Raw genomic sequence first — 56,614 nt, 5'->3', positions numbered from 1 at the left:
GCGGTCGGCGAGGTAGGCGTCGACGAACGCGTTGGTGACCCGGGCCGCCCGCTGTGCGGTGCCGGCCGTGTACTCGAACCGGAGGATCTGGGTGTGCGGCGGATTGCTGACCCGCAGCTCCTCCAGCAGCGCGTCGGCACGGGACGGTTCGCCCAGCACACCTGCCGCGCGGGCCGCGACGGTTGCGCTGAGCGCGATCTGCTGCTCGGTGCCCATGCTCACCTGGTTGTCGACGGACACGCCGTAGGTGCTGAACGGGTCCACCGTCGAGCGGACCAGAACGTCACCGGTGGAGGTGTAGCTGCCCGCGCGGAGCAGCACCAGCAGCAGGCCCCCGAGCAGCCCGAGGACGATGCCCAGCGCGATGGTCACGCGGTACCTCAGCAGCTGGCGCAGCTGGTCGCGGAGCTGGTCCGGTTCGCCGTACCGGTCATCGAAGCTGGTGGAGCTGGTCACGGATGCCTCCTGTTCCGGGGATGGATGCGTGGCCGGCGGTATCGGGCGGCAGCGCCGGTGAAGGGAGCCGGGATGGCCGGGCGGCGGTGGGGCGGGTGATGAACAGCGGGACGACCAGGAGCAGCAGCATCGGTCCCACGATGGCCAGGAGGCTGCCGCGCAGAAAGATCATCTGGTAGAAGGCGAAGGCCGGGACCAGCAGGATCGCCAGCGTGGTCCGGCTGTCCCGCCGTCGTTCCCGGATGTCGTCCATACGGCGTCCGGCCGCGCCCAGCAGACAGAAGACGGCGATCACCGAGGGGAATCCGGCCCACATGTAGCTCTCGATCCACAGCGGTGCCGAGAGGTTCCAGAAGTCGTAGCCCGCATGCTGAGCGAGCGTGATGCCGACGGCCTGCGGCTTCTCCGGCCATACCGAGCGCGGCACCATGAACACGGCGGGGCCGAGCGCGTCCGACGGCGAGAAGCCGTTCTCCTTCACGTAGTCGACGCCCGTCTGCATCTGCTGGAAGGAGTCGTAGTCCATGTTCGAGGTGAGCTGCTCCGTCAGGCTCACCACGCGGACGGCTTCCCGTTGGCTGTACCGGAAGTAGTCGCTGTACGGGAAGACGAGCAGCACCACCGCCGTGAGCGCCGCGGCGGTCATGCGAAAGGCCCGGGGGCGGTTGAACCGGCTCCAGGAGAACAGCAGGGCCAGAAGGACGGTGCCGGCCCAGAAGCGCGGCCTGCTGATGGGGTTGTTGACGACCACGTTGAGCCCGATCAGCAGCGGGAGCAGCATCCAGCGTGCACGGCGCAGCCACCGGTCCCCCGTCGTCCGGCAGGGCAGGTGGATCAGGCCCAGCAACGCCCAGAAGGCGGGGACGGACAGGAGCCAGATGCGTAGCGTGCGCTCCGAACCCGTCGCGGCATCCAGCCGCCACAGGGCCTCTCTGCTGGTGAAGAAGGCGCCCCACCCGCCCAGCAGAGGGACGAGTACGACCGCGAGCACGAGCGCCAGGCCGCTCAGGACGAGCACACGCAACGGCGCGAGCCTGCGGGAGAGCAGCGGCTCGAGAACGACCGAGCGTTTCTGGGCCCGCCTGGCGGCCAGTACCGCTCCAGCGCTGTGGGCGAGGAGCCCGACCTCGATCAGGACCGTGGCGGTGAAGGCGCCGGCTTGGTCGGTCCGGTATTCGAGGGGGTAGGTGTCGGTGGCGAGCATGGCGAGCGGCGCCAGTCCGAGCCACACATAGGCGAAGAGCCAGAATCCGAACGCGACGAGCCGGACCGACGTATCGGTGAGCACCCACGTGAGCGCACCACCGGTATGCGCCACGACGACGCAGTGGACGACGAGTGCGGCACTGAGGTGCGCGTCGGAGGTCTGCAGGACCAGCCAGGGCAGCAGGCCGACGAGGGCCGCGGCCCAGGCGCACACCGCGGCCATGCAACGCTCTTGACTGCCCCGCACCTGCACCCCTCCCGTGAAAGCGAGAAAATAGGCTGAATACGCGTCAACCTATTTTTACCGCACAAGCGATGCATGTCGGGTGAATACAGGAGCGTTTCGCCGGAAGGCCTGCGGAATGTAGATCACATTATGCGCACACAGCTGAATTACTTGCGGAGTTTCGCTTCGGACGACAGATCATGAAGTACTGCGAGCTCAGCCACCAGGGCATGTTCGGCATCGGGCTCATATGCGTGGCGTCAATGGAGAATCGCCCTTCCACGACCTCCCGCAACTGACGAAAATCAAACCCCTTGTGCGTGGTCCGCGGGTTCTCCGGCCGACTCACCCGCATGCCCACCATCGCTTTCAGTACTTCCGTCGGCGTGTATTCCGACTTGAGCGAGCGGCTGCGAATCATCCAGTTCGACACCTTCGGCACGATCGCCAGGCCACACATGATCGGCACGGAGATCACGAGCGCGCCGTTCGGCCTGAGGATGCGCAGGGCGTCGTCGAGCAGGGCATCGAGTTCGTCGGCGTAAAGGTGCTCGCAGACCTCGAAAGCCGTCAGCACATCCACGCTTCCCGCCGCGATGCCTTCCATCGATGCCACGTACTTCACTTCCGGATACGTCGGCTCCATGTACGCGTCGTATCCGAGGAGAGTGACGTCGGGGCGCGCCTCACCGAGCGCGTGCAGAAAAAGCCCCGGGCCGGCACCGAAATCGACGACGGTGCCGTGCTTCGCGGTTACGCCGGTGACAAGATTCACCGCCATCGTCATGCGAGTGCGATGAGCGAAACGGGCCAGTGGGTTGCTGGACCTGACCGTCTGCTCCTCGTACGAGATTTCACGCATCGAGAGCTCCCAACGTCGGTTCTGTGAAGCGGCCTGCCATGACGAAAAGGCTCAGTCGGCGCCGGAGCGGCTCACGGTCCGCAGGATGTCCTCGAACCGCGAGGCACAGCCCTCCAGGGCGAACTCCCGCTCGGCCAGCGCCCGGCTCTCCTTGCCCAGCGTCTCCGCGCGCGCCGGGTCGTTCAGGACCTCGCGGACCCAGGAGGCCGCGTCCGGCAGTGAGGACTCCTCCGGGGCGAACACCGCCGAGCCGGCCCGGCGGAGCAGCTCGGCCGCCAGGTTGTCCGACGGCATCAGGCCCAGCACGGGGCGCCCGGCGCACAGATAGGACAGCGTCTTGGAGGGCACCGAGAACTCGCCCGCGTCCGCCGCCAGCAGCACGACCAGCACATCGCCGGTGCCCAGCACCTCGGGCAGCCGGTCGTAGGGCTGGAAGGGCAGCAGGGTCAGGTCGACGCCTCGGGCCGCGGCGGCCGCCCTGATGACCGGCACGGCCGGGCCGTCGTTGACGACGACGAGGCGGACCCGTTCGCCCTGCCCGCGCAGCGTCTCGGCCAGCCGCACCAGGAGGGCGGGGTTGTGCTTGAGGCCGATGGTGCCGGAGTAGAGCACGGTCCTGACGCCGGTGAGGCCGTGCTCCCGAGACCACGCGTTGGCGCGGGCAACGGGGAGGATCTCGTCCAGCGGCGCCCAGTTGGGGATGACGGTGACCTTGCCGGCGGTGCCCCACTCCCGGTGGATCCGCACGAAGGAGTCGGCGATCACCACGATCGCCGAGGCACGTCGGGCCGCCCACTTCTCACCCCGCTCGAAGACCTTCGCGGCGATGCCCATCAGCCGTGACACCCCGGCGGCGGCGAAGCTCTTGAGGGCGACGGCGGTGATGTCCTGGTGCCACAGCACCCAGGGGATGCGCAGCGCCCTCAGTGCCGCCGCGGCCACGACCAGGGTCGGGACCGGCAGGTTCCCCAGCATCGCCACGTCCGGCTTCTCGCGCCGTACCTGGCGGGCCAGTTCCAGGCCCAGCAGGGTCTCCTGGAAGAGGCGCCGGACGTAGGCGCCCTTGTCGAGCACGACGCGGTCGCCGATGGTGACGAACCGGAGGCCGACGACCGGGTCCTCGGCGAGGTTGCCCTTCCCGGAGACGTAGGCCGGGCAGGTCGAGTGGACGACGTCATGACCGCGCCGGGCCAGCTCACGGGAGAGCTGTACCTGGAACGGGTGTCCGCTGTAGTCGTGGACGAGGATCCTCATCGACTGCTCTCCCGGCCGGTTCGAAGGGTCAGGAGCGGGCGCGCTTGACCTGGTCGTAGACCCAGGCGTACGTCTTCTCCATCCCCTCGGCCAGGGGGATCGACGGCTCCCAGCCGTGGAGTTCGCGGATCAGGCTGTTGTCGGAGTTGCGGCCGCGTACGCCCTGCGGAGCGTCCAGCTGGTACTTGCGCTCGCAGCGGATGCCCGCGATCTCCTCGACGATGTCGACCAGTTGGTTGATGGTGACGAGCTCGGAGGAGCCGATGTTGACGGGGACACTGCTGGTCCCGCGCATCAGCATCTGCGTGCCGTGCAGACAGTCGTCGATGTACATGAAGGAGCGGGTCTGCCGGCCGTCGCCCCAGATGTCGATCCGGTGCGCCCCGGAGAGGACCGCCTCGGCGACCTTGCGGCACACGGCCGCCGGTGCCTTCTCGCGGCCTCCGGTCCAGGTGCCCGCGGGGCCGTACACGTTGTGGTAGCGGGCGATACGGCAGGTGAAGCCGTAGTCCTCCTCGAAGTGACGGCACATGCGCTCGGAGAACAGCTTCTCCCAGCCATAGCCGTCCTCGGGCTGCGCCGGGTAGGCGTCCTCCTCCTTCAGCGCGGTGACGTTCGAGGCGGTCTGCTTGCCGGCGGCGTACACACAGGCGGACGAGGAGTAGAAGTAGCGCTCCACACCGGCCTCGTGCGCGGCCTTGAGCATGTGGGTGCTGGTCAGCACCGACATCATGCAGGCGGCCTTGTGGTTCTCGATGAATCCCATGCCGCCCATGTCGGCGGCCAGCATGTACACCTGGCCGGCGTCGCGGACCGCGGCGCGGGCGTTCTCGAGGAGCGACAGATCCGCGACGACGTTCTCGGCCTCGGGGTGCAGTTGGTGCCACTCGTGCTGCGGCTTGACGTCGACGCAGCGGACGGACATCCCCTGCGCCAGGAGGTCGGCAGCCAGGTGCCCACCGATGAATCCCCCGCCTCCGGCAACGACGACGTCCACCTGGTTGGTCATGGCAGCTCCTCCAGAAACCCGGAATCGGTGGTCACTGAGATCTGCCTGGTAGGTTATGCACTATTTATCCGAATTAGACTGATATGCCACGCCCTTCCGTGCCCCGAGTCACCTGATGCCTCCGTCTGGGCCTGTCAGAGATTTCGGTAGAGCTCTTCCAGCCGGTCCGTCACCGCGTGGATGGAGAAGGCCTCTTCCACTGCGCGCTTGCCCGCTTTCACCACCCCGTCTCGCTTGTTCTCGTCGGTGAGCAGCTCGCAGACCGCGTCGGCCATGGTCGGCGGACTGCCGTCCGTGACGATCGCCGCTCCACGGCGCGCGAGCTCGTCCGCCATGCCACAGGTGTCCGTACACACCACGGGTGCTCCCGCGGCCAGGGCTTCGATCACGGTCATGGGGAAGGGCTCGTCCACGCTCGGCAGTACGTACACCGCCGCGTTCGCGTAGGCGCGCAGGGCCTCGGCGTACGACAGCGCCCCGCCGTAGGAGACGACATCCGTGAGCCGGTGTTCGGCGATGAGCTGACGCACCGCCGGCAGTGAGCCCTCGTCGGGCCCGTGCAGGGTGAAGCGCACACCGGGCAGCTTCCGGTGAACCAGCGCGGCCATCTCGACGAACGCCTCCGGGCGCTTACGCGGGTGCAGCCTCGCCATGAAGAGCACCTCCGGGGCGTGCCGTCGGCGCTCCACCGCCGCGTTACGCTCCGGCCGCACCCCGTTGGGCAGCGTCAGCAGCGGCGGGCACTGCGGTCCGACGACCTCGGACACGGCCCGCCGCTCCCGCTCGGTGAGGACCAGACAACCGCGCGCCCGGCGCAGCAAAGGCACGTACAGACGGTCGAAGATCCTGGCGACCAGCCTGTGCCGTGGCTCCACCATTCCATGCGTCTGCGTGAAGAACCTCTTTCCCCGCAGCGCCGCCACGGCCAGCGCGGTGAGGGAGACGAGGTCGCGCCCCGCGTGGATGTGCACCACATCGGCCCTGCCCATGCAGCGCCACATGTCCCTCACCAGCATCGGGTGCATGATTCCGGTGAAGCGGCCCGGAAGCAGCGCGCGCGCCGGACGCGTTCGCAGCGGCACCGAGCCGATGCGCGCCGGCGCCCGGGATCTGCCGCGCCACAGGGAAAGCAGCGTGACCTCGTGGCCGCGCGCGGCGCACTCCTCCAACTGTCCCGTCGCCACGCTCGTGGGGCCGCCGTACGCCCCGTCCTCGCTGACGAGCGTCACCACGTGCACGAGTCTCATCTCACGTCCCTCGTCGTGACCACCTCGGCCGGCGCGACGTCACGGCGGGCGATCGTCGAGGCGCCCACGACAGCGCCACGCCCGACGGTGACCCCTCGCAACACCACGGCCCGCGCCGCGACCCAGGCGCCGGGCTCCAGGCGGATCGGCCCGTTGTCGAACTCGAAGGTGGGGCTGTGGCGCTGATGGCTTCCGGTGCACAGCAACGCCCCCTGGGAGACACAGGCGTTGCTGCCGATGCTGATGCGCTCGAGGTTGAGCAACCAGGCGTCCTCGCCGATCCACACGTCGTCGCCCACGTCCAGCCGCCACGGCCAGTGCACCCGCACACGGTGACGGATCAACACCCGCCGCCCGACCCGCGCACCGAAGGCCCGCAGCAGAGCGGGACGCCAGCGGGCCGGAAACCACCACTTGACGAAGACAAGGTTGAGAACGGCGAACCAGGCCGCCTGAACGAGCAGGGGCCGCCCCTTGTCGTAGCCGGCTCCGGTGAAGCCTCGCAGGGAGCGTTCCCCGGCCGTCGGCACAGTGGTGTCCGCCATGGGGCGGCTCTCCTTCCTGTCTTCTTGAGGGGCATGAACCGAGTCAGGAGAGTTCCCTGAACCACTTGACGAAGAATGCGGGCACGAGCACCAGGTGGGCCGCGAGCAGGGCCGCGTACACCGCGAGGAAGAGATCCTCATGCCCGAGGAACAGGAAGAGCAGGCACAGCAGCCCGTAATCCACGGGCAGCAACGCGATGCCGCGCACGGTGGAGGCCTGGCGCACCGGGGCGACCTGTGCGTCGGTCGCTCGCCGCCTCAGCTGTTCCGTCAGCATCCCTCCGAAGAAGAGCAGAACAGCGGCGAACTGGAACGTGATCGGGACGAGCAGTACGACGGGATGCGGCAGGTCGAAGAACCGGTAGAACGAGATCAGAACCGCCGCGTGGACGCTCAGCAGCTTCGCGCAGTCCACGACATGGTCCATCCACGCACCGGCAGGGCCGGCCGACCCGTGCAGCCGGGCCAGTTGACCGTCAGCGGAATCGAGGGCGAACCCGACCAGCAGGGCGAGCGTGACCCATGCTCCGAGTGCTGGTGTAGGCGGGTGAAGGGCGATGGCGGCGATGGCCGGAAAGGTGACCAGGCCGCTTGCGGCGGTCACATGGTTGGGCGAGAGGCCGATGCGGTGGGCCGCGGCCGCCAGCAGCCTTCCGGCCGGCCGATTGACGAACCGCGAGTAGCCGGGAACCCCGCGGGCAGGCTTCTGCGCCTTCGAGAGCTGCCTGACTGTGCTGGGGAAGTCCACACTCCGAACGTAGACGCCGGGCGCCCCCACACCCGATGGGACAAGCGGACTTATCGTGAGATCCACCTGATTGGCCTCGCGCCCGCTCAGTAGGCCCCGCGCCCGTCCAGCACAGCCCGGACCGTCCGGGCCATGACCGCCATGTCCCAGCCCCACGACCAGTTGTCCACATACCGCAGATCCAGCGACACGGTCTCGTGCCACGACAGGTCCGACCGCCCGCTCACCTGCCACAGCCCCGTGAGACCGGGTTTGACGCTCAGCCGGCGCATCTCCACCCGGTCGTAGCGGGCGACCTCCTCGGGCAGCGGCGGGCGGGGGCCCACCAGCGACATGTGGCCGAGCAGGACATTGGCCAACTGGGGCAGTTCGTCCAGCGAATAGCGGCGCAGGAAGCGCCCGGCGGACGTGACGCGCGGGTCCCGGCGCAGCTTGAACATATGGCCGTCGTGTTCGTTCGCCGCCGCGAGGTCACCCTTCATCCGGTCCGCGTCCACGACCATGGTCCGGAACTTCCACATGGGGAACGGCGCCCCGTTGCGGCCCACTCGGGTCTGGCGGTAGATGACCGGCCCGGGCGAAGTCAGCCGGACGGCGAGCGCCAGCACGGCGAACAGCGGGGCCAGCACCACGAGCAGGACGAGCGAGCCCGACCGGTCCGTGGCGGCCTTCAGCAGCGTGGGCAGGCCGCGGCGCGTCGGCGGCGAGACGTCGAGCAGGGTGAGCCCGGCCGCGGAGGCGATACGGACCCGTCGCCGGGCCACTTCGACGATGCCGGGCAGCACCATGAGCCGACGGCCCCGGTCGTGCAGGGCCCAGGACAACCGCCGTAGCCGGTCCCCGCACATGTGCCGGCCGGCGGTGACGAAGACCAGGTCGGCACCGAGCAGTTCGGCCGCGTCCGCCACCGGCGCGGCATCCTCGTCCGGAGCGGTCGGCGAGTCGCCGGGCAGCCGGGCGGGCACGGGCACCCCGGACAGCACGTCGCCGTCGCCCAGCACACAGGCCCCGACCACCACATACCCGTGGTCCGTACGCTCGGCGAGCTGCCCGACCACGGCGTCCACGGCCCCGGCCTCGCCGAGGACGAGGACACGTCGCAGCCCCTCGGCCCGTCGGCGTACGGTCAGGATGCGGCGGTGGATCGCCTTGCGGCACAGCACGGTCACCGCCAACGACGGACACAGCGCGGCAAGCTCCGTCGCGGCTGGGTCACCGAGCCCGGAGACGGTGCGCAGTACGGCCAGCACGCCGAGCAGGACCAGCCAGTCCCGCACGACCGGTCCGGCGGGGGCGCCTTCGTCCCAGGCGGAGGGTGCGTAGCGCCGGGCGGCGAGGCCCACGAGCAGCCAGATGAGCGTGACGGCCATGGCCTGGTGCACGGGGTGGGCCGTACCGATCACCGAGAGGGCCACCGCGGCCGGCAGCGCCATGCCGGCCGCGTCGGCGCCGACCGCGACCGGTACGTACCACCCGTCCGCCGGGCTCCGGCGCATGGCTGGCCGGTGCGGTGTGAGGGGAACTGCCCGCCCTGACACCGTGCTGGTGGACTGCCGCATGGTTCTCCCTGTGACCCCGGCCCTAGGCGAAGACATGGGGCGCCGCCGCATCGGAGGATCAGCGCACGCCCCATGAGGGTTATATCAACCTTTTTTAAATGTATGTCCTATTTGCAGGGCGTACTGCCAGGTGTGGCGGCCGGTCGGCACTCGGCCTTTCCGGTGCTCCGCGACCCGGACGGGCTAGGCGGAGGAAGTCCCGGGAGTGGCGTTCATCGGATTGTGCAAATGATCAGATGCCCGGCGGTGGATGCGTGTCAGTCCGGGCGAACTCCGGTACCTCCAGAGCAAGAAGGAGCACTCGTTGTGCGAGTAACCACCCGAACAACCACACGGTCGACCCGAGCGAGATGGACAGCCCGCGGCATCGGCCTCGGCCTGACCACGGCCCTGGCGGTCACCGTCGGCGCCGGCCCGGCGTCGGCGGTTCCGGGGCCTCCCAGCACCTCCGGCGAGCAGCCGGTAGAGGTACTGGGTAACCAGAACTTCGACTCGCTGCCCGCCAGCATCACCCCCTTCGACTGCGACCGGATCGTCCAGGTCGAGCCGGTGTCGGCAGGGTCGTTCGGGGAGGACGATGAGGTCACCATCCTCGACCTCGGCACCGACAACACCTTCGACTTCGACATCTCCGACGACTTCGCCGCCATCGGCGTCCTCGTCAAGGGCGGCCCGAACACCAACGTCTACGACTACCGGCCCACGGGCATTCAGGCGGACGGGGAACTCCACGCGCCGGTCAACCCGATGAACATGACCTTCTACGGCCTCAGCCACCTCGACTTCTGCCTCGTCGAGGACGGCTCCAACACCTGACGCGTGCCACCTGCGGGAAAGCAAAGGGGCCCGTACGACCGAAGTCGTACGGGCCCCTCCAGGAGCTCAGCTCAGGCTGGAGCTACCAGGTCAAACCAACAAAACTACTTGTTGATCTTGGTGACCTGGCCGGCGCCGACCGTCCGGCCACCCTCACGGATGGCGAACTTCAGGCCCTCTTCCATGGCGACGGGCTGGATGAGCTCCACCTTCATCTCGGTGTTGTCACCCGGCATGACCATCTCGGTGCCCTCGGGGAGGGTCACCACGCCGGTCACGTCCGTCGTACGGAAGTAGAACTGCGGACGGTAGTTGTTGAAGAACGGCGTGTGGCGGCCACCCTCGTCCTTGGACAGGATGTAGGCCTGGGCCTCGAACTCGGTGTGCGGCGTGACCGAACCGGGCTTGATGATGACCTGGCCGCGCTCGACGTCCTCGCGCTTGATGCCACGGAGCAGCAGACCGACGTTCTCACCGGCCTGGCCCTCGTCGAGCAGCTTGCGGAACATCTCGATGCCGGTGACCGTGGTGGTGGTCTTCTCCTGCTTGATGCCCACGATGTCAACGGTCTCGTTGACCTTCAGGACACCACGCTCGATACGGCCGGTGACGACCGTACCGCGACCGGTGATCGTGAAGACGTCCTCGATCGGCATCAGGAACGGCTTGTCGACGTCACGCTCGGGCTGCGGGATGTTCTCGTCCACGGCCTTCATGAGCTCGAGGACGGTGTTGCCCCACTCCTTGTCGCCCTCAAGGGCCTTGAGCGCCGAGACCTTGACGACCGGCAGGTCGTCGCCCGGGAACTCGTACTCGGAGAGCAGCTCACGAACCTCGAGCTCGACGAGCTCCAGGATCTCCTCGTCGTCCACCATGTCGGCCTTGTTCAGGGCGACGACGATGTACGGAACGCCGACCTGGCGGGCCAGGAGCACGTGCTCCTTGGTCTGCGGCATCGGGCCGTCGGTGGCGGCGACCACGAGGATGGCGCCGTCCATCTGAGCGGCACCGGTGATCATGTTCTTGATGTAGTCCGCGTGACCGGGGCAGTCGACGTGGGCGTAGTGACGCGTCTCGGTCTGGTACTCGACGTGCGCGATGGAGATGGTGATACCGCGCTGGCGCTCCTCGGGAGCCTTGTCGATCTGGTCGAAGGCCGAGGCCTCGTTCAGGTCCGGGTACGCGTCGTGCAGCACCTTGGTAATGGCGGCCGTGAGGGTCGTCTTACCGTGGTCGATGTGACCGATGGTGCCGATGTTGACGTGGGGCTTAGTCCGCTCGAACTTCGCCTTCGCCACGGGGTCCTCCTGTGGAGTGGTTCTGAACGCCTTGCTTCATCGGCGCCAGGTGATCTTTGCTGGAAAGCCCGGGGCCGGGGGCATCCCCCCACAAATGTGGGTGAATACCCCTGGCGGCTCCGGAGTCAAGCCTAAAGCGTGTGAACGCGGAGCGTTACTCGCCCTTGGCCTTCGCGATGATCTCCTCGGCGACGTTCCGCGGAACCTCGGCGTAGGAGTCGAACTGCATGGAGTAGCTGGCACGGCCGGACGTCTTGCTGCGCAGGTCGCCGACGTAGCCGAACATCTCCGAGAGGGGAACGAGGCCCTTGACGATCCGGGCACCCATCCGCTCCTCCATGGCCTGGATCTGGCCACGGCGGGAGTTGATGTCGCCGATGACCTCACCCATGTAGTCCTCGGGCGTGGTGACCTCGACGGCCATCATCGGCTCGAGCAGCACGGGGCTGGCCTTGCGCGCGGCCTCCTTGAAGGCCTGCGAACCGGCGATCTTGAACGCGAGCTCGGAGGAGTCGACCTCGTGGTAGCCACCGTCGATGAGCGTGACGCGGACGCCCGTCATCTCGTAGCCCGCGAGGATGCCGAACTGCATGGCCTCCTGCGCACCGGCGTCGACCGAAGGGATGTACTCCTTCGGGATACGACCACCGGTGACCTTGTTCACGAACTCGTACGAGGCGTCGCCGCCCTCGATCGGCTCGATCGCGATCTGCACCTTGGCGAACTGGCCGGTACCACCAGTCTGCTTCTTGTGCGTGTAGTCGACGCGCTCGACGGCCTTGCGGATCGTCTCGCGGTAGGCGACCTGCGGCTTGCCGACGTTGGCCTCGACCTTGAACTCACGGCGCATACGGTCGACCAGCACCTCGAGGTGCAGCTCGCCCATACCACCGATGATGGTCTGGCCGGTCTCCTCGTCCGAGTGAACCTGGAAGGAGGGGTCCTCCTCCGCGAGACGCTGGATGGCGACACCCAGCTTCTCCTGGTCACCCTTGGACTTGGGCTCGATGGCGACCTGAATGACCGGCGCCGGGAAGTCCATGGACTCCAGGATCACCGGGTTCTTGTCGTCGGACAGCGTCTCACCGGTGGTGGTCTGCTTCAGGCCCATGACGGCGATGATGTCGCCGGCGCCCACCGACTCGATCTCCTCACGCTTGTTCGCGTGCATGCGGTAGATCTTGCCGATGCGCTCCTTCTTGCCCTTGACGGAGTTCAGCACGGCGGTGCCGGACTCCAGGCGGCCCGAGTAGACCCGGACGAAGGTGAGCTTGCCGAGGTGCGGGTCGCTCATGATCTTGAACGCCAGCGCGGACAGCGGCTCGTCGTCGGACGGCTTGCGCTTGACGACCAGCTCGGGGTCCTTCACGTCGTGGCCCTCGATGGCCTCGACGTCGAGCGGGGTCGGCAGGTAGCGCACGACCGCGTCGAGCAGGGGCTGGACGCCCTTGTTCTTGAACGCGGTGCCACAGAACACCGGGGTGACCGTGGTGTCGCTGGACTTGCCGGACGCGATGGTGATGCGACGGATCGCGGCGTACAGCTGCTCCTCGGTGGGCTCCTGGCCCTCCAGGTACAGCTCCATGATCTCTTCGTCGTTCTCGGCGACGCCCTCGATCAGCTTGCCGCGGTACTCCTCGGCAGCCTCGGTGTGCGTGGCCGGGATGTCGACGACGTCGTACATCTCGCCCTTGGCGGCCTCGGCGGACCACACGAGCGCCTTCATGCGGACCAGGTCCACGACGCCCTTGAAGTCGGCCTCGGCACCGATCGGAAGCTGCATGACCAGCGGCTGCGCACCAAGGCGGTCCGAGATCATGTCGACGCAGCGGTGGAACTCGGCACCGGTGCGGTCCAGCTTGTTCACGAAGCAGATGCGCGGCACGCCGTAACGGTCGGCCTGACGCCACACCGTCTCGGACTGCGGCTCGACACCGGCGACACCGTCGAACACCGTGACGGCACCGTCGAGCACGCGGAGCGAACGCTCCACCTCGACCGTGAAGTCGACGTGACCCGGGGTGTCGATGATGTTGATCGTGTAGTCGTTGTCCTCGAGCGGCCAGTGACAGGTGGTGGCAGCAGAGGTGATCGTGATGCCACGCTCCTGCTCCTGCTCCATCCAGTCCATGGTGGCAGCGCCGTCGTGGACCTCACCGATCTTGTAGCTGACGCCGGTGTAGAAGAGGATCCGCTCGGTGGTGGTCGTCTTGCCCGCGTCGATGTGGGCCATGATCCCGATGTTGCGGACCTTGGCCAGGTCAAGTGAAGTGGTAGCCATAAGGCTTCAGTCTTCTCTCGGTCTCGATGGGGTCTGCGACTACCAGCGGTAGTGCGCGAAGGCCTTGTTGGACTCGGCCATCTTGTGGGTGTCCTCGCGCTTCTTCACGGCCGCACCGAGGCCGTTCGAGGCGTCGAGAAGCTCGTTGAGGAGACGCTCGGTCATGGTCTTCTCGCGACGGGCGCGGGAGTAACCGACCAGCCAGCGCAGCGCGAGCGTGTTGGCACGACCGGGCTTGACCTCGATCGGAACCTGGTACGTCGCACCACCGACACGGCGGGACTTGACCTCGAGGGTCGGCTTGATGTTCTCAAGCGCGCGCTTCAGCGTGATGATCGGGTCGTTGCCCGTCTTCTCACGCAGACCCTCCATGGCGCCGTAGACGATGCGCTCGGCGGTGGAGCGCTTGCCGTTCAGCAGCACCTTGTTGATGAGCGACGTGACAAGAGGAGAACCGTAGACCGGGTCGATGATGACCGGGCGCTTCGGGGCGGGGCCCTTACGAGGCATTCTTACTTCTCCTTCTTGGCGCCGTAGCGGCTGCGGGCCTGCTTGCGGTTCTTGACACCCTGAGTGTCAAGCGAACCACGGATGATCTTGTAGCGAACACCCGGCAGGTCCTTCACACGGCCGCCGCGCACGAGCACGATGGAGTGCTCCTGCAGGTTGTGTCCCTCACCCGGAATGTAAGCGGTGACCTCGATCCCGCTGGTCAGACGCACACGCGCGACCTTACGCAGGGCCGAGTTCGGCTTCTTCGGGGTGGTCGTGAACACACGCGTGCAGACGCCACGACGCTGAGGGGAACCCTCGAGTGCGGGCGTCTTGTTCTTCTCGACCTTGTCCTGCCGGCCCTTACGGACCAGCTGCTGGATCGTAGGCACTACTTCTCCGGTTTCTGTGTGCCGAATGGTGAAGCTAACCTGGAACGTCGCCGACCCACGCGGTCGGGTGTGTCGAATCCGGCGGATTCCCGCCGCGAGGCGAAAAGAGCACAGATTACGGTGGCCGCTCACAGCTCGCTATGCGGTTGAAGGCACGCACGAGAGCCAGGGCACACCCCAGGCACAAGGTCTGAGCGTACCTACCTCAAACGCTACGGTCAAAACAAATGGACCTCGCCCGCATCGCCATACGGCCGATGTCAAGACCACACGACGTGTTCGATCTTCGAAACGGCGATTCGAGCACATCGGAGCACCTCCCGGACCACCTTCGCGCCGGCCTAGGTCGACACCGCGGCGGCCACGAGCATCAGCGTCAGCAGCACCGCCCAGCCCGCGGTCGACAGCCACCCGAGCACCAGCCCGGTCAGGGCGAGCGCGTCACCGCCCTCCCCGCTGCGCCGTATCTCGGAACGGGCCGAGTGCCCCAGCACGACCGCCGGAATCCCGGTCAGCCCGAAACTCACCAGGCACAGCACCCCGCAGACGGCGGACCCCACCGCCTTGCCGTTCACCTGCGGCCGGGCCACCGGCAGAAAGGCCCGCGGCACGGGCGTCACGGGCACCGGCTGCGGCAGCGGCCCCTGGGGAAGGTCCGCGACCAGCAGAGCCAGCTCACCCACCGTACGAGCCGTATAGGCGCGCTCGATCCGCTGATCGAACTCGCTCTTCTCCAGCCGCCCCTCCCCGAACCCCGCCCTGAGCACATCCACGGCCCGCTCACGATCCGCATGCGAGGCAAGCATCGCCGAGCCACCCAGGCCAGGCCACACCTGCGGCCCCTGAGCGCCCTGCCATCTCGACGGGGCACGATTCCCCTGCCACGGCTGCGGAGCACCGCTCCCCTGCCACGACGGATGTGTCATGGAGCACCTCCCCCGTACTGGTCGGAGTCCTTCCATGATGCGCCGGTGGGACGCTCCCGGCATCGGGGTCCTACCCGGAGATGTCCCGGAGGCCGTGCCCAGCAGTGCCGAGGCGGGCACATCGGCCACAGCGGCCGGTTGTCGCCGGTTTCCCGCGCACCCCGTCCAGGTACGTTGACTGGTTGCGGGACATGAGCATCGGCGCAGGTGAACACGGGGGGCCGACGGGTATGGCCGGGAGACAGACACGCGCCTGGGACGACGACGGCTTCGACGACAGGGTGCCGTTCCTCGCCCGTCTGGAGAAGGAGGACCGGGCCGACCTGCTGGCCGCCGGCCGCCCGCTGCGGTACCGGGCGCGGGAGGTCATCATGCGCCAGGACGAGCCGTCCGCCCATGTGCTGCTTCTCCTGCACGGCTGGACCAAGGTCACGGCCCTCGCGGCCAACGGGTACGAGGCGCTTCTCGCCCTGCGCGGCCCCGGTGACATCCTCGGCGAGGGCGCCGCCCTGAGCAGACGTCAGCGCGCCGCGACCGTCACAGCGCTGGAGCCGGTCGAGGCGGTCGTCATCGAGCAGAGTCGTTTCACCGCCTTCCTCTCCCGCAATCCCCAGGTGGCCTTACAGCTGCTGAGCCTGACGACCGACCGACAGCGATCCACCGACCGCCGCCGGCTGGAATGGGCAGCGCTCACCGTGCGCGAGCGATTGGCCGTCCTGCTGCTCGAACTCGTCCGTACCCATGGCAACAGAACCGCCGAGGGCATCGAGCTCACCATCGGACTCAGCCAGCAGGAGTTCGCCGGCTCGGTCGGCTCCTCGCGCGAGGCGGTGGCCCGGCTGCTCAGGGACCTGCGCGCACGTGAGGTCGTCGTGACCAGACGCCGCCGCATCGTCGTCCTCCGTCCCGAGGTGCTGCGCCGCATCGTCGGCGAAAGCTCAGCGTGACCTGCATGCCCGCGTGACCGCACTGCGGCCGCCCTTCTGTGCACACGGTCACAGTTCGTCCATGTCATCGGTCCTCTGACGCGGGCCTGCGGCCAGCCATCGTGCTGGGCAACGGACGCCGACGTACGAGAGGCAGACATGACCGACCCCGTGTACCGCACGATCCTTCTCTTCGACATCGAGCAGTACGGCTCCCGCGACGACGTGGAACAGGCGTTCCTGCGCCGGGTCCTGTACGACGTCGTGGACGCGACGCTGGTCGCCGCCTCGGTCGACGAGACCACCCGCCTGCGCGCGGACCGCGGCGACTCCGTCATGGAGTTGATCGACACCCAGGTCTCCGTACCGACGCTGGTGAAGGCTCTCCTGACCGAGACCCCCGCCCTCCTGCACAACAAGAACCGGCTGATCGCCAGCAGCGCCCGGATGCGTCTGCGCATCGTGCTCTCGTCCGGCTACGTCGCCATCGACGAGCTGAACGGCTGGGTCGGCTCGGACCTCAACCACGCCGTACGTCTCCTCGACGCCGACCCCCTGCGTGACGCGCTCAAGCAGAGCGAGGGCGACAGCGTCCTGTGCGTGTCCGACGGGGTCTACCAGGGCGTGGTCCGGCACGGTCCGCTCGGTGTGCGCCCCGAGGACTTCCACCGCATCACAGTGGACACGAAGGAAGGGCCGACCGTCGCCTGGCTGCACGGCAGGCCGGGAACCGCGGACTCTCCCGCAGCCGCAGCCGCCGACTCCCCCTCCGTCCCCGACTCGCCCGCCCCCCAGAGCCACGTCACCCACATCAACGGCGACCAGTACGGCCAGGCCGGCGGCACCCACCACGGCGACCAGACCTTCCACTTCGACCGGCCCGCGCGGGACGAGCGCCGATGAGCCAGGAAGAGGCAGCGGGCAGCTCGGCGCAGACGGCCGAGGAGTCGTCGCAGGACGGCGAGCAGAAGAAGCAGGACGAGGCGGACAAGGAACAGCGACAGCCGAGGCAGCCGGCCTGGGCCGCCCGCCGGGACCTGATCGCGCACGGCCCGGACTTCGTCTCCACACTGGTCAGGGGCGACCAGTTCGGCCAGACAGGCGGCACGCACAACGGAGATCAGCACATCTACTTGGGCGGCCCGGCCCCGATCCCGCGCACGATGTCCGGCCCGATCTCGCCGAAGGAAATCAAGGAGGTCGGGGATTTCTTCCGAGGCTGCCCCAGTTTCGACAAGGCCCTCAAGCAGCTTCGGGACGACCGGCTCGTCATCCTGTCCGGCGGACGCGAGACAGGCCGCCGCTCCGCCGCACTGATGCTGTTGCGGCGACTGGGCATCGACCGGATGCGCTCACTCGATCCTCCCGCGTCGTTCCCCGAACTGGCGGACCAGGTGGACAGCCAGGCGGGATACGTCCTGTGCGATCTACCGGTCGGCCGGAACCATCCGGTGCGCGAGGCCCAACTGCTGTCGCTGCGGGAGCGGTTGGAGCACACGGATGCGCACCTGGTGATCACCGTCGAGCCCTCGGCGGCACTCAGCGGCCTCCCCTTTGTACGGTGGGAGCCCCCGTCGGCCAAGGACATGCTGCACGCGCACGTCACCCCGGCAACCGGGGAGTCCGCCTGGCCGGAGCTGTGCGGGCTGACGGCGGTGAAGGAGTTCCTCACCCGGTATCACCGGCCGGCCGAGATCAAGCAGTTCGCGCTGCAGCTCCTCGCGCACCGACGCGGCGAGATCGACGAGGAGCAGCTCGCCGCATACGGGGAGACCGCCGTGGCGAGCCAGGTCACCCGCTGGCTCACCGAGGAGAAGCCCGAACTGCACGACAAGGCCTTCCTCGTCTCCCTCGCCGTCTTCGACAAGGCGCCGTACGCGGTGGCGGCAGAGCTCGCCGACGGCCTCTTCGTACGCCTGCACAGAATCCAGGCCCCCAACGTCCAGCCCAGCATCCCGGTCTTCGGCAGCTCCCGCGAAGAACGGCTCCGGCTCGCTCACGCCGACGGCTACATGACCGCGGAGATCACCGAGTGGGGCCCTCTCGACGGCAAGTTCTGCGCCCGCTTCCGGGACGAGCGCACCGCCCCGATGCTGCTGGAGGAGGTGTGGAACCTCCACCCGTCGGCGCGCCCCGCCCTCGCCGAGTGGATCCGCAAGCTCGCCGACGACCGCCGCCCCCTGGTGCGTACCCGTGCGGCCTCGGCCGCCGCGCTGCTGGCCACCGCCGATCTGTCGTCCGCTCTGGCCCTGGTCATCGAGCCGTGGGCCGACGGCCGTAACCCCCATTCATGGCTGACCGCGGCCAACGCCCTCACCATGACCCAGCTGCTGAAGGTGCCGACCACCTCCCGGATCCTGCACGACTGGTGCACCGGCGACATCGAGAGCCGCCGCTGGACGGCCATCCGCGCCTACGGCCTCCTCGGCCCGGTGCACCACCAGGAGACGCTGGCCGCCCTCGTGGACGCCATGCACCGGCCGGCGCCCACCGAAGCCGAGAGCGGTGACGAGGAGGACGCGGACGCCGAGCTGTCGGAGGAGGCCCGGCAGCTCGCGGACGCACTCGAGCTCCTGCTCCTCGCCGTCCGGGAACCCGTACTGGCCGCACTCGTCGAACTGCTTCCTACGGATCGCGTAGTGCGCCCACACGCCCTGCTCGCCTTCCGCCAGGCCTGCCAGCAGACGAAGGACGACGACACCGACCGACCGCCCGTCCTCCACTGGTACGCGCAGGCCGCGGCAGCCGAGGACCAGACGGCCGCACAGCACCTGGCCTTCTTCTGGAACGCGCTGCTCGCCGACCAGACGCACAACGCGTACGCCCTGGCCATCCTGCGGGGCTGGGTACGCAGGGCCGACGGTGACCCGGAAGCCGAGTCCGCACTCGCCTCGCTGCTCGCCGCCCTCGTCACCACGTCCACCAATCGCCGACGCGTCAAGCATCTGCTGGACACGGTCCGCGACTCCAAGAGTGCTCCCTTGCCGGTTGCCGTTCGGCTGAGCAAGCACCTCGCCCTGGACTGACCCGCTTTCGGAGGCCAACCATGGAAGACCCCGAGCAAGAGCAACTGGACTGGTTCCGGCAGCAGCCCCAGCGCCCTGCCGCCCCGCGCACCGATCCCGTCCGCACCGTCTGGCAGCTCCCGCGATTCAGTCTCGGCGGCCGACGATTCACGGGGCGCATCGACCACGCCCTGGTCTGTGTGACCCGGCGGGGCGAGTACGAGACCTTCCTGCCGCCCGACCGTCCCACGAGTGTGCGGCGCTACGTCGCCCTGTACGAGGTGAACACGGATCCGCACGCCTTCCAGCTGAACGTGCCCCTGCCCAGCCTGGTCGACAGCTTCGAGTTCGAAGTCGCGGCCGACGTCGGCTGGCGGGTCGCCGATCCAAAACAGTTCGTCCGCAGCCAGGAGCGCGACGTGCCCGGCCTGCTCACGCGCGAGTTGCTGCCGCTGATGCGGGACGCCGGGCGCCGCCACCCGATAGATGCCAGTGCCGAGGCGGAGCGGGCCGTACAGCAGAGAGTGGACGCCGCGACATCACTCGGCCGGGATCAGGGTCTGCGGGTCACCTGTTCCATACGCCTGCGCCGCGACGCCACCGAGCGCTCCCACCAGTCCCGCCTGCGCACCGCCCGGCACGAGGCGGAGGCCGCGCTGCCCGAGCACGAGGTGAACCGGCGCCGCGAGACATACGAGGCCCGGCTCAGGGACGAGCAGATCAGGTTCTACGAATCCACGCTGGCCAGGGGCGGCACCGCCGCCCTCGCCCTGCACCTGGCCGCACACCCCGAGGAGACCCAGCGCGTCCTGGACCATCTGCAGGCCGGCCAGAACAAGCTGCTGGACACCCAGATGGATCTGATCAACCAGGCGTTGACCGGCAAACGCCTGGAGGATCACCAACTCCACGAGCCCCATGAGCTCATCGCCGAGCGTATGAAGACCATCCTGCGGACCGGCGCCCTCGCCGAGGCGGAGAACCCGCCTTCGTCCGCGGAGCTGGAGCGACAACCGCCGGCGACCGAGTCCGGCCCGGCCGACGACGACCGGGCAGCCCTCACATGAACCGGGCCGTCACCTCGCCGGACGACCCCGGAGCACAGGTGGCCGCCCGGCTGCTCACAGAACTCCGCGGCGAGATCACCCGCGCCGACAGCAAGGCCACCGTCCTGGTCGGAGCGCTCGGCATCTCGGCGGGCGTGCTGGCCGCGCTGCTGACCAGCCGCCACTGGACCCCGGCCCGGCTCCCCGGCCCCGCCGCCCTGCTGTGGTGGGCCGGGGTGTTCTCCCTGGTCATCGCCCTCTTCGCCCTGCTGCTGGCGGTGCTGCCCCGCTACGGACGAAGCCGCTGGACGCCCGGTCGGCCGCTCACCTACTTCGGCGACATACGGCGAGCCGCACAGGTCGGCCGGCTCACCGCCGCACTCACGGACACGGGACGCGACCCCGTCAGGGCCCTGCTGCTCGCCCTGACCGAGACGAGCGCCATCGCCTCCCGCAAGCACTTTTGGATCCGGACCGGCCTGATCGCCTTCGGCAACGCAGCGGTCCTGCTGCCCGGGTCGATGCTCCTCGCCTGAACCTCCCCGCTCTGTGCCGTCGGCACGGGAAGGAAGAACCATGCCCCCGTCGTACGAGTCCGGGATACCGGAGGAACCGGCCCCCTCCCCGTCGGAGCCGGACGACCTTCTCGGGCGTACTGGCCGTATCCACATCACCGCACGTCAGCGCGGCGTGGACGTCACCACCCTCGGATCGCTGGTGCTCCACCTCCCGCACCTGTTCGCCGGCCTGGCCGTCGTCTTCGGGGCGGCGTACGCCGTGGACGCCCTGAGCGGCATGCCCTGGTGGGCGCCGTTCGGATGCTGGGTGCTGAGCGGTTCCCTGGCCTTCCACCAGCCCTGCGAACGGCTCATGGCCCGACGGCTGTTCGGCCTGCGCCACCCCACCCCGGAGGAGGGGCGGAAGCTACGGTCCGTGTGGCGTGAGGTCACCGCCCGTGCGGGAGTGGACGGCAACGCCTACCAGCTGTGGGTCGAGGACGGCGTCGGGATCAACGCCATGGCCGCGGCCGGTCACATCGTCGGTGTCACCAGCCACTCGCTGCGGACCCTGCAGTCCGCCCAGCTCGCCGGCGTACTCGCGCATGAGCTGGGCCATCACGCCCGGGGACACGCCTGGGCATCGCTGCTCACCTCCTGGTACGCCCTGCCGGGGCGGCTCGCCTGGCGGCTGCTGCTGCGGCTGGCCTCGCAGGTCGACCGCCTGCCCGTGGGCGCCGCCGCCGTACTGATCGGTGTGCTGGGCGCCACCGTGGTCGCCCTCGCGACGGCCACGTACGGCCTGGTGTTCCTGCCGTTGGCCACCCCTTACGTGGCCGCAGCCGTGTCCAGGCGCGCCGAGCTCAGGGCGGACGAGCACGCGGCGGGTCTCGGCTTCGCGCCCCAGCTGATCACCGTGCTGCACGAGGAGCACCAGCGGGAGGAGTCCGAGCGGGCGGTCGCCGCGGCCGGGGGTGCCCCGTTCGGACCACAGGGCCTGATCGCACGGCTGCTGGACTCGCATCCGGATGTGCACACGCGCCTGCACCACCTACAGGCACACCTGGAAAGCGGCCACTGACACGCCGAAGGGCGGCCACCCCGAGAGGTGACCGCCCTTCAGTGGACGTACGCCTTACTGGTTGTACGGACCGTAGTCGTAGTCCTCCAGCGGAACGGCCTGGCCGGAGCCCGTACCGAACGGCGAGTAGTCGATGTCGTCGTAGCCGACGGCCGAGTACATCGCGGCCTTGGCCTCCTCGGTCGGCTCGACCCGGATGTTGCGGTAGCGGGACAGACCCGTACCGGCCGGGATGAGCTTACCGATGATGACGTTCTCCTTGAGGCCGATCAGGGAGTCGGACTTGGCGTTGATCGCCGCGTCCGTGAGGACCCTGGTCGTCTCCTGGAAGGACGCCGCCGACAGCCAGGACTCCGTGGCCAGCGAGGCCTTGGTGATACCCATGAGCTGCGGACGACCGGAGGCCGGGTGACCGCCCTCCTGCACCACACGACGGTTCTCGGTCTCGAACTTCGAGCGCTCGACCAGCTCGCCGGGCAGCAGCTCGGCGTCGCCGGACTCGATGATCGTCACACGGCGCAGCATCTGCCGGATGATGATCTCGATGTGCTTGTCGTGGATCGACACACCCTGCGAGTTGTAGACCTTCTGGACCTCGCCGACCAGGTGGACCTGGACGGCACGCTGACCCAGGATGCGCAGCACGTCGTGCGGGTTGGTGGCACCCACGGTGAGCTTCTGGCCCACCTCGACGTGCTCGCCCTCGCTGACCAGGAGCCGGGCACGCTTCGAGATCGGGTACGCCGTCTCGTCGCTGCCGTCGTCCGGGGTGACGACGATCTTCTTGGTCTTCTCGGTCTCCTCGATCCGGACGCGGCCGGTGGCCTCGGAGATCGGGGCGACACCCTTCGGGGTACGGGCCTCGAAGAGCTCGACGACACGCGGCAGACCCTGGGTGATGTCGTCACCGGCCACACCACCGGTGTGGAAGGTACGCATCGTCAGCTGGGTACCGGGCTCACCGATGGACTGGGCGGCGATGATGCCGACCGCCTCACCGATGTCGACCAGCTTGCCGGTGGCCAGCGAGCGGCCGTAGCACATGGCGCAGGTGCCGACGGCGGACTCACAGGTCAGGACCGAGCGGGTCTTGACCTCCTCGACGCCCGCGCCGACCAGCACGTCGATGAGGACGTCACCGAGGTCGACGCCCGCCGGGGCGAGCACCTTGCCGTCGACGACGATGTCCTCGGCGAGGCAGCGCGCGTACACGGACGTCTCGGCGTTGTCCGCCTTGCGCAGGACGCCGTCGGCGCCGCGCTCGGCGATGGCCAGCTTGAGGCCGCGCTCGGTGCCGCAGTCCTCCTCGCGGATGATGACGTCCTGCGAGACGTCCACCAGACGACGGGTCAGGTAACCCGAGTCGGCGGTACGCAGGGCGGTGTCCGCCAGACCCTTACGGGCACCGTGCGTGGAGATGAAGTACTCCAGCACGGACAGGCCCTCACGGAAGGACGCCTTGATCGGACGCGGGATCGTCTCGTTCTTGGCGTTCGACACCAGACCACGCATACCGGCGATCTGCCGCATCTGCATCATGTTTCCTCGGGCACCCGAGTCAACCATCATGAAGATGGGGTTCGTCTTGGGGAAGTTCTCGTTCATCGCCTCGGCGACCTCGTTGGTCGCCTTGGTCCAGATCGCGATGAGCTCCTGAGTGCGCTCTTCCTTGGTGATCAGACCGCGCTCGTACTGCTTCTGGACTTTCTCGTCCTGCGCCTCGTAGCCGCGGACGATCTCCTTCTTCGCCTCGGGAACGACGACGTCGGAGATGGCCACGGTGACACCGGAACGGGTCGCCCAGTAGAAGCCGGCCGCCTTCAGGTTGTCGAGCGTCGCCGCCACGATGACCTTGGGGTAGCGCTCGGCCAGGTCGTTGACGATCTCGGAGAGCTGCTTCTTGCCCACCGAGTAGTCGACGAACGGGTAGTCCTCGGGCAGCAGCTCGTTGAAGAGCGCGCGGCCCAGGGTGGTGCGCAGGCGGAAGGTGTCCCCCTGCTGCCACTCGGGCTCGCCCTCCTCCTGCGCCGGCGGGGTCCAGCCGCGCGGCGGGATGGTGCCCACCGGGAAGCGGATGTCGATCGCCGACTGCAGCGCCAGCTCACCGGCGTCGAACGCCATGATCGCCTCGGCCGTGGAGCCGAAGGACCGGCCCTCGCCCTTGGTGTCACGCAGCTCGCCGTCGGTGGTGAGGAAGAACAGACCGAGGACCATGTCCTGGGTCGGCATCGTCACCGGACGGCCGTCGGCGGGCTTGAGGATGTTGTTCGAGGACAGCATCAGGATGCGGGCCTCGGCCTGCGCCTCCGCGGACAGCGGCAGGTGCACGGCCATCTGGTCACCGTCGAAGTCCGCGTTGAACGCGGTGCAGACGAGCGGGTGGATCTGGATGGCCTTGCCCTCGACCAGCTGCGGCTCGAAGGCCTGGATGCCGAGGCGGTGCAGGGTGGGAGCACGGTTCAGCAGCACCGGGTGCTCGGCGATGACCTCTTCGAGGACGTCGTACACGACGGTACGGCCGCGCTCGACCATGCGCTTCGCAGACTTGATGTTCTGCGCGTGGTTGAGGTCGACGAGCCGCTTCATCACGAACGGCTTGAAGAGCTCCAGCGCCATCGCCTTCGGCAGACCGCACTGGTGCAGCTTCAGCTGCGGACCGACGACGATCACGGAACGCGCGGAGTAGTCCACACGCTTACCGAGCAGGTTCTGACGGAATCGACCCTGCTTACCCTTCAGCATGTCGCTGAGGGACTTCAGCGGGCGGTTACCGGGGCCGGTGACCGGGCGACCACGACGGCCGTTGTCGAACAGCGCGTCGACGGCCTCCTGGAGCATGCGCTTCTCGTTGTTCACGATGATCTCGGGCGCACCGAGGTCGAGAAGGCGCTTCAGTCGGTTGTTCCGGTTGATCACACGGCGGTACAGGTCGTTCAGGTCGGAGGTCGCGAAGCGGCCACCGTCCAGCTGCACCATCGGGCGAAGGTCCGGCGGGATGACCGGGACGCAGTCGAGGACCATGCCCTTGGGGCTGTTGGAGGTCTGCAGGAAGGCAGACACGACCTTCAGCCGCTTCAGCGCACGGGTCTTCTTCTGGCCCTTGCCGGTGCGGATGATCTCGCGGAGGCGCTCGGCCTCCTCGTCGAGGTCGAAGGACTCCAGGCGCTTCTGCAGCGCCGCGGCACCCATCGAACCGTCGAAGTACGTGCCGAAGCGGTCACGCAGCTCGCGGTAGAGCAGCTCGTCGCCCTCGAGGTCCTGGACCTTGAGGTTCTTGAACCGGGTCCACACCTCGTCGAGACGGTCGATCTCGCGCTGCGCACGGTCACGCAGCTGCTTCATCTCGCGCTCGGCACCCTCGCGCACCTTGCGGCGCACGTCGGCCTTGGCGCCCTCGGCCTCCAGCTCGGCCAGGTCGGTCTCGAGCTTCTTGGCGCGGGCCTCCAGGTCGGCGTCCCGGCGGTTCTCGATCTGCTGCCGCTCGACGGAGACGTGCGCCTCCAGGGAGGGCAGGTCGCGGGTACGACGCTCCTCGTCGACGTACGTGATCATGTACGCCGCGAAGTAGATGACCTTCTCGAGGTCCTTGGGCGCCAGGTCCAGCAGGTAGCCGAGGCGCGAAGGAACACCCTTGAAGTACCAGATGTGCGTGACAGGCGCGGCCAGCTCGATGTGGCCCATCCGCTCACGACGCACCTTGGCGCGAGTGACCTCGACGCCGCAGCGCTCACAGATGATGCCCTTGAAGCGGACACGCTTGTACTTGCCGCAGTAGCACTCCCAGTCCCGGGTCGGACCGAAGATCTTCTCGCAGAAGAGTCCGTCCTTTTCCGGCTTGAGGGTGCGGTAGTTGATGGTCTCGGGCTTCTTGACCTCGCCGTGGCTCCACTGACGGATGTCGTCAGCGGTGGCCAGACCGATCCGGAGCTCATCGAAGAAGTTGACGTCGAGCACTATGCGTCAATCCCTCTCAGGGTTGTAAGTCTTGGGGTCTGAAACGGGGGCCTGGGGGTCGGCGGGGCCCTGTGGGTGAGGGCCCCGCCGGACTCCCGTCAGACCTCTTCGACGCTGCTCGGCTCGCGCCGGGACAGGTCGATGCCGAGCTCCTCCGCAGCGCGGAAGACGTCCTCGTCGGTGTCACGCATCTCGATGGACATACCGTCGCTGGACAGCACCTCCACGTTCAGGCAGAGCGACTGCATCTCCTTGATGAGCACCTTGAAGGACTCGGGGATGCCGGGCTCGGGGATGTTCTCGCCCTTGACGATGGCCTCGTAGACCTTCACGCGGCCGGTGACGTCGTCGGACTTGATGGTCAGCAGCTCCTGGAGGGCGTACGCGGCGCCGTAAGCCTCCAGCGCCCACACCTCCATCTCACCGAAGCGCTGGCCACCGAACTGGGCCTTACCACCCAGCGGCTGCTGGGTGATCATGCTGTACGGACCGGTCGAGCGAGCGTGGAGCTTGTCGTCGACCAGGTGGTGCAGCTTCAGGATGTACATGTAGCCGATGGAGATCGGGTCCGGGAACGGCTCACCGCTACGGCCGTCGAACAGCCGCGCCTTACCGGTCGGCTGCACCATGCGCTCGCCGTCGCGGTTCGGGATGGTGTGCTGCAGCAGACCCGCGAGCTCGTCCTCACGGGCACCGTCGAAGACCGGGGTCGCGACGTTGGTGCCCGGCTGGACCGAGTCGGCGCCGATCGCCTGGAGGCGCTGCGCCCAGTCGTCCGCGAGGCCGGAGACGTCCCAGCCGCGGCTGGCGAGCCAGCCGAGGTGGATCTCCAGGACCTGTCCCGGGTTCATTCGGGACGGCACACCCAGCGGGTTGAGGATGATGTCGACCGGAGTTCCGTCCTCGAGGAACGGCATGTCCTCGATCGGAAGGATCTTCGAGATAACACCCTTGTTGCCGTGACGGCCGGCGAGCTTGTCACCGTCGGTGATCTTGCGCTTCTGCGCCACGTAGACACGAACCAGCTGGTTCACGCCCGGCGGCAGCTCGTCGCCCTCTTCACGGTCGAAGACGCGGACGCCGATGACCTTGCCGATCTCGCCGTGCGGGACCTTCAGCGAGGTGTCACGGACCTCACGGGCCTTCTCACCGAAGATCGCGCGCAGCAGGCGCTCCTCCGGCGTCAGCTCGGTCTCACCCTTGGGCGTGACCTTGCCGACGAGGATGTCGCCGGCGACGACCTCGGCACCGATCCGGATGATGCCGCGCTCGTCGAGGTCGGCGAGGACCTCCTCGGAGACGTTCGGGATGTCCCGGGTGATCTCCTCGGGGCCGAGCTTGGTGTCACGGGCGTCGACCTCGTGCTCCTCGATGTGGATCGAGGAGAGGACGTCGTCCTGCACGAGGCGCTGCGACAGGATGATCGCGTCCTCGTAGTTGTGACCCTCCCACGGCATGAACGCCACGAGCAGGTTCTTGCCCAGCGCCATCTCGCCGTTCTCGGTGGCCGGACCGTCGGCCAGGACCTGGCCCTCGATGATCCGGTCGCCCTCGTTGACGATGACCTTCTGGTTGACCGAGGTGCCCTGGTTGGAGCGGGCGAACTTGGCCAGGCGGTACGTGATGTACGTGCCGTCGTCGTTGGCGGTGGTGATGTAGTCCGCGGAGACCTCCTGGACCACACCCGCCTTCTCGGCCTTGACCACGTCGCCGGCGTCGACGGCGGAGCGGTACTCCATGCCGGTGCCGACGAGCGGGGACTCGCTCTTGATGAGCGGGACGGCCTGACGCATCATGTTCGCGCCCATGAGGGCACGGTTGGCGTCGTCGTGCTCGAGGAAGGGGATCATGGCGGTCGCGACCGACACCATCTGGCGCGGCGAGACATCCATGTAGTCCACGTCGTCACCGGCGACGTAGTCGACCTCGCCGCCACGGCGGCGGACCAGGACGCGGTTCTCGGTGAAGCGCAGGTCGTCGTTGAGCGTGGCGTTGGCCTGCGCGATGACGAAGCGGTCCTCTTCGTCGGCCGTCAGGTAGTCCACCTCGTCGGTGACCTGACCGTCGACGACCTTGCGGTACGGCGTCTCCACGAAACCGAACGCGTTGACGCGGCCGTAGGAGGCGAGCGAACCGATCAGACCGATGTTCGGGCCCTCAGGGGTCTCAATGGGGCACATACGGCCGTAGTGAGACGGGTGCACGTCACGGACCTCGAAGCCGGCCCGCTCACGGGAGAGACCACCCGGGCCAAGAGCCGACAGACGGCGCTTGTGGGTGAGACCCGACAGCGGGTTGTTCTGGTCCATGAACTGCGACAGCTGGCTGGTGCCGAAGAACTCCTTGATGGAGGCGACGACCGGCCGGATGTTGATCAGGGTCTGCGGCGTGATCGCCTCGACGTCCTGGGTCGTCATGCGCTCACGGACGACGCGCTCCATACGAGCCAGACCCGTGCGGACCTGGTTCTGGATGAGCTCGCCGACGCTGCGCAGACGACGGTTGCCGAAGTGGTCGATGTCGTCGGTCTCGACGACGATCGTCTGGCCGTTGTCCGCGGCCGTCTCGGTCTCGCCGGCGTGCAGCTTCACCAGGTACTTGATCGTCGAGATGACGTCCTCGACGGTCAGGATGCCCGCGTCGAGCGGAGCCTCCGCACCCAGCTTCTTGTTGACCTTGTAGCGGCCGACCTTGGCGAGGTCGTAGCGCTTCGGGTTGAAGTACAGGTTCTCCAGAAGCGTCTGCGCGGCCTCACGCGTGGGGGGCTCGCCCGGACGCAGCTTGCGGTAGATGTCGAGCAGCGCGTCGTCCTGGCCCTGGGTGTGGTCCTTCTCCAGGGTGGCGCGCATGGACTCGTACTCGCCGAACTCCTCGAGGATCTGCTCGGTCGTCCAACCGAGAGCCTTGAGCAGAACGGTCACGGACTGCTTGCGCTTGCGGTCGATGCGGACACCGACCATGTCGCGCTTGTCGATCTCCATCTCCAGCCAGGCACCCCGGGACGGGATGATCTTGGCGGAGAAGATGTCCTTGTCGGACGTCTTGTCGATCGAGCTGTCGAAGTAGACACCCGGCGAACGGACCAGCTGCGACACCACGACACGCTCGGTGCCGTTGATGACGAAGGTGCCCTTGTGGGTCATGAGCGGGAAGTCGCCCATGAAGACCGTCTGGGACTTGATCTCGCCGGTCTCGTTGTTGGTGAACTCAGCCGTCACGAAGAGCGGGGCGGCGTACGTGAAGTCGCGCTCCTTGCACTCGTCGATGCTGTTCTTCGGCGGCTCGAAACGGTGGTCGCGGAACGTCAGCGACATCGACCCGGAGAAGTCCTCGATCGGGGAGATCTCCTCGAAGATCTCCTCCAGACCGGACTTGGTGGGGACGTCCTGACCCGACTCCAGAGCCGCCTCGACCCGACTCTGCCAGGCGGTGTTGCCGAGCAGCCAGTCGAAGCTCTCGGTCTGCAGCGCGAGCAGGTTCGGAACCTCGAGGGGCTCCTTGATCTTTGCAAAAGAGATGCGCAGCGGGGCGGTGCTGGCGCCGTTGTTCGTATTCGCGGTCGAGGCAGTGCGCGAGGCGGCCAAGAGGGGGTCCTTCCGAGGGCTCGGACTCACTACGCGCGTACCGGCCCCTCACCGGGACACAGAGACACGGGGTTCCTTCTCCGACCAAAGAATGGCCAGGTCAGGGATGGTCCGGTCATCGGTGCTCAAGCGAGGGCATGCCCCTGGTGACGGGCAGGGGACAGCTAACAGGCAGCGCAAAGGGTCAGTGTAGCCACTTGGCACACTGATGTCCAGTGCGGGTTTTTCGCGACCCTCGTTGTTCTCAACGCCCTCGGCATGCTCGCCCTCAATGCACGTTGATACTGCCCTCTTCGTCGCCGATCCATGCCTCGGATTCGGATCCTTGTGACGACGCGTCCTGAGAATTGCGCGCTGCGTGCGGTTCGTCAAGGCCCCCATGCCCGAACCCAGGGGCTCCCGGAGACACGACGAAGATCACCATACCCCCCGCCCTAGCGGGTGCAAGGTAACCGTGGCCGCGCCCCCAGGAACGCCGAAGAGCGACCACCCGAATGGATGATCGCTCTTGGAGGCGACTGCGTTACAGCCTTACGAGGCTGCGTTCAGTACGCGAGACGGTCGTACTCGACCGAAAGGTCTTACTTGACCTCGACGGAGGCGCCGGCGCCCTTGAGGGACTCGGCGGCCTTCTCGGCGGCGTCCTTGGCGACCTTCTCGAGAACGGGCTTCGGGGCGCCGTCCACGAGGTCCTTGGCCTCCTTCAGGCCCAGGGAGGTCAGCTCACGCACGACCTTGATGACCTGGATCTTCTTGTCGCCGGCACCGGTGAGGATGACGTCGAACTCGTCCTTCTCCTCGACGGCCTCGGCGGCGGCGCCACCAGCGGCACCACCGGCGACGACGACCGGCGCGGCAGCGGCGGCGGTGACGTCGAACTTGTCCTCGAAGGCCTTCACGAACTCGGAGAGCTCGATGAGGGTCATCTCCTCGAACTGCGCGAGCAGGTCTTCCTGGCTGAGCTTCGCCATGATGGCGGTCCTTCCACTAAATCGGCAGGTGCCGGATGTACTGGGTGAGGCGGGCGTACGTCGGCCCGCTGTGGCCTCCGCGGTCAGGCTGCGGCGGCCAGTGTGCGAGCCGAATTACTCGGCACCGCCCTGCTCGGCCTGCTTGGCGCGGAGCGCGTCCACCGTGCGGACGAGCTTCGACGGCAGCGCCTGGAAGACGGAGGCAGCCTGGGACTGCTTCGCCTTGAAGGCACCGGCCAGCTTGCTGAGCAGAACCTCGCGGGACTCGAGGTCCGCAAGCTTCTTGATCTCGTCGGCGCTGAGCGCCTTACCCTCAAGGACACCGCCCTTGATGACGAGATTCGGGTTGTCCTTGGCGAAGTCACGGAGACCCTTCGCCGACTCCACCGGGTCACCGGTGACGAAGGCGACAGCCGTCGGACCGTTGAACAGGTCGTCCAGCGTCGTGATCCCGGCCTCGTTGGCCGCAATCTTGGTCAGCGTGTTCTTCACCACGGCGTACTGGGCGTTCTCACCGAGCGAACGACGCAGCGTCTTGAGCTGCGCCACGGTGAGACCGCGGTACTCGGTCAGCACGGCAGCGTTGGAGTTGCGGAACTGCTCCGTCAACTCGGCCACTGCGGCAGCCTTGTCGGGCCTCGCCATGAGCCTCGGCCTCCTTCCGGGTGATTCTGACCGCGCGGACCCGAAGGAGGACTGGGGAAAACGAAACGCCCCGGCGCAGGCGCACGGGGCGGACTCGACCGGTGGCACACACGTTGACGTACGCGCTCCGGGAGTTCTTCCACAGTCACCTGCGCGGGTCGCCCGCATTTTCAGCGGATCCTTCGGCCACCGCGCCCTCTCACGAGCGCACGGCAACGACCAGCGGTCTTTGGCTTCTGTAGGAGAGTACGGGACTCAGTCGCAGTCAGGCAAATCGGCCCCCACGGCCCTCAGCTCCCGCTCTTCTTCAGCGGCTTGCGCATGTCCGCCGTGTCGTCGGCGCGCGGCGCGCGGACACTCACGGGCTTGTCCTGGTCGAGGAAGGTGAAGGTGAGGTCGAGCGCGCCGTGGCGGCCGAAGCCCTGGGTGCGGAGCTGCTTGACGTGCTCGTCGCGGTCGACCCACACGTCCAGGCTGAGCTCGTCCACGCCCGCCTTCTCGTACTGGTCGAGGCTGTTCGCCCGCCCTTCCCTGACGGCCTTGTCCTTGATCCCCTCGAGCGAGGCCCGGAGCTCGTCGACCGTGGCCGTGCCCGTGTAATGCGCCGTATCGGCGCCGCCGACCTTCTCTGAGCCGACGCGCTTCACGTCCTCGGCGTCGGCGAGGAAGGCGGCCTCCCGTGCCGGGTTGCGGCCGACCTGGTCGCGCAGGCCGCCGACGTCCATACGCAGGCCGCTGTCCGTGGTGAACTCCTCGTCCGGGCCGTAGCTGATCCAGTGCCGGCCGCCCAGCTGCCCGACCATGTCGTCCCCTGCGCTGCCGTACAGCACCCCGCCGACCAGACGCAGCTCGGTCTCGCCCTTCTGGTCGCCGCTCAGGTTGGCCGTCGTGAGCCGTGCCTCCAGCGGCTTCCTCCGGACGCTCCCCTCGTCCGCTATCCGCCCCCGCTCCGGAAACCGGCCGGTCACGCGATAGCGCAGGGAAGCGAGCCCTTCGGTCCTCTCCGCGGCCCGCGCGACGGCGTCGGCGGCCGATGAGCCGGCGGACCCCTGCACACCGGCTCCCTCCCCACAACCGGCGAGCAGCAGCACGGCGGCCGGCAGAGCGACGGCAGGCAGGACGGCACGTACGGCAAGCCTCACTGATTCCCCCCAAGGAACACACGGCTGATGCGAACACATGGCTGATGCGTGGTCGGCGCACAGCAAGATCGGGAGCGTATCCCAGGCGGCCTGAACAGTCCTGCGAATTCAGCGCCCCGCCGAGCCCGTCAGCAGCCTCTTGAGGTCCGCCGTGTCCTCCGCCGGGGGCTTCTCGACCGTGGCCTTGACTCCGTAGTCGCTGTAGTACGCGGTCTGGGTCAGCCGCCCCGTGGCCGTCCGTCCCTTCTCGACCTTCTTGACCAGCAGGTCCCGGCCGTCGACCCATATGTCGACGGTCTGTTCGGTGGTGCCGCCGTCCACCCGCACCGACCCGGAGTAGTGCGTGGTGCGCTCGCCTGCGACCGTCTCCTCGCCGACCTTCCGTACGTCCGTGGAGGACAGCAGCCGCTTCACCGACGCGTGCGGAGCGGTATCGCGCATCTGGGCCGCGAGATCGGCTCCGGAGCTGCCGGCGAGGTCGTCCAGGTCGTCGTAGGCGTACTTGATCCAGTGCTTGCCGTCGGTCTTCGCGGCGAACGCCTCGCCTATGCGCGCGTAGTAGGCGTCGGGGAGGTAGCGGGCCTCCATCGACGTGGTCCCGAGGCGGCGCATCGCCTCGGCCGTCGTGCCCCCGGTGTAGGTGATGGTCATGATGCCCGTGAGGTCGTCGGGCCAGGCGAGGGTGCCGTCGGCCTTCATGGACAGCGTGGAGCCGATGGTGGTCGTGGATCTGACGCGAGCGGACGCGGCCCGGTCGGTGGAGCGCTCGACGGTGCGCAGGGCGGCCGTCACGGCGCGGGCCGGCCCGGTGCGCTCCGCCTTCTCGGGGCGGTCGGCGGAGGTGCAGGCGGCCAGGGCCGTCAGCGCGGTCAGCAGCGCGACCCAGAACGCCGACCGGCGCACCCTCGTGCTCGTCATTCGTCCCCCCTGTGCGAATCCCGTGAATGCACGTTAACCCAGGGCACTGACAACGTGCCTGGGAACGGGGACGGGCCCCACACCCGTGAAGAGTGTGGGGCCCGCTTTCGAGCCTGGTGAGCCGGTGGCTCAGACCGCGGCCGGGTCCTCCTCGACGAGGAGGTTGCGGGTGCGGTTCGGGTCGACGGGAACGCCGGGGCCGATCGTGGTGCTGATCGCGGCCTTCTTGATGTAGCGACCCTTGGCGGCCGACGGCTTCAGACGGAGGATCTCCTCCAGCGCGGCACCGTAGTTCTCCACCAGCTTGGCGTCGTCGAAGGACGCCTTGCCGATGATGAAGTGCAGGTTCGAGTGCTTGTCGACGCGGAACTCGATCTTGCCGCCCTTGATCTCGGTCACGGCCTTGGCCACGTCCGGGGTCACGGTGCCGGTCTTCGGGTTCGGCATCAGACCACGCGGGCCGAGGACACGGCCGAGGCGGCCGACCTTGCCCATGAGGTCCGGGGTGGCGACGACGGCGTCGAAGTCCAGGCGGCCCTTCGAGACCTCGTCGATCAGCTCGTCGGCACCGACGATGTCGGCGCCCGCGGCACGCGCGGCCTCGGCACGGTCGCCGGTCGCGAAGACCAGGACCCGGGCGGTCTTACCGGTGCCGTGCGGAAGGTTCACGGTGCCACGGACCATCTGGTCGGCCTTACGCGGGTCGACACCCAGACGGAAGGCGACCTCGACGGTGCCGTCGAACTTGGACGTGGACGTCTCCTTGGCGAGACGGACGGCCTCGAGCGGGGCGTACAGCTTCTCCCGGTCGATCTTGGCGTCCGCAGCGCGGAGAGTCTTGCTGCGCTTGCTCACTACTGCTCCTGTGATTTCTTAGGAGTTGTGGTCCGGGCCGAGCAGGCCCCGCCACTCACTTCTGCTTGGGGGGTTGGGGTCAGCCCTCGACCGTGATGCCCATGGAACGGGCGGTGCCGGCGATGATCTTCGCGGCGGCGTCCAGGTCGTTGGCGTTGAGGTCGGGCATCTTGGTGGTGGCGATCTCGCGGACCTGCGCCTCGGTGATCTTGGCGACCTTGGTCTTGTGCGGCTCGCCGGAGCCCTTCTCGACACCAGCAGCCTTGAGGATCATCTTCGCGGCCGGCGGGGTCTTGGTGATGAAGGTGAAGGAACGGTCCTCGTAGACCGTGATCTCCACCGGGATGACCCAACCGCGCTGCGACTCGGTCGCGGCGTTGTAGGCCTTGCAGAACTCCATGATGTTCACGCCGTGCTGACCCAGCGCGGGGCCGACCGGCGGGGCCGGGTTGGCGGCGCCGGCCTGGATCTGGAGCTTGATGAGCCCCGTGACCTTCTTCTTCTTGGGAGGCATTACTCTCCGGGTCCTTTCGATTGAGGCGTGCCTCCGCCCGGGTCGCGTCCCAGATGAAGGCATACCGCACAACGATAACGGGTATAGATGCGCGGCCAAAAACCGAGCAGGTCAGACCGGCTGCGAGAGCCCGCCTGACCTGCGCGGAAGCGGTGGGTCCAGAGAGAGTCAGTTCTTCTGGATCTGGTCGAAGCTCAGCTCGACCGGCGTTTCGCGCCCGAAGATCTCCACCAGACCCTTGACCTTCTTCGAGTCGGCGTTGATCTCGTTGATCGTGGCCTGCAGCGTGGCGAACGGGCCGTCGGTGACGGTGACCGAGTCGCCGACCTCGAAGTCCAGCACCTGGACCTCGACCTTGCGCTGCGGAGCGGGCTTGCCCTCGGCCTCGGCGGCCTCGCGGGCGGCCTTCTCCTCGGCCTCCGGGGCGAGCATCTTGACGATCTCGTCCAGGGTCAGCGGGTACGGGTCGTAGGCGTTGCCCACGAAGCCGGTGACGCCGGGGGTGTTGCGGACGACGCCCCAGGACTCGTTCGTCAGGTCCATGCGGACGAGGACGTAACCCGGCAGCTTGTTCTGCTTGATCGTCTTGCGGTCGCCGTTCTTGATCTGGACGACCTCTTCCTGCGGCACCTCGGCCTGGAAGATGTAGTCCTCGACGTTCAGCGAGACGGCGCGCTGCTCCAGGTTGGTCTTCACGCGGTTCTCGTAACCGGCGTAGGTGTGGATGACGTACCACTCGCCGGGGAGCGTGCGGAGCTCGTCGCGCAGTGCGGCGACGGGGTCGACCGGCTCGGCCGGCTCCTCCTCGGCGTCCTCTTCCTCGTCCTCGACAGCCTCGACGTCACCGCCGGACTCGTCCTCGACGTGGAGCGCGGCCTCCTCGGCGGGCTCGCCCGCCTCGGCCTCGGCAGCCTCGACCTCGTCCAGGTCCTCGTCCGCGCCTTCGACGATCTCGAGCTCGTCTTCCACGGACTCGACACCCTGCCCGTGTGGCTCGATGGCGTCGTTCACGTTCTGGTCAGACACGGTGGCTGCTTCTTCCTGGATACATAGGGGTGGAACATGCGAAAGGGGCGCCGGTAACCGCGGCGCCCTTCGCTCTTGGCTCAGCCGAAGACGTACTTGGCGGCGTGGTCGAGCCCATAGTCAATCACGGTCACCAGGCCGATCATGATGACGACGAAGATGATCACCACGGTGGTGTACGTCGTCAGCTGGTTGCGCGTCGGCCAGACGACCTTGCGGAGTTCCGCGATGATCTGGCGGTAGAAGAGGGCGAGTCGCTTCAGCGGGCCCTTCTTGGCGCGCTTGCCACCTTTGCGGGTCTTCTTGGACTCCGGCGCCTCGTCCTGGGCATCAGGCATGTCGATGGAGCCCACGGCGTCCGTCACTCGTCCTCACCTGATTCCGGGTCGTGGCCGTGCCGCGCCCGGTCTGAGCCGCACGGCGGTGCATTGCTGTACGTACATGCGCACACATCCTGGCGAAGGTGTGTGTAGCAGGGCCGGAGGGACTTGAACCCCCAACCGCTGGTTTTGGAGACCAGTGCTCTACCAATTGAGCTACGACCCTTTGTGTGTCCCCCAACGTACCGCATCCGAGCGAGTGCACGGTGTGCACCCTGTGACTGCGGGCCGCTGAAGGCCAACGAGGTGAGAGTGTACGTGGTCCTGGGCGCGCCGTCGAACAGAAAGTGCCCGTGGGAGCGTTGACCGGCGAAAGATCGGCCGAAGATCACCGGTCCTCGGGCGCAAGATCCGCTGGCCGTGGCCCGGATCCGCACGGTTGTTCAGCTGATGTTCAGTCTGTGAAACCCCCGTGCCGGGCGCGTTTCCTGTCTGAAACGATGGGCCCCATGAGCGCTGCAACCCCTCCCACCGAGCGCCGGGTCTCCGCCCGAGTCGGCGCGATCTCCGAGTCCGCCACCCTCGCCGTGGACGCCAAGGCGAAGGCCCTCAAGGCCGCCGGGCGTCCGGTGATCGGCTTCGGCGCCGGTGAGCCCGACTTCCCGACCCCGGACTACATCGTCGAGGCCGCCATCGAGGCCTGCAAGAACCCGAAGTTCCACCGCTACACCCCGGCCGGCGGTCTGCCCGAGCTGAAGGCCGCCATCGCCGCGAAGACGCTGCGTGACTCCGGCTACGAGCCCGACGTCTCGCAGATCCTCGTCACCAACGGCGGCAAGCAGGCCATCTACGAGGCCTTCGCCGCGATCCTCGACCCGGGCGACGAGGTCATCGTCCCCGCCCCGTACTGGACGACGTACCCGGAGTCGATCCGTCTCGCGGGCGGTGTCCCGGTCGAGGTCGTCGCCGACGAGACGACCGGCTACCGCGTCTCCGTGGAGCAGCTGGAGGCGGCCCGTACGGAGAAGACGAAGGTCGTCCTCTTCGTGTCGCCGTCCAACCCGACCGGCGCCGTCTACAGCGAGGCCGAGACCGAGGCGATCGGCCGCTGGGCCGTCGAGCACGGCCTGTGGGTGATGACCGACGAGATCTACGAGCACCTGGTCTACGGCGACGCGGTGTCCGTGTCGCTGCCCGCGGTGCTGCCCGAGCTGCGCGACAAGTGCATCGTGGTCAACGGTGTGGCCAAGACGTACGCCATGACGGGCTGGCGGGTCGGCTGGATCATCGGCCCGAAGGACGTGGTGAAGGCCGCGACCAACCTCCAGTCGCACGCCACGTCGAACGTCTCGAACGTGGCGCAGGTGGCCGCCCTCGCCGCCGTCTCCGGCGACCTGGACGCCGTCGCCAAGATGCGCGAGGCCTTCGACCGCCGCCGCAAGACCATCGTGCGGATGCTCAACGAGATCGACGGCGTGGTCTGCCCCGAGCCCGAGGGCGCCTTCTACGCGTACCCGTCGGTGAAGGCCCTCATCGGCAAGGAGATCCGCGGCAAGCGCCCGCAGGACTCGGTCGAGCTGGCCGCGCTCATCCTGGAGGAGGCCGAGGTCGCCGTCGTGCCGGGCGAGGCCTTCGGCACGCCGGGTTACCTGCGGCTGTCGTACGCGCTCGGTGACGAGGACCTCGTCGAGGGCGTGAGCCGGATCCAGAAGCTGCTGGCCGAGGCCAGGGACTGACATCTACTCACGTGAGTAGACGGTGAGCGGGCCGTTCCCTCGTGGAGCGGCCCGCTTTGTCGTGTGCGCGTGCGAGCAAGACCACGTTCGGGGAAAGCGCTACCGGGACGGGCGGGGCGTACGGCAGGATCCTGGAATGGAGCGTGTACGTGATGTCTCTGAACTGCCGAAAGCCCATCTGCACCTGCACTTCACCGGCTCGATGCGGCCGACGACCCTGCTGGAACTGGCCGACAAGTACGGCGTGCGTCTGCCCGAGGCGCTGACGGACGCGCTGACCAGCGGTGAGCCGCCGAGGCTACGGGCGACGGACGAGCGGGGCTGGTTCCGCTTCCAGCGTCTGTACGACGCGGCACGGTCGTGCCTACGGCAGCCGGAGGACATCCAGCGCCTGGTCAGAGAGGCCGCGGAGGAGGACCTGAAGGACGGCTCCGGCTGGCTGGAGATCCAGGTGGATCCCACCTCGTACGCGCCCCGGCTGGGCGGTCTGATCCCGGCTCTGGAGATCATCCTGGACGCGGTGGAGACGGCGTCGCGGGACACGGGGCTCGGAATGCGTGTCCTGGTCGCCGCGAACCGTATGAAGCACCCTCTGGACGCCCGCACGCTGGCGCGGCTGGCGGTGCGGTACGCCGACCGGGGGGTGGTCGGCTTCGGGTTGTCGAACGACGAACGCCGGGGCATGGCAAGGGACTTCGACCGCGCCTTCCACATCGCCGGTGAGGGCGGCCTGCTGTCGGCCCCGCACGGTGGCGAGCTGACCGGCCCGTCCTCGGTCCGTGACTGCCTGGACGACCTGCACGCGAACCGGATCGGTCACGGGGTGCGGGCGGCGGAGGACCCGCGGCTGCTGAAGCGCCTCGCGGACAGGGGCGTGACGTGTGAGGTGTGTCCCGCCTCGAACGTCGCCCTCGGCGTCTACGAGAAGCCGGAGGACGTCCCGCTGCGGACGCTGTACGAGGCCGGGGTACCGATGGCCCTCGGCGCCGACGACCCTCTGCTCTTCGGCTCGCGGCTGGCCGCCCAGTACGACATCGCGCGCCGGCACCACGCCTTCACCGACGAGGAGCTGGCGGAGCTGGCCCGGCAGTCGGTGCGCGGGTCGGCGGCGCCGGAGGAGATGAAGGCGAAGCTGTTGGCGGGGGTGGACGACTGGCTCGCCCAGCCCCGGTGACGCGCTCCTAGAGGCTGACGCCGACCGTCACCGGCTCGTTGACCAGCGTGATGCCGAAGGTCTCGCGGACGCCCTCGACGACCTCGCGGGCGAGGCCCAGGAGGTCCTCGGTGGTCGCGCCGCCGCGGTTGGTGAGGGCGAGGGTGTGCTTGGTGGAGATACGGGCCGGGCCGGTGCCGTATCCCTTGGTGAAGCCCGCCTTGTCGATGAGCCAGGCCGCGGAGGTCTTGGTGTGGCCCTCCCCCGCCGGGTACGCCGGGGGCTGAACGCCCTCGCCGAGGTGCTCGCACGCGCGCGCGTGGAACGCGGCGAACTGCTCGTCGGTGAGGATCGGGTTGGTGAAGAACGAACCGGCCGACCAGGTGTCGTGGTCCTCGGGGTCCAGGACCATGCCCTTCCCTGAACGCAGCTTCAGCACGGTCTCGCGCGCGGAGGCCAAGGGGACCCGGTCGCCGGGCTCGACGCCGAGGGCGCGGGCGGTCTCGGCGTACTTGATCGGGGCGGAGAGACCTTCGGCGTCCTCCAGCCGGAAGCGGACGCGCAGGACGACGTAGCGCTCCGGGTCGGCCTTGAAGCGGCTGTGACGGTAGGAGAAGGCACAGTCGCCGTTCGGGATGACGACGGTCTCGCCTGCCTGCCGGTCGTACGCGATCACCTCGGTGATCGTCGAGGAGACCTCCTGGCCGTACGCGCCGACGTTCTGGATCGGCGTGGCGCCTGCGGAGCCGGGGATTCCGGCGAGGCACTCGATCCCGGCGAGTCCTGCCTCCACGGTCCGGGCCACGGCCTCGGTCCACACCTCGCCGGCGGCCAGTTCGAGCGCGGTGCCGTCCAGCTCGAAGCCCTTGGTGGCGACGACGAGCGCGGTCCCCGCGAAGCCCTTGTCCCCGATGACCAGGTTCGATCCCCCGCCGATCACCAACAGCGGCGTCCCGTCGGCGTCCGCCTCACGCACGACGTCGATGACCTCGGCGTCGGTGGTGGCGGTGACCAGCCGGGTGGCTGGGCCGCCCAGGCGGAAGGTCGTCAGGGGGGCGAGGGGGGCGTCGTGGAGTTCCTGCACGGGCTCAAGAGTACGAGACGCCTGCGGCGGCCTGCTGGTGTTGGGTGGGGGGTACGTGTAGCGCGGTTCGGTGGGGTGGTGGGTCGGGGCCCGCGCCGGGGGGTGTCCGTCCTCGGTCCGGTGGCGGGCGTAGGCCAGGAGGCCCCATCTCTTGACACCGGACTCTGCGGGCGGGGCACCCCCCGACACATCCCCTTGCGGCCGTGGGCGACCGCGGGCTCGTGGGGGTACGTCCTCCGGGACCCGCCGGGCATACGGCCCCTGCCGCCATCAGGTCGGAACGCCCCGCAGGAATCCTCGGCCTGTCCCGCGTTTGAGGACGAGGCACTGCCGTCCCGACCCCCCACCCACCCGAAGCGGCGCTGCCCTACGGTCGGGAACGGCCGCTTTCGGCGCCCGGCCAGGCACCCCCCCCAGCCCGTCCGGCGTTTGAGGACGAGGCCCGTCGGGCCGACAGCGGGGTCTGGGGCGGCAGCCCCAGCGGGGTCGAAGGGGCGGAGCCCCTTCGAGGGATGGGACGGGTAGGGGCGGCGGGGGCGAGGAAACGCTTCGCCAACCCCACCACCCCGTTCGCTGAAGTCACCCGGCGACCGTTTCCAGAGTCGGCGCCTGCTCGGTCGGGCCCACGGCCCGGATGACCCGCCGCCGCGGAATCAGCAGAGCCGCAACGCCGGCGAGAGCAACCACCGCCGCCCCCGTGACCAGCGCGGGCCGCAGGCCGTCCACGAAGGCCTGCCCAGTCTCGTAGCCACCCCGCGCCGAGAAGATCGACGCCATCACGGCGATACCGAGCGCCCCACCGACCTCCCGCAGCGCATTGTTGGCACCGGAGGCAATGCCCTGTTCGGAGGCCCGGACGCTGGACATGACCAGGTTGGCCGCCGGCGCGAAGAACAGCGCCATGCCGATGCCGCTGATGATCAGGCCGGGCAGCTGCGCGGCGTAGGAGGCGTCGACGGTGACCACAGAGGCCATGTAGGCGAGGCCGGCCGCCTGGAAGAACAGCCCGGTGGCGACGACAGGCCGCCCCCCGATGCGGTCGGAGAGGATGCCGGCGATCGGCGCGACGAACATCGGCATGCCCGTCCACGGCAGCATCCGCAGCCCCGCCTCGGTCGGCGAGTACCCGAGCACCCCCTGCATGTACTGGCTGAGCAGGAAGATCGACCCGAACATCCCGAGGAACATCAGCATGCTCGCGGCGTTGATCCCGGAGAACGCCCGCGAGCGGAAGAGCCGCATCGGCAGCATCGGGTTCTTGGCACGGGTGCTGTAGAGCACGAACCCGACGAGCAGCGCCCCTCCGGCGAACAGGCCGGTCAGCACCAGACGGCCGGTCCACCCGTCGGCCGGCCCGCGCACCAGGCCGTACACGATCCCGAACAGGCCGCCGCTGGCGAGCAGGGTGCCGGCGATGTCGAGCGGGGACCCGGTGCCGTGCGACTCGGCCAGGCGCAGGCGGGCCAGCGGCAGCAGGACGAGGCCCAGCGGGACGTTCAGCCAGAAGATCCACTGCCAGGAGATGTGTTCGGTGAGGCTGCCGCCGATGAGTGGCCCGGACGCGACCGCGAGCCCGTTGACGGCACCCCATATGCCGTACGCCATCCCACGCTTGGCGGCGGGCACGGCGGCCGTCAGCAGGGTCAGCGTCAGCGGCATCATGATCGCCGCGCCGACGCCCTGTACCGCGCGGGCGGCGATGAGGGAGTCGAGGCCCGGCGCGAGGGCCGCGGCGGCGGACGCGCCGGTGAAGATCGTGATGCCGACCAGGAAGAGCCGACGGCGGCCGAATCGGTCACCGAGCGCCGCGCCGAACATCAGCAGGACGGCGAAGGTGAGCGTGTACGCGCTCACCGTCCACTCCAGGTCGGGCAGCGATCCGCCCAGGTCCTGGCGGATGGACGGCAGTGCGGTGGTGACGACGAGGTTGTCGAGGGCCGCCATGAACCCGGCGACGCTGGTGATGACGAGGGCCCATACGGCCCCTCCGAGGCCGGTCGCCCGCGCGTTCTGTTCGGTCTGGTGTGACATCGCTCCCCCAGGGGTGATGCGTTCCGGTTCCTGTTGACGGACTCTTCAATCTGGATAGTTATTGATTACTAACTTTTGCGGTCACGGAAAGGCGGGGCGATCCACGCCGCCCCCACCCCTTGCCTACGGCCGCCCCTCGGTCCCCTTCGGTGGTTCCATCCCGGCCCAAACACGGTGCTCGGGAGGGAAGCCCATGGCCACCAGGCAGTTAATGAGCATTCCGTACGCCATGAACGTCGTCGTCTCGTGGACGTCCGCTCCCAGCGGCAGGTGGACGGTGCCCCACAGCCGCATCCAGCCGGCGCGCACGGCCTCGCCGAACTCGTGGTCACCCTCCTGCTCGGCGGCCGCCACGGCGAGGTACATCTGCATCTGCATCATCAGCCGCTCGGGCTGCTCCGAAACGACCTTCCGGTACGCGACCCCCATGGCATGCAGGGCCTCTTCACCCTCCAGCCCCTCGGACGCCTCCGCGAACATCCGGATGGTCTCCTCCACGCAACGCTCGGCCGCCGCCAGGAAGATCGCCTTCTTGCCAGGGAAGAGCCGGAAGAGATACGGCTGCGAGACACCGACGCGCTTGGCGATTGCCTCGGTCGAGGTGCCGTAGTAGCCGCCGCGAGCGAACTCGGTCGTCGCCGCGCGGATGACGCTCTCGCGCCTCTCTTCTGCGCTCATCCTGACCATGTGAAGTAAGTTAGTACTCAATCACTAACTAGGTCAAGGGATACGCGGCGGAAACGTGCCGCGACCGAAACATGTAAGGGGCGCCCCACCATGGAGGACGCCCCTTACCGCACGGCACGCGCGTGCCGCTACGCCAACTGCACGACCGCCCGCGACATCCCGAGCACCTTCTGCCCGGCACTCTTCACGAGCAGGTCCACGCGGACCTTGTTGTCGTCGAGCTTGGCCGCGACCTTCCCGCTGACCTCGATCGTGGCGCCCTCGTCGTCGTTCGGCACGACGACCGGCTTGGTGAAGCGGACGCCGTACTCGACCACCGCGGCCGGGTCGCCGGTCCAGTCGGTGACCACCCGGATCGCCTCGGCCATGGTGAACATGCCGTGCGCGATGACGTCCGGGAGCCCGACCTCCTTGGCGAACTTCTCGTTCCAGTGGATCGGGTTGAAGTCACCGGAGGCGCCCGCGTACTGGACGAGGGTGGCACGAGTCACAGGAAAGTTCTGGGCGGGCAGCTCGGTGCCGACCTCTACGTCACCGTAGGCAATCTTCGCCGTCATCGGTCTCAGGCCTGCCCTTCTTCGGCGTCCAGGCCACGGGCCACGAGCTTCGTCCAGGCGGTCACCACGTGCTCCCCCGCCTCGTCGTGCACCTCGCCGCGAACGTCCAGGATGTCGTTGCCCGCCATGGTCTTGACCGCCTCGATGGTCGAGGTGACGGTCAACCGGTCGCCGGCGCACACCGGGCGGGTGTAGGCGAACTTCTGGTCGCCGTGCACGACGCGGCTGTAGTCCAGGCCGAGCTGCGGGTCCTGGACGACCTGACCGGCGGCCTTGAAGGTGATCGAGAAGACAAAGGTCGGCGGGGCGATCACATCGGGGTGCCCGAACGCCTTGGCGGCCTCCGGGTCCGTGTACGCCGGATTGGTGTCTCCCACCGCTTCCGCGAACTCACGGATCTTCTCCCGGCCCACCTCGTAGGGCTCGGTGGGCGGGTAACTCCGCCCCACGAAGGACTGGTCGAGCGCCATGGCTCGGCACCTCCTGGTGTCTGCTGCCGTTGACCTGCTGGTTCACCTGGGTCGGCCCCAACCGACCGGTAACCGGGGCGAAAACGACACGAGGCCGCCCCCCGACTGAGGGGGCGGCCTCGCGTACGAGCCTGATTTATCGCGTTTCGCGGTGCGCGGTGTGCGCGTTGCAACGCGGGCAGTGCTTCTTCATCTCAAGGCGGTCCGGGTTGTTACGCCGGTTCTTCTTGGTGATGTAGTTCCGCTCCTTGCACTCCACGCAGGCCAGCGTGATCTTCGGGCGGACGTCGGTGGCAGCCACGTGAGTGCTCCTTGACGAACGGATAGGACTGAATTAATGCATAAAAGAGTAGCCGATCGAAGGACCGACCCCACAATCGGCTACTGTCAGTAGCGGTGACCGGACTTGAACCGGTGACACAGCGATTATGAGCCGCTTGCTCTACCGACTGAGCTACACCGCTGTGATGCGATCGGTTCCCGTCACAAGACGGGAACCTCCCACACCAGAGCCCCAATACGGAATCGAACCGTAGACCTTCTCCTTACCATGGAGACGCTCTACCGACTGAGCTATTGGGGCGAGCGATGAAGACATTACACGCTCGGCAGCCGTTCACCCAAATCCGTTTCCCGGCCCCTCCCGAGGGCCGATCGGCGGAGCACACAGACGCCTCGCAGGCCACTGCGGTACCGCTGGGCGCGGCTCCGTTCGGCGGACCACACCGGTACGACTATTGCGCTCCTGCGCGCCAGGGCGGTATCGCCACCCTAGGCTCGACTCACGCTGCGTGATCTTGCGTGCCCGGCGTATCCCCCGGCACCGTCCCCGCAGCCCGATGCGCAGCCCCGAACCTCTGGAGCGCGATGCCCGACAGCCATCCCCAGCCGCCCCACTCGTCGTCCTCGTCGGGTTCGTCCGGGCCGGCCGACCCGGGTGCACTGCTGTTGTGCGGGGCGCGGCTCACCGACGGCCGGACCGTGGACGTACGGCTGGGCGGCGGGCGCATCGAGGCGGTCGGCACCGCCGGGAGCCTGGCGGGGGACGGCACGCGTGCGTGCGCGCGCGTGGACCTCGGCGGCTATCTGCTCCTGCCGGCCCCGGCGGAACCGCACGCCCACGGCGACACCGCCCTCTCCGCCGACGAGGGCGGCCCTGTCTCGTACGAGCCCCAGGACGTCCAGCGCCGGGCCACCGAGGCCGCCTTGCTCCAGCTCGGGCACGGGGCGACCGCGCTGCGGGCACACGTGCGCGTGGGCGACGTTCAGGGTCTGGGCGCGCTGACCGCCGTACTGCAGGCACGGCGTTCCCTGCGCGGGCTCACGGAGTTGACAACCGTGGCGATGCCCCGGCTGCTGACCGGCGTGGCCGGCGCCGACGGGCTGGCGATGCTGCGGGACGCGCTGAAGATGGGCGCGTCGGTGGTCGGCGGCTGCCCGGATCTGGACCCGGATCCGACGGGTTACGTGGAGGCGGTCCTGGAGGTCGCCTCCGAGCACGGCTGCCCCGTTGACCTGCACACCGACGCCACCGACCCGGCCCGCCTGGCCCGGCTCGCCGCGATGGCCGGCGGACTGCGCCCCGGCGTGACCCTCGGCCCGTGCGGCGGCCTGGGCCGTCTGCCCGCCCAGACGGCCAGCCGCACCGCGGACCAGCTCGCCGCGGCGGGGGTGACGGTGGCCTGCCTGCCCCAGGGCGGCTGCGGGGGCGCGGAACGGCGGAGTACGGCGCCCGTACGACTGCTGCGCTCCGCCGGCGTACGCGTCGCCGCCGGAAGTGGTGCCCTGCGGGACGTGTCGAACCCGGTGGGACGCGGAGACCCGCTGGAGGCCGCCTACCTGCTGGCCTCCCGGCACGGGCTGCGCCCCGAGGACGCGTACGACGCCGTGAGCGCGTCGGCGCGTGCGGTGCTGGGCCTGCCCGAGGTGCGGGTGGAGGCGGGCTTCCCGGCCGAGTTGCTGGCGGTGCGCGGGGACCGGCTGGCGGGGGCGCTGTCGCTGGCGTACAGCCGCATCGTGGTCCACCGGGGGCGCGTGGTGGCGCGGACCAGCGCGGTGCGGGAGTACTGCAACTCGGCAGTGGCGGCGGAGCTGGGGTTGCCACGGCAGGGGCGGGGAGAGCTGTCCTGAGGAAGCACGGGGCCGGCACTCCGAGGTGTGGCAGGGCGGGTTGGGGCGCGCAAGGGGTTCACGGGCAGCTCGTGCGCCCGGCGTCTGACCATGCGATGCGCCCCTGTGGGGCTGTGATGCACGCGCCTCGGGAGACGTGAGGCGTGGCTGAAGTCGTGCGGCGGATGCGGCCGTCCGGGCGTACGGTCGGAGACATGCGCATTGTCATCGCTGGTGGTCATGGTCAGATCGCGCTGCGGCTGGAGACGCTGCTCGCCGCACGCGGGGACGAGGTCGCGGGGATCATCCGCAAGGCCGAACAGGCAGACGCTCTGCGGGAAGCCGGTGCCGAACCGATCCTGCTGGACCTGGAGTCGGCCTCGGTCGAGGATGTCGCGGCACAACTCCGGGGCGCTGACGCGGCCGTCTTCGCCGCCGGCGCGGGCCCCGGCAGCGGAACGGACCGCAAGGACTCGGTGGACAAGGGCGCGGCGGTCCTGTTCGCGGACGCGGCGGTCCAGGCAGGCGTACGGCGCTTCCTCGTCGTGTCCTCCATGGGCGCGGACCCGAAGCACGAAGGCAGCGAGGTCTTCGACGTCTACTTGCGGGCCAAGGGCGGAGCCGACGAGTACGTCCGTGGCCTGGCCGGGCTGGACTGGACGATCCTGCGCCCCGGCATGCTGACGAACGACGCCGGAACCGGCCTGGTGCGCCTGGAGGCCCACACCGGACGTGGCCCGATCCCGCGCGACGATGTGGCCGCCGCCCTCGCGGAGTTGCTCGACACCCCGGCCACGGCCGGCCTGACGCTCGAACTCATCAGCGGCTCGGCGCCGGTGTCGGTGGCGGTGAAGTCCGTGGCGGGGAACTGAGGATGGGCCCGGCGGGCGTCCCCGCCGCGTGTGAGGCACTGTTGCGCCGCATGTACGAGGTCTTCTCGACGGACGAGCGCGAGCCCTTCATGGAGCGGTGCCTCGCCCCCGACGTGAACTGGCCGAACGTCGCGGACGGAGCCCGGTTGCACGGACGCGAGGCGGTACGCGCGTACTGGGCAGGCAGTTAGCCGCCGGACATCCCCTCGTCCACCTGGAAGGCCTACGACCGGACTTGGACGGCGAGGCCGTGGTGGCGACCGTGCGGCTGGGAATACGCGACGCGTCGGGTGCTGACCGGTGGGCGGAGGAGAGGGTCGAGCACGTCTACCGGTTCGACGGGGACGAGCTGGTCGCGCGGATGGACGTGCGGCCCGGTTCCTCGGGCGGCCCGGCCGCTTCGGGGTGAGGCAACCGGGCTCGGTGCGCAGGGACGGGACTCGGCCACTCGACGACTCGGCGACTCGGCGACTCGGTGTGTGAGGCCCTGCGTCCACCTCCGGATGCAGGGGGTAGTCAGAACAACGGCAGCTGCCCGGGAAACTCCGGCATCACGTACCCGTCCAACGCGGGCTGCGCGGCCCCGAGTTGCGCCTGTCGCCTCGACCCGGAACACGACACGAGTTCCCCGTGCTCCCGCGCGCCGGGCGGATCGTGCCGCGCGAACCGACCGGCGACGACGGCGATCTCACGACGGCACTCGGGGCAGCTTCTACGACGCGTGGACATGGCATCAGTGTGCCCCGAGCCCGGCCCCGGAACGCGAAAACCCCTCCGCTCTACGTTTCCGCAGATCGGAGGGGTTTCCCCAGTGTGGCGGCGCCAGGATTCGAACCTGGGAAGGCTGAGCCGGCAGATTTACAGTCTGCTCCCTTTGGCCGCTCGGGCACACCGCCGGGGTTTGCTGCCGTTCGAACCGCTTTTCGGCGGTGCTCCCTGGCAACGACGTAAACAATACCCGATGTGGAGGGGTGCTTCGCCACCCGATTGATCGCCACCCGGAGGACGAGGGGTGGCTAGGCTTGTCCGGATGCGGCCCGGGTTCCGCCCCGGACTCGGCGGCCACCCCCACGCCCGCCGATACGCATCCATACGCACCCCGATACAAGGAGCCACAGGACATGGCCGACTCCAGTTTCGACATCGTCTCGAAGGTCGAGCGGCAGGAGGTCGACAACGCCCTCAACCAGGCCGCCAAGGAGATCTCACAGCGCTACGACTTCAAGGGCGTGGGTGCCTCGATCTCGTGGTCCGGTGAAAAGATCCTGATGGAGGCGAACTCCGAGGACCGGGTCAATGCTGTCCTCGACGTCTTCCAGTCCAAGCTGATCAAGCGCGGCATCTCGTTGAAGGCCCTGGACGCGGGCGAGCCCCAGCTCTCGGGCAAGGAATACAAGATCTTCGCGTCGATCGAGGAGGGCATCTCCCAGGACAACGCGAAGAAGGTGGCGAAGATCATCCGTGACGAGGGTCCCAAGGGTGTGAAGGCCCAGGTCCAGGGAGACGAGCTGCGGGTCAGCTCCAAGAGCCGGGACGACCTCCAGGCCGTGATCGCCCTGCTGAAGGGCAAGGACTTCGACTTCGCGTTGCAGTTCGTGAACTACCGGTGAGCTGCTGATCCGATGCCGGCCCCGGCGGCTTCGGCTTCGGCTTCGGCTTCGGCTTCGGCTTCGGCTTCGGCGCGATGCTTTACGAGGAAGGGTGGGCACCCCCGGGTGCCCACCCTTCTCGTCTGCTGGCTGCGGTTCGGGGCTGTGCCCGTCTCACTCAGTTGCGCGAGTGGCCGAACAGCAGGCGGTAGGCGATCAGGAGCACGAGGGAGCCTCCGATCGCGGCAGCCCAGGTGGCGCCGTCGTAGAAGTCCTTGGTGATGGGGTGGTCCAGCCAGCGGGCCGAGATCCAGCCACCGATGAACGCGCCGGCGACACCGATGACAGTGGTGCCGATGAAGCCGCCCGGGTCGCGCCCAGGCAGCAGGAACTTGGCGATGGCCCCGGCCAGCAGCCCCAGGATGATCCAGCTGATGATCGTCATGCCGTGAACCCTGCCCCTCCGCGCTGTGCCTGCACTCTCCGGGCACTGTGATCTTGGGCGCGCTTATTCGTGCTCTGTTGATGAACAGGACGTCACGGGGGCGTCCCTCGGTTGCGGCGATCAGTAGGGTTCCGGCCATGGAACGGTCCAGCTCCGCCCCCTCCGAGCTGCGGCGCACCCTCGGTCTTGGGGACGCCGTGGTCATCGGACTCGGCTCGATGGTCGGGGCCGGCATCTTCGCCGCCCTGGGCCCTGCCGCCCGCGCGGCCGGATCCGGACTGCTTGTCGGACTCGCGGTCGCTGCCGTGGTCGCCTACTGCAACGCCACGTCGTCGGCACGGCTGGCCGCCCTGTATCCGGCCTCAGGTGGCACCTATGTGTACGGGCGTGAGCGGCTCGGGGAGTTCTGGGGGTATCTCGCGGGCTGGTCGTTCGTGGTCGGTAAGACGGCCTCCTGTGCGGCGATGGCGCTCACGGTGGGCGCGTACGTCTGGCCGGGGCAGGCGCACGCGGTGGCGGTCGCGGCCGTGGTGGCGCTGACCGCGGTGAACTACGGCGGTGTCCAGAAGTCCGCCTGGCTGACACGGGCGATCGTGGCTGTGGTCCTGGCTGTCCTCGCTTGTGTGGTGGTCGTCTGCCTGGGGTCCGGGCAGTCCGACTCCGAGCGCCTGGACGTCGGGGTCTCGGGCGGTGTGGACGGCGTGCTGCAGGCCGCGGGGCTGTTGTTCTTCGCGTTCGCCGGATACGCGCGGATCGCGACGCTCGGTGAGGAAGTGCGGGACCCGGCACGCACCATCCCTCGGGCGATTCCGCTGGCCCTGGGCATCGCGCTGGCGGTGTATGTGTGCGTGGCGGTGGCCGTCCTTTCCGTGCTGGGGTCGGAGGAGCTCGGGAACGCTGCGGCGCCGCTGGCCGACGCGGTGCGGGCGGCTGGGCTGCCGGGGCTGGCCCCGGTGGTACGGGTGGGCGCGGCTCTCGCAGCGTTGGGCTCGCTGCTCGCCCTGATCCTGGGCGTCTCGCGGACGACGCTGGCCATGGCGCGCGACCGGCATCTGCCCGGAGTCCTGGCCGCCGTGAATCCCCGCTTCCAGGTACCGCACCGGGCAGAACTGGCGGTGGGAGTGGCGGTCGCGGTCCTGGCCGCCACGGTGGACCTGCGAGGCGCGATCGGGTTCTCCTCCTTCGGGGTGTTGGTGTACTACGCGGTGGCCAACGCCTCGGCGTGGACTCTCGATCCGGCAGCGACCCGGCGGTTCGTGCCGGCGGTGGGGCTTCTCGGGTGCGTGGTCCTGGCGTTCTCGCTTCCGGGGATCTCCGTGGTCGTGGGTGCGGGGGTGCTGGCGGTGGGTGTGATCGCGTACGGGGTGCGGCGGTGGGTGGCGGGCCGGGGGGCGGTCGGGTGACCCGGTGATACGGGCGCGCACGGCTACGGGGTAGGCAGCCGACGTACGCGGGTGCGTCGTTGTTGGGGGCTTGCGGGGGGGGGCTTGCGGGGGGCGATGGGAGAGAGCAGGGCCGGGTTGGTGTCTGAGCCTTGGCCTTGTGGCGGCATGACCGGTTCGCGGAAAAGCGCGGGCGCAGTCGGGCTGACTTGGGTGGTCGTCGCGGTCCGCTCAGTGGCCGTTGATCCACTCACCCGGCCGTGTCGCGGCGATCGTCCTCCGGTCCATCGCTGCCCGCGGCCCATTCGCGGCCCTTCTCAGGACACCTGTCGCGTGGCCGTGCGTATGCGGAAATCGGCCCACGGCGTCGGCTCCACATCCTTGTTCGTCTCCTCGTACCAACCTGTGCCGTCGATCCAGGCACGCAGCCACTCCGTGAGGCTCGGCGCGTCCACGTACCATGCCTGGTCGGCGTCGTCGGCGTTCGGTTCGAAGAGGAGGACGGTGGCCTGAGGGCTGCGGCAGTCCACGCAGGCGTACATCGCGCAGCCCCAGTGGGAGATCGGTAGGACGCCTTCGGGCCAGGGCCAGTCGGGGTCCTCTCGGCCGCTCTCGCGGTTGGTGAGGTACTGCGTGACGGCGGCGGGCTCGCCGGCCGGAGGGCTGTCGAGCAGGGGCAACAGGCCGTACTCCGGACCGAATCCGCCGTCACCTATGCGCAGGTAGAGGTCGGCGAGCAGTTGGGGCAGGGGGAAGCCGAGCGCAGCCTCGGCGCGAGCCAGGGTGGCCGCGTCCACTGGCTCGGGGAGGGAGGTCCAGCCCCACGGGCGGACATTGCGGGCCTTGCCCGCCACGCTCGTCAGCAACTGCTCGTTCTCGGTCATGCGTTCATGATGCAAGCCGCCACTGACAATCGATCCGGCCTGTGGACAACTGTGGGGCTGTGGAAAACCTTCGGCTTCCGTCCGGGACCTCCGGACGGAAGCCGGTGCGCCGCGAAGGTGCCTACCAGGTCGATGCGAACGGCTGGTTCGTCGACACGATCTCGCGGCCCAGCGGGAACAACGAGACCGGGATCAGCTTGAAGTTGGCGATGCCGAACGGGATCACTCCCCGACGCTCACAACACTCCCACCCGGCCGTTGCGGTTCCGGCTTCATACTTAAGCGCCGGATACTGGCAGGTGAGACCATGTACGAGTGTCAATCTTGAAGGGGAAGCGATCATGAAACCGATCAACCTCGTCCTCAACATCCTGTGGTTGATCTTCTGCGGGATCTGGATGGCAATCGCCTACACAGTGGCTGCGCTGATCTGCTTCGTCCTCATCGTGACGATCCCCTTCGGCGTAGCCTCGCTGCGGATCGCTGGCTTCGTTCTGTGGCCATTCGGTCGCACTACGGTGCCGAAGCGGGACGCCGGGGCGGCCTCGCTCATCGGCAACGTGATCTGGATCGTCTTCGCGGGCTGGTGGCTGGCCATCGGCCATCTGATCACGAGCATCCCGCTCTTCCTGTCGATCATCGGAATTCCCTTCGGCTGGGCGAACCTCAAACTGATTCCGATCTCCCTTACGCCCCTGGGCGTAGAGGTCGTCGCCACTGACGAGGCGTTCGGCAGGCGCTGATTTCCTTTTCGCCCACGGCCCCCTGCACAGTCCAGCGGGCATAGCTGGAACAGAACAGCACCACGTGAAGACGTCCCCGGCTTGCCGAATCGCCGGGGACGTCTTCACGTGTAGTGCAGTCCCTTACTCTCGCTGCCTGGTGAGCCACGCGAGCAATCCAGCGTTCTCCGCGAGCACCTGTCGGCGGAACGCTTCCATCGCCGGGTCACGCAGAGCCCACGAGTGTTCGCGGGCGTGGTCCCGGTAGAGCCAGCATGCGTCGCCGTCGTCCGAGCCATCAGTGATCTCGCAGTGCGCCAGCGACTCGAACCGCATCACCCCGTCCGGTGTCCAGCGCGCCCACAGTCCCTCATGCGGCTTGTGCTCCCACTCCCAGACGAAGTCGGCGTGTTCGTCTCCATGCCAGAGGCCGAGTTGGCATCGGGCCGTGTCGGGGATGTCCTCACAGTCCTGACTGGAGATCTGCCCTTGTCCGGCGAGAATGGCTATCAAAATATCCGTGAGCAGCACTTCGGCTGTGGCCGTGCACTGGCGCATCAGTCATCCCGTGTCACGCGCGCGTGGTCGGTGAACACACGCCGGAAGAGGTCATGACCGGGGTTCAGGCCCGTATGCCGAAGGCACCACATCTGAACGGCGTCTTCATCACCAGGACCGGAAGTCCCCTTGCAGCCGCCCGCAGCGCAGAACGCTTCACGAGTGGACTCAAGGTCTGGTACATGCCGGATCGTGTGAGGCACGAACCGCAGAACCGCGCGACTCATCCCGTCACCCCCGTAGGCTCAGCCGGGCTGGTGTCGGCGTCGCTCTTGACGAGAGCCAGGGGCAGCGCTTCCAACAGCCTCACCGCCGAACCGACCGGAAGCGCCCCGATACCCACGTACGCACGCCCCTCGATCACCAGGGCACGCACCCGCGCGGCCTCACGCTCGGGGATTCCGGCGCGTTGCAGGGCCGCTCGCAGCAGCGCCGCCGTGTGATCCGCTTCAGCGCGTGCGCTCTTGTGCTGGATCATGAGGATCACGAGCGCCGCCCCCGACTCGTGTGCGGGTGGTTCCGGATCTCGACGTTGAAGTCCGAGACCTTGGACATGTCGCGCTGTGCGTGGGCTAGCGAACGCTGCCTGTCCAACGCTTGGCACACGTCGCAATCCGGCGCGGGCTTCGGGTCGCCATCGAGCCTCAGCGGCAGTTCGACGGGCGGACTGGGGTACGTCCTCGACGAGCTCACGCGCTCACCCCCGCCCGCTCCCACAGCGTGATGATCCTGGTTGTAGCTTTGGGCACTGTCGTCAACCCCGATGGTTGGTGGCCACGCCCCCGGACCGGTCGCACGGTCGCGGGGGTCTCCTGACCCTGGCATCGTGCCGACATGCGAAGGCCGGAACTATCAGACATCGTTGATAGCCCCGGCCATCGATTGACGCAGTGTCACCTACCCAGCCATGTCCCATAGTTGCTGAAGGTGTCAGGCATCCTGCGCTTGGCCGCCTCCAGTCCGGCGTAGGTTTCGCGGACTGTGGGGTGATACCGCGTTTGCTGTGGGGCGAGCTTGCGTGCCTTCAAGAGGCTCTTGAACGCGCTGTCCGTGTGGCCCGTCCACATCTGCGCTCGTGCCACATCGGCGTGATGGTGTGCGAGTCGGGACGGCGGCCACCCGTCCGGGACGGTGATCTCCTGCGCGGAATGGACGGCTTCGGGGTACAGGTCCAGTTCAGCCAGCACGCTGACCCGGTGCACGCCGACGTTGGTCGGACCGAAGGACAGCCAGTGCACCTTCTCAGCCGGGCCGGTCCGATTCGCGATGCGCTCGGCCTCGCTGAGATGCCCTTCTGCGGTGTCCTTGTCCTTGTCACGTCCTGCGAGGACGGCGGCGCCCAGGTGGAGCTGTCCGGTAAGGACATCGGTCACTCGCCCGGGCTCCGCCTGGTCCAGGGTGGCCATGCCCAACCGGACCAGCCGCTTGCCCGTCCGGTAGTCGCTTGCCCGGAGGTAGGCGAGGGCTCGCAGGTACTGGCGCATCCCGCTCAGGGCGGGGTCAGAGGCCCGCTGTGCTGCCCAGTCCATGCGGTCAAGTGCCACTGTGCACAGGTCGGGGAACCCGAGTTTCGTCGTCACGTCGTAGGCGGTCCGGTACGTGCTCGCAAGCAGCCGCCAGTTGCGGTCTGCTGGGGCCGTGTGCGCCGTCGTCGTGGCTTCGTGGATGAGGCCGGGAAGGTCGGCGGCAACCTGCTTGATGTTCGTCGCGCGGACCATGGCGCACAGCTTCTCGGCGTGCGCCTCCAACTCCTCGACGGGGCGCGGGATCACATCCGGGTCCGGGCCCAGATCGTAGATGTTCAGGGCCTCGCGAATCGGGTTGATCAGGCCATCGAGCTGGTCTTGCCTCAGCTCTTCGAGGTAGGGCTGACCGGTTAGCTCCGTGACCGGTACGGACATTGCGCGGGCGAGTGCGCCGATCACTGAGGGGCTCGCGGGCAAGGCGCCCTGCTCCACCTTTGTCAGGGTGCTATAGGAGACGTGTGAGAGGTCGGCCAACTCGCGTTGCGTCAACCGGCGGACTTTGCGCGTACGCGCGATGCGTGCGCCCGTGTGCTCGTCAGTGTGCGGGGGCATACTGGTCTCTCCGTTCTGCATCGACACCAGAACGGTACCCCTGGCCTGTTGCCGGGGAACTGCGATCGGCCCCCGTTGCAGGCTTGGGCGGGGGCCGTAGCTTTGTGCGCGTGCAGTGCGGTTGTGGCGCGGTGTGGGCACGCCGCCGGCCGTAGAGGCTTTGGGCGGGAGCTGCCATGGAGCGAGTGAACAGGGGGCCTTACGCTGCCTGGCGGATCGGGCAGTCTTTGGGACCTGCCCGCAATAGCCCGATCGGCCCCCTGTTCTTAGAGGCTCGCTCCATGGTGGCTGCCTAAAGCCTCGTAGGCCGTCGGCCCCCAGCCACGCGGGGTTTAACCCCACCCCTAGTCGGCGGTGGCCTCCGGCCGCGTCGAGCTGCTTGATACCGACGGGGACAGGGTCTTGGGCTGGCCGGTGAGTGGTCCCGGCGCGGATCGGTGGCTGAGGTGCTGGAGGCCGTGAGCACGGGCCACAGCTCACCGGAGAGGGCCTACGGGGTGGGCTGCTGTGGCGGACCGGCTCACTTTCTGGCGTCGTCCTGGTCCGCGCGCCGGGGCTGCGGCGCCCCGGACCGGACCGGCCGAAGGCCGCATGCCGGGCCGGGGTGCGGCAAGCGGCCCCGGCGGCGCGCCGAAGGCGCGCCTTCAAAGAAGTGAAGACAACTTACGCCACATGCTCCCCACCTACGTCTGCTCCGCATCCCGGTGAGCGCATGGACCCGCGCCGCAACCGGCCGCCCAGCTGACGCGAGATCACCGCATTCAGCCCAGGCACGCACTCATCCGGATAAGCGGTTGACCTTGCGCCATTGGTTGAGTGAAGATCTCCATCCCGACTCATCCGGATAAGTGGATGGGCTTGCGCTCTGGAGGTGCCCTGTGCTCAACCCCTCACACGACGTGACCACCCTGAAGAACCGCTCCACCGAACTGGAGCGGGAAAGGAGCCTGCGGCTGATCTCCGATGCCGATCGTGACCTCACCCGCCTCGTCAACGATCCGAAGTTCTCGCGCTGGCTGGCACAGATCAAAGCCATCGGAGGATGCGCCCACCCCATCTACCTGTCCGGCTCCACACTCACCCTCAACCCCGTAACCGGTGAGGTGATCTCCTCCTACTCGACCGCCGACGAACCCGGCGAGCGGCTGGCCGTGCGCTGCGGCAACCGGCGCGCCTCGGTCTGCCCGACCTGCTCCTACCTGCACGCCGGAGACACCTATCAGCTCGTGCGCGCGGGCCTGTCGGGCGGCAAAGGGGTGCCCGGCGCCGTAACGGAGCGCCCCCGTCTCTTCGTGACCCTGACGGCCCCCTCGTTCGGACCCGTGCACCACGCCCTCGACGGTACGCGCTGCCGTCCGCGCTGGGATGATCCGGCGTGCGAGCACGGGCGCCCCCTGGGCTGCGGCCGTATCCATGGCGAGGATGACCGCCTGGTCGGGCTGCCGCTGTGCCCGGACTGCTACGACTACGTCAGTCATGTGCTGTGGCACGCGCACGCCGGACGGCTGTGGAACCTGTTCACCACCGCCGTGCGGCGCCGCCTCGCCTCCACCGGGGGCATACCGCGTTCCAAGCTCCGTGAGCACCTGGTCGTGTCCTTCGCCAAGGTCGCCGAGTACCAGAAGCGGGCGGCCATCCACTTCCACGCCGTGGTGCGCCTCGACGGCCCGGACGGCCCCGGGTCGGCGCCCGCCTCCTGGGCGAGTGAAGAGCTGCTGACCGATGCCGTCACACACGCGGCGGCGTCCACCTTCGTCACCGTCCCCGAGTCGGACGCCTACGGCACCGAACGGATCGGCTGGGGCGGGCAGTTCGACGCGCGCCCGATCCATCCAGCCCCTGATAGTGACGGGCCGTCAGGGTCGGCGGTCGCCGGGTATGTGGCCAAGTACGTGACCAAGGGAGCGGCCGAAACCGGCGCCGGACTCGACTACCGCATCACCACCCCGGACGACATCCGCGCGGCCGTCGTCACGACCCACATACGGGCACTGATGGCCACCTGCTGGCGCCTGGGCGGCCTGGCCGAGCTGGAGCACCTCCGGCTGCGCAGGTGGGCTCACAGCCTCGGCTACCGCGGCCACATCCTCACCAAATCCCGCCGCTACTCCACCACCTACGGCGCACTGCGTGAGGAACGGGCCGACCACCGACGGGGCGGCCCGGCACCAGGAGCGGACACGGTCACGGAATCCGCCTGGCGCTTCGCCGGATCCGGCTACACCCCCGCCGAATCCGACTTCGCCGCCGGAATCGCAGAAGACCACGCCATGAACATCCAACTCGCCCGCGAATCAAGGGAAGAAGAACGGCGGTACGCATGATGCCAGCGACCAAGGTCATCTGGACCGCCGACAAGACGTTTTCTTCCGCCGAGCGGGCACGACTCCTCAGGGTTCTGTTCGGGCCATCAAAGAAGACGCCACGGAAGTTTCAACAACCCCCAACGTGACGTC

54 protein-coding genes, 4 tRNA genes and 1 pseudogene (1 of these 59 cut by a window edge) are annotated in these 56,614 nt (G+C 68.4%); 17 read left to right on the top strand and 42 right to left on the bottom strand.

Going from position 1 to position 56,614, the window contains the following annotated elements; translation table 11 throughout:
* The 9 genes from AQJ67_RS26070 to AQJ67_RS26030 form a co-directional block, all read right to left on the bottom strand.
* On the bottom strand, positions 1–456 hold the 5' end (the start) of the coding sequence (locus AQJ67_RS26070; protein ID WP_062721727.1) for a hypothetical protein. 1,161 nt of this gene lie to the left of the window's left edge; 456 of the gene's 1,617 nt are visible here — the first part of the coding sequence; its start codon is at positions 454–456; its stop codon lies off the left edge, out of view.
* A complete protein-coding gene (locus AQJ67_RS26065; RefSeq protein WP_062721724.1) occupies positions 431–1,885 on the bottom strand; it encodes a hypothetical protein in 1,455 nt (484 codons plus the stop codon). The genes AQJ67_RS26070 and AQJ67_RS26065 overlap by 26 nt, the downstream gene beginning before the upstream one ends.
* Positions 1,886–2,036: 151 nt before the next feature.
* Positions 2,037–2,750, bottom strand: a complete 714-nt coding sequence (locus tag AQJ67_RS26060; protein ID WP_208615046.1) for a class I SAM-dependent methyltransferase — start codon at positions 2,748–2,750, stop codon at positions 2,037–2,039.
* A 51-nt stretch (positions 2,751–2,801) separates the two neighbouring features.
* Positions 2,802–4,004, bottom strand: coding sequence for a glycosyltransferase family 4 protein (locus AQJ67_RS26055; protein WP_062721722.1), 1,203 nt, complete (start codon positions 4,002–4,004; stop codon positions 2,802–2,804).
* A 28-nt stretch (positions 4,005–4,032) separates the two neighbouring features.
* On the bottom strand, positions 4,033–5,013 hold the full coding sequence (locus AQJ67_RS26050; RefSeq protein ID WP_062721720.1) for an NAD-dependent epimerase/dehydratase family protein: 981 nt from the start codon (positions 5,011–5,013) through the stop codon (positions 4,033–4,035).
* Positions 5,014–5,147: 134 nt separating this feature from the next.
* Positions 5,148–6,260: a glycosyltransferase gene (locus AQJ67_RS26045; RefSeq protein ID WP_062721718.1), complete on the bottom strand. Its 1,113-nt coding sequence runs from the start codon at positions 6,258–6,260 to the stop codon at positions 5,148–5,150.
* Positions 6,257–6,805, bottom strand: coding sequence for an LbetaH domain-containing protein (locus AQJ67_RS26040; protein WP_062721712.1), 549 nt, complete (start codon positions 6,803–6,805; stop codon positions 6,257–6,259). The genes AQJ67_RS26045 and AQJ67_RS26040 overlap by 4 nt, the downstream gene beginning before the upstream one ends.
* A 43-nt stretch (positions 6,806–6,848) precedes the next feature.
* Positions 6,849–7,553 carry a CDP-alcohol phosphatidyltransferase family protein gene (locus AQJ67_RS26035; protein ID WP_062721710.1) on the bottom strand — a complete coding sequence of 235 codons (705 nt, stop codon included), beginning with the start codon at positions 7,551–7,553 and terminating at the stop codon, positions 6,849–6,851.
* 86 nt (positions 7,554–7,639) lie between these two features.
* Positions 7,640–9,049: a sugar transferase gene (locus AQJ67_RS26030; protein WP_062721708.1), complete on the bottom strand. Its 1,410-nt coding sequence runs from the start codon at positions 9,047–9,049 to the stop codon at positions 7,640–7,642.
* 369 nt (positions 9,050–9,418) lie between these two features.
* Here AQJ67_RS26030 and AQJ67_RS26025 point away from each other — a divergent pair, with 369 nt between their 5' ends.
* A complete protein-coding gene (locus AQJ67_RS26025; protein ID WP_062721705.1) occupies positions 9,419–9,928 on the top strand; it encodes a hypothetical protein in 510 nt (169 codons plus the stop codon).
* A 104-nt stretch (positions 9,929–10,032) separates the two neighbouring features.
* Here AQJ67_RS26025 and tuf read toward each other — a convergent pair whose 3' ends face one another.
* The 5 genes from tuf to AQJ67_RS26000 all read right to left on the bottom strand — a co-directional run bounded on the left by tuf (position 10,033) and on the right by AQJ67_RS26000 (position 15,197).
* Positions 10,033–11,226, bottom strand: coding sequence for an elongation factor Tu (gene tuf / locus AQJ67_RS26020; protein WP_030046358.1), 1,194 nt, complete (start codon positions 11,224–11,226; stop codon positions 10,033–10,035).
* A gap of 154 nt (positions 11,227–11,380) precedes the next feature.
* A complete protein-coding gene (gene fusA / locus AQJ67_RS26015; protein ID WP_062721703.1) occupies positions 11,381–13,507 on the bottom strand; it encodes an elongation factor G in 2,127 nt (708 codons plus the stop codon).
* A gap of 39 nt (positions 13,508–13,546) precedes the next feature.
* Positions 13,547–14,017 (bottom strand): 30S ribosomal protein S7, encoded by a 471-nt coding sequence (gene rpsG, locus AQJ67_RS26010; RefSeq protein WP_003992340.1) that lies wholly within the window; start codon positions 14,015–14,017, stop codon positions 13,547–13,549.
* 2 nt (positions 14,018–14,019) lie between these two features.
* Positions 14,020–14,391 carry a 30S ribosomal protein S12 gene (gene rpsL, locus AQJ67_RS26005; RefSeq protein WP_003948652.1) on the bottom strand — a complete coding sequence of 124 codons (372 nt, stop codon included), beginning with the start codon at positions 14,389–14,391 and terminating at the stop codon, positions 14,020–14,022.
* A gap of 341 nt (positions 14,392–14,732) precedes the next feature.
* On the bottom strand, positions 14,733–15,197 hold the full coding sequence (locus AQJ67_RS26000; RefSeq protein ID WP_062721701.1) for a DUF1707 and DUF4190 domain-containing protein: 465 nt from the start codon (positions 15,195–15,197) through the stop codon (positions 14,733–14,735).
* Between the two features lie 350 nt (positions 15,198–15,547).
* Here AQJ67_RS26000 and AQJ67_RS25995 point away from each other — a divergent pair, with 350 nt between their 5' ends.
* The 6 genes from AQJ67_RS25995 to AQJ67_RS25970 all read left to right on the top strand — a co-directional run bounded on the left by AQJ67_RS25995 (position 15,548) and on the right by AQJ67_RS25970 (position 21,872).
* The gene (locus AQJ67_RS25995) at positions 15,548–16,264 is read left to right on the top strand and encodes a Crp/Fnr family transcriptional regulator (RefSeq protein ID WP_062721699.1); all 717 of its coding nucleotides are present in this window, start codon (positions 15,548–15,550) and stop codon (positions 16,262–16,264) included.
* Positions 16,265–16,402: 138 nt separating this feature from the next.
* Positions 16,403–17,146 (top strand): hypothetical protein, encoded by a 744-nt coding sequence (locus AQJ67_RS25990; RefSeq protein ID WP_062721698.1) that lies wholly within the window; start codon positions 16,403–16,405, stop codon positions 17,144–17,146.
* Positions 17,143–19,269, top strand: coding sequence for a hypothetical protein (locus AQJ67_RS25985; RefSeq protein WP_062721696.1), 2,127 nt, complete (start codon positions 17,143–17,145; stop codon positions 19,267–19,269). Before AQJ67_RS25990 ends, AQJ67_RS25985 begins: the two co-directional genes overlap by 4 nt.
* Before the next feature lie 20 nt (positions 19,270–19,289).
* Positions 19,290–20,315: a hypothetical protein gene (locus tag AQJ67_RS25980; RefSeq protein ID WP_062721694.1), complete on the top strand. Its 1,026-nt coding sequence runs from the start codon at positions 19,290–19,292 to the stop codon at positions 20,313–20,315.
* Positions 20,312–20,830: a Pycsar system effector family protein gene (locus AQJ67_RS25975; RefSeq protein WP_062721692.1), complete on the top strand. Its 519-nt coding sequence runs from the start codon at positions 20,312–20,314 to the stop codon at positions 20,828–20,830. The genes AQJ67_RS25980 and AQJ67_RS25975 overlap by 4 nt, the downstream gene beginning before the upstream one ends.
* A gap of 40 nt (positions 20,831–20,870) precedes the next feature.
* Positions 20,871–21,872, top strand: a complete 1,002-nt coding sequence (locus AQJ67_RS25970) for a M48 family metalloprotease (RefSeq protein ID WP_062721690.1) — start codon at positions 20,871–20,873, stop codon at positions 21,870–21,872.
* A 54-nt stretch (positions 21,873–21,926) separates the two neighbouring features.
* Here AQJ67_RS25970 and AQJ67_RS25965 read toward each other — a convergent pair whose 3' ends face one another.
* The 11 genes from AQJ67_RS25965 to AQJ67_RS25915 form a co-directional block, all read right to left on the bottom strand.
* Complete coding sequence (locus AQJ67_RS25965; RefSeq protein WP_062721688.1) at positions 21,927–25,826, bottom strand: DNA-directed RNA polymerase subunit beta'; 3,900 nt, start codon at positions 25,824–25,826, stop codon at positions 21,927–21,929.
* Positions 25,827–25,924: 98 nt separating this feature from the next.
* The gene (gene rpoB / locus AQJ67_RS25960) at positions 25,925–29,410 is read right to left on the bottom strand and encodes a DNA-directed RNA polymerase subunit beta (protein ID WP_062721686.1); all 3,486 of its coding nucleotides are present in this window, start codon (positions 29,408–29,410) and stop codon (positions 25,925–25,927) included.
* Between the two features lie 581 nt (positions 29,411–29,991).
* Positions 29,992–30,381, bottom strand: coding sequence for a 50S ribosomal protein L7/L12 (gene rplL / locus AQJ67_RS25955; RefSeq protein WP_030046353.1), 390 nt, complete (start codon positions 30,379–30,381; stop codon positions 29,992–29,994).
* A 114-nt stretch (positions 30,382–30,495) separates the two neighbouring features.
* A complete protein-coding gene (gene rplJ, locus AQJ67_RS25950) occupies positions 30,496–31,026 on the bottom strand; it encodes a 50S ribosomal protein L10 (RefSeq protein ID WP_030046352.1) in 531 nt (176 codons plus the stop codon).
* Between the two features lie 290 nt (positions 31,027–31,316).
* On the bottom strand, positions 31,317–32,168 hold the full coding sequence (locus tag AQJ67_RS25945) for an SCO4651 family lipoprotein (protein ID WP_244190605.1): 852 nt from the start codon (positions 32,166–32,168) through the stop codon (positions 31,317–31,319).
* Positions 32,169–32,276: 108 nt separating this feature from the next.
* The gene (locus AQJ67_RS25940) at positions 32,277–33,086 is read right to left on the bottom strand and encodes an SCO4651 family lipoprotein (protein WP_062721684.1); all 810 of its coding nucleotides are present in this window, start codon (positions 33,084–33,086) and stop codon (positions 32,277–32,279) included.
* Between the two features lie 129 nt (positions 33,087–33,215).
* Complete coding sequence (gene rplA, locus AQJ67_RS25935) at positions 33,216–33,941, bottom strand: 50S ribosomal protein L1 (RefSeq protein WP_062721682.1); 726 nt, start codon at positions 33,939–33,941, stop codon at positions 33,216–33,218.
* 79 nt (positions 33,942–34,020) lie between these two features.
* Entirely contained in the window at positions 34,021–34,455 is a 435-nt protein-coding gene (gene rplK / locus AQJ67_RS25930; RefSeq protein WP_028805116.1) for a 50S ribosomal protein L11, read from the bottom strand.
* A gap of 168 nt (positions 34,456–34,623) precedes the next feature.
* Complete coding sequence (nusG, locus tag AQJ67_RS25925) at positions 34,624–35,481, bottom strand: transcription termination/antitermination protein NusG (RefSeq protein WP_062721680.1); 858 nt, start codon at positions 35,479–35,481, stop codon at positions 34,624–34,626.
* 80 nt (positions 35,482–35,561) lie between these two features.
* Positions 35,562–35,846, bottom strand: a complete 285-nt coding sequence (secE, locus tag AQJ67_RS25920; RefSeq protein WP_062721677.1) for a preprotein translocase subunit SecE — start codon at positions 35,844–35,846, stop codon at positions 35,562–35,564.
* A gap of 108 nt (positions 35,847–35,954) precedes the next feature.
* Positions 35,955–36,027 (bottom strand) — tRNA-Trp (locus tag AQJ67_RS25915).
* Positions 36,028–36,310: 283 nt separating this feature from the next.
* On the opposite strand from AQJ67_RS25915, the gene AQJ67_RS25910 reads away from it, so the two are divergent.
* Positions 36,311–37,537, top strand: a complete 1,227-nt coding sequence (locus tag AQJ67_RS25910) for a pyridoxal phosphate-dependent aminotransferase (protein WP_062721676.1) — start codon at positions 36,311–36,313, stop codon at positions 37,535–37,537.
* Between the two features lie 136 nt (positions 37,538–37,673).
* Positions 37,674–38,711, top strand: coding sequence for an adenosine deaminase (locus AQJ67_RS25905; protein ID WP_062721674.1), 1,038 nt, complete (start codon positions 37,674–37,676; stop codon positions 38,709–38,711).
* Between the two features lie 7 nt (positions 38,712–38,718).
* Here AQJ67_RS25905 and AQJ67_RS25900 read toward each other — a convergent pair whose 3' ends face one another.
* From AQJ67_RS25900 to AQJ67_RS25865, 8 genes are all read right to left on the bottom strand, one after another.
* Complete coding sequence (locus tag AQJ67_RS25900; RefSeq protein ID WP_062721673.1) at positions 38,719–39,774, bottom strand: UDP-N-acetylmuramate dehydrogenase; 1,056 nt, start codon at positions 39,772–39,774, stop codon at positions 38,719–38,721.
* A gap of 579 nt (positions 39,775–40,353) precedes the next feature.
* On the bottom strand, positions 40,354–41,805 hold the full coding sequence (locus tag AQJ67_RS25895) for an MFS transporter (protein WP_062721671.1): 1,452 nt from the start codon (positions 41,803–41,805) through the stop codon (positions 40,354–40,356).
* Positions 41,806–41,928: 123 nt separating this feature from the next.
* The gene (locus AQJ67_RS25890) at positions 41,929–42,492 is read right to left on the bottom strand and encodes a TetR/AcrR family transcriptional regulator (protein WP_208615045.1); all 564 of its coding nucleotides are present in this window, start codon (positions 42,490–42,492) and stop codon (positions 41,929–41,931) included.
* A gap of 128 nt (positions 42,493–42,620) precedes the next feature.
* Entirely contained in the window at positions 42,621–43,049 is a 429-nt protein-coding gene (locus tag AQJ67_RS25885; RefSeq protein WP_062721669.1) for a MaoC family dehydratase, read from the bottom strand.
* A 5-nt stretch (positions 43,050–43,054) separates the two neighbouring features.
* Complete coding sequence (locus AQJ67_RS25880; RefSeq protein ID WP_062721666.1) at positions 43,055–43,519, bottom strand: MaoC family dehydratase N-terminal domain-containing protein; 465 nt, start codon at positions 43,517–43,519, stop codon at positions 43,055–43,057.
* Between the two features lie 136 nt (positions 43,520–43,655).
* Positions 43,656–43,820 (bottom strand): 50S ribosomal protein L33, encoded by a 165-nt coding sequence (gene rpmG, locus AQJ67_RS25875; protein ID WP_003948671.1) that lies wholly within the window; start codon positions 43,818–43,820, stop codon positions 43,656–43,658.
* A 90-nt stretch (positions 43,821–43,910) separates the two neighbouring features.
* Positions 43,911–43,983 (bottom strand) — tRNA-Met (locus AQJ67_RS25870).
* A gap of 46 nt (positions 43,984–44,029) precedes the next feature.
* Positions 44,030–44,102: transfer RNA gene (locus AQJ67_RS25865), tRNA-Thr, on the bottom strand.
* Positions 44,103–44,386: 284 nt separating this feature from the next.
* Between AQJ67_RS25865 and AQJ67_RS25860 the strand changes: the two genes are divergently transcribed.
* From AQJ67_RS25860 to AQJ67_RS49565, 4 genes are all read left to right on the top strand, one after another.
* Entirely contained in the window at positions 44,387–45,649 is a 1,263-nt protein-coding gene (locus AQJ67_RS25860) for an amidohydrolase family protein (RefSeq protein ID WP_062721664.1), read from the top strand.
* A 194-nt stretch (positions 45,650–45,843) separates the two neighbouring features.
* Entirely contained in the window at positions 45,844–46,500 is a 657-nt protein-coding gene (locus tag AQJ67_RS25855; RefSeq protein ID WP_062722048.1) for an SDR family oxidoreductase, read from the top strand.
* Positions 46,501–46,550: 50 nt separating this feature from the next.
* A complete protein-coding gene (locus AQJ67_RS49570; protein WP_244190604.1) occupies positions 46,551–46,691 on the top strand; it encodes a nuclear transport factor 2-like protein in 141 nt (46 codons plus the stop codon).
* Positions 46,692–46,762: 71 nt separating this feature from the next.
* Positions 46,763–46,909, top strand: coding sequence for a hypothetical protein (locus AQJ67_RS49565; RefSeq protein WP_244190603.1), 147 nt, complete (start codon positions 46,763–46,765; stop codon positions 46,907–46,909).
* Between the two features lie 107 nt (positions 46,910–47,016).
* Here AQJ67_RS49565 and AQJ67_RS49560 read toward each other — a convergent pair whose 3' ends face one another.
* Positions 47,017–47,229 (bottom strand): hypothetical protein, encoded by a 213-nt coding sequence (locus tag AQJ67_RS49560; protein ID WP_062721661.1) that lies wholly within the window; start codon positions 47,227–47,229, stop codon positions 47,017–47,019.
* 85 nt (positions 47,230–47,314) lie between these two features.
* Positions 47,315–47,396 (bottom strand) — tRNA-Tyr (locus AQJ67_RS25840).
* Positions 47,397–47,621: 225 nt separating this feature from the next.
* Between AQJ67_RS25840 and AQJ67_RS25835 the strand changes: the two genes are divergently transcribed.
* Positions 47,622–48,110, top strand: coding sequence for a YajQ family cyclic di-GMP-binding protein (locus AQJ67_RS25835; RefSeq protein ID WP_062721659.1), 489 nt, complete (start codon positions 47,622–47,624; stop codon positions 48,108–48,110).
* Positions 48,111–48,267: 157 nt separating this feature from the next.
* On the opposite strand, the gene AQJ67_RS25830 is transcribed toward AQJ67_RS25835, so the two are convergent.
* Positions 48,268–48,534 (bottom strand): GlsB/YeaQ/YmgE family stress response membrane protein, encoded by a 267-nt coding sequence (locus AQJ67_RS25830; protein WP_062721657.1) that lies wholly within the window; start codon positions 48,532–48,534, stop codon positions 48,268–48,270.
* A 137-nt stretch (positions 48,535–48,671) separates the two neighbouring features.
* Between AQJ67_RS25830 and AQJ67_RS25825 the strand changes: the two genes are divergently transcribed.
* Entirely contained in the window at positions 48,672–49,937 is a 1,266-nt protein-coding gene (locus AQJ67_RS25825) for an APC family permease (RefSeq protein WP_062721655.1), read from the top strand.
* A gap of 296 nt (positions 49,938–50,233) precedes the next feature.
* Here the strand turns inward: AQJ67_RS25825 and AQJ67_RS25820 are convergent, their stop codons facing one another.
* Together AQJ67_RS25820 and AQJ67_RS50770 are read right to left on the bottom strand one after the other, a co-directional pair.
* The gene (locus AQJ67_RS25820) at positions 50,234–50,800 is read right to left on the bottom strand and encodes an SMI1/KNR4 family protein (protein ID WP_062721653.1); all 567 of its coding nucleotides are present in this window, start codon (positions 50,798–50,800) and stop codon (positions 50,234–50,236) included.
* A 121-nt stretch (positions 50,801–50,921) separates the two neighbouring features.
* Positions 50,922–51,023, bottom strand: a pseudogene (locus AQJ67_RS50770) (YccF domain-containing protein); the annotation flags it as partial.
* Positions 51,024–51,141: 118 nt separating this feature from the next.
* Here AQJ67_RS50770 and AQJ67_RS25815 point away from each other — a divergent pair.
* Positions 51,142–51,543, top strand: coding sequence for a YccF domain-containing protein (locus AQJ67_RS25815; RefSeq protein WP_062721651.1), 402 nt, complete (start codon positions 51,142–51,144; stop codon positions 51,541–51,543).
* Positions 51,544–51,666: 123 nt separating this feature from the next.
* On the opposite strand, the gene AQJ67_RS25810 is transcribed toward AQJ67_RS25815, so the two are convergent.
* The 4 genes from AQJ67_RS25810 to AQJ67_RS25795 form a co-directional block, all read right to left on the bottom strand.
* Positions 51,667–52,080: a hypothetical protein gene (locus tag AQJ67_RS25810; protein ID WP_062721649.1), complete on the bottom strand. Its 414-nt coding sequence runs from the start codon at positions 52,078–52,080 to the stop codon at positions 51,667–51,669.
* Positions 52,080–52,307, bottom strand: a complete 228-nt coding sequence (locus AQJ67_RS50970) for a DUF7848 domain-containing protein (protein WP_079056174.1) — start codon at positions 52,305–52,307, stop codon at positions 52,080–52,082. Before AQJ67_RS50970 ends, AQJ67_RS25810 begins: the two co-directional genes overlap by 1 nt.
* Positions 52,304–52,558 (bottom strand): hypothetical protein, encoded by a 255-nt coding sequence (locus tag AQJ67_RS25805; protein ID WP_159058831.1) that lies wholly within the window; start codon positions 52,556–52,558, stop codon positions 52,304–52,306. Before AQJ67_RS25805 ends, AQJ67_RS50970 begins: the two co-directional genes overlap by 4 nt.
* A 415-nt stretch (positions 52,559–52,973) precedes the next feature.
* The gene (locus AQJ67_RS25795) at positions 52,974–54,179 is read right to left on the bottom strand and encodes a helix-turn-helix domain-containing protein (protein WP_244190602.1); all 1,206 of its coding nucleotides are present in this window, start codon (positions 54,177–54,179) and stop codon (positions 52,974–52,976) included.
* A gap of 926 nt (positions 54,180–55,105) precedes the next feature.
* Here AQJ67_RS25795 and AQJ67_RS25790 point away from each other — a divergent pair.
* Positions 55,106–56,482, top strand: coding sequence for a replication initiator (locus tag AQJ67_RS25790; protein ID WP_079056215.1), 1,377 nt, complete (start codon positions 55,106–55,108; stop codon positions 56,480–56,482).
* Positions 56,483–56,614: the final 132 nt, after the last annotated feature.

Source organism: Streptomyces caeruleatus (assembly GCF_001514235.1).
Taxonomy (GTDB): Bacteria; Actinomycetota; Actinomycetes; order Streptomycetales; family Streptomycetaceae; genus Streptomyces; species Streptomyces caeruleatus.
The sequence above is the reverse complement of the archived record's forward strand: the minus strand, read 5'-3'. Positions and strand labels throughout refer to the sequence as shown.

Coding starts and splice junctions, on each gene's coding strand:
- AQJ67_RS25815 (WP_062721651.1), top strand. CDS start 51,142: ATGAAACCGATCAACCTCGTCCTCAACATCCTGTGGTTGATCTTCTGC.
- AQJ67_RS25975 (WP_062721692.1), top strand. CDS start 20,312: ATGAACCGGGCCGTCACCTCGCCGGACGACCCCGGAGCACAGGTGGCC.
- AQJ67_RS25890 (WP_208615045.1), bottom strand. CDS start 42,492: ATGGTCAGGATGAGCGCAGAAGAGAGGCGCGAGAGCGTCATCCGCGCG.
- AQJ67_RS50970 (WP_079056174.1), bottom strand. CDS start 52,307: ATGAGTCGCGCGGTTCTGCGGTTCGTGCCTCACACGATCCGGCATGTA.
- rpsG (WP_003992340.1), bottom strand. CDS start 14,017: ATGCCTCGTAAGGGCCCCGCCCCGAAGCGCCCGGTCATCATCGACCCG.
- AQJ67_RS49560 (WP_062721661.1), bottom strand. CDS start 47,229: ATGTCCACGCGTCGTAGAAGCTGCCCCGAGTGCCGTCGTGAGATCGCC.
- AQJ67_RS25905 (WP_062721674.1), top strand. CDS start 37,674: ATGGAGCGTGTACGTGATGTCTCTGAACTGCCGAAAGCCCATCTGCAC.
- AQJ67_RS25860 (WP_062721664.1), top strand. CDS start 44,387: ATGCCCGACAGCCATCCCCAGCCGCCCCACTCGTCGTCCTCGTCGGGT.
- rplL (WP_030046353.1), bottom strand. CDS start 30,381: ATGGCGAAGCTCAGCCAGGAAGACCTGCTCGCGCAGTTCGAGGAGATG.
- AQJ67_RS25880 (WP_062721666.1), bottom strand. CDS start 43,519: ATGGCGCTCGACCAGTCCTTCGTGGGGCGGAGTTACCCGCCCACCGAG.
- AQJ67_RS25970 (WP_062721690.1), top strand. CDS start 20,871: ATGCCCCCGTCGTACGAGTCCGGGATACCGGAGGAACCGGCCCCCTCC.
- AQJ67_RS26000 (WP_062721701.1), bottom strand. CDS start 15,197: ATGCTTGCCTCGCATGCGGATCGTGAGCGGGCCGTGGATGTGCTCAGG.
- fusA (WP_062721703.1), bottom strand. CDS start 13,507: ATGGCTACCACTTCACTTGACCTGGCCAAGGTCCGCAACATCGGGATC.
- AQJ67_RS25810 (WP_062721649.1), bottom strand. CDS start 52,080: ATGCGCCAGTGCACGGCCACAGCCGAAGTGCTGCTCACGGATATTTTG.
- AQJ67_RS26030 (WP_062721708.1), bottom strand. CDS start 9,049: ATGCGCCGGAGCCCGGCGGACGGGTGGTACGTACCGGTCGCGGTCGGC.
- AQJ67_RS25795 (WP_244190602.1), bottom strand. CDS start 54,179: ATGCAGAACGGAGAGACCAGTATGCCCCCGCACACTGACGAGCACACG.
- AQJ67_RS25940 (WP_062721684.1), bottom strand. CDS start 33,086: ATGACGAGCACGAGGGTGCGCCGGTCGGCGTTCTGGGTCGCGCTGCTG.
- AQJ67_RS26045 (WP_062721718.1), bottom strand. CDS start 6,260: ATGAGACTCGTGCACGTGGTGACGCTCGTCAGCGAGGACGGGGCGTAC.
- AQJ67_RS25830 (WP_062721657.1), bottom strand. CDS start 48,534: ATGACGATCATCAGCTGGATCATCCTGGGGCTGCTGGCCGGGGCCATC.
- AQJ67_RS26055 (WP_062721722.1), bottom strand. CDS start 4,004: ATGAGGATCCTCGTCCACGACTACAGCGGACACCCGTTCCAGGTACAG.
- rplK (WP_028805116.1), bottom strand. CDS start 34,455: ATGCCTCCCAAGAAGAAGAAGGTCACGGGGCTCATCAAGCTCCAGATC.
- AQJ67_RS25835 (WP_062721659.1), top strand. CDS start 47,622: ATGGCCGACTCCAGTTTCGACATCGTCTCGAAGGTCGAGCGGCAGGAG.
- AQJ67_RS26065 (WP_062721724.1), bottom strand. CDS start 1,885: ATGGCCGCGGTGTGCGCCTGGGCCGCGGCCCTCGTCGGCCTGCTGCCC.
- AQJ67_RS26050 (WP_062721720.1), bottom strand. CDS start 5,013: ATGACCAACCAGGTGGACGTCGTCGTTGCCGGAGGCGGGGGATTCATC.
- AQJ67_RS25820 (WP_062721653.1), bottom strand. CDS start 50,800: ATGACCGAGAACGAGCAGTTGCTGACGAGCGTGGCGGGCAAGGCCCGC.
- AQJ67_RS25990 (WP_062721698.1), top strand. CDS start 16,403: ATGACCGACCCCGTGTACCGCACGATCCTTCTCTTCGACATCGAGCAG.
- AQJ67_RS25805 (WP_159058831.1), bottom strand. CDS start 52,558: ATGATCCAGCACAAGAGCGCACGCGCTGAAGCGGATCACACGGCGGCG.
- AQJ67_RS25885 (WP_062721669.1), bottom strand. CDS start 43,049: ATGACGGCGAAGATTGCCTACGGTGACGTAGAGGTCGGCACCGAGCTG.
- AQJ67_RS26040 (WP_062721712.1), bottom strand. CDS start 6,805: ATGGCGGACACCACTGTGCCGACGGCCGGGGAACGCTCCCTGCGAGGC.
- AQJ67_RS25825 (WP_062721655.1), top strand. CDS start 48,672: ATGGAACGGTCCAGCTCCGCCCCCTCCGAGCTGCGGCGCACCCTCGGT.
- AQJ67_RS25985 (WP_062721696.1), top strand. CDS start 17,143: ATGAGCCAGGAAGAGGCAGCGGGCAGCTCGGCGCAGACGGCCGAGGAG.
- rplJ (WP_030046352.1), bottom strand. CDS start 31,026: ATGGCGAGGCCCGACAAGGCTGCCGCAGTGGCCGAGTTGACGGAGCAG.
- AQJ67_RS25910 (WP_062721676.1), top strand. CDS start 36,311: ATGAGCGCTGCAACCCCTCCCACCGAGCGCCGGGTCTCCGCCCGAGTC.
- AQJ67_RS25995 (WP_062721699.1), top strand. CDS start 15,548: ATGGCCGGGAGACAGACACGCGCCTGGGACGACGACGGCTTCGACGAC.
- AQJ67_RS25855 (WP_062722048.1), top strand. CDS start 45,844: ATGCGCATTGTCATCGCTGGTGGTCATGGTCAGATCGCGCTGCGGCTG.
- AQJ67_RS26060 (WP_208615046.1), bottom strand. CDS start 2,750: ATGCGTGAAATCTCGTACGAGGAGCAGACGGTCAGGTCCAGCAACCCA.
- AQJ67_RS49570 (WP_244190604.1), top strand. CDS start 46,551: ATGTACGAGGTCTTCTCGACGGACGAGCGCGAGCCCTTCATGGAGCGG.
- AQJ67_RS25980 (WP_062721694.1), top strand. CDS start 19,290: ATGGAAGACCCCGAGCAAGAGCAACTGGACTGGTTCCGGCAGCAGCCC.
- AQJ67_RS25895 (WP_062721671.1), bottom strand. CDS start 41,805: ATGTCACACCAGACCGAACAGAACGCGCGGGCGACCGGCCTCGGAGGG.